The organism is Massilia sp. Dwa41.01b, assembly GCF_014171775.1.
Lineage (GTDB): Bacteria > Pseudomonadota > Gammaproteobacteria > Burkholderiales > Burkholderiaceae_D > Telluria.
Window position 1 is genome coordinate 1481230 of sequence record NZ_CP050454.1, and the last position, 55238, is coordinate 1536467.

Below are 55238 nucleotides of genomic sequence, written 5' to 3' on the forward strand. Positions count from 1 at the left end.
GCGTGTGGTAACGGAAATCCGCGGCAACGACGTAGGGTGGGCAGTTGAGATGACCGGGGGCCATCTCAGCACACTGCCCACCCTACGGTACCGGCATCCACACGAGCGACCGCCGCCGCCCGTGTGACCGCGATCCCATCAGAACTTGTAGCGGGCGCCCAGCATGTAACGAGGACCGGTCTGGGTAATCGACAGCACCTGGTTCCTGGTGCGGCCGTGGATCCGGATGCTCTCGTCGGTCACGTTGATCGCCTCGAACTGCACGCTCAGGCGGCTGTCGAAGTTGTAGCCGATGCTGATGTCCAGCTGCCCGTATGGCTCGACATACTGCGGGTTCGGCCCCGTGTCGTCCCGGGTACCGGCCAGGAACTCGTCGCGCCAGTTGTAGGCCGCGCGCACGGCCCACTTGTCGTTCTCGAAGATACCGACCAGGTTGGCGGAGTCGGACAGGCCCGTCATCGCGAACTGCTCCTGCCCGCTGGTGCTGGCATTGTCGAATTTCAGGTCCGAACGCACCAGGGTGTAGTTCGCCGACACGCCGAAGCCGCTGTTGCCGAACATGTGCTGGACGTTGAATTCCCAGCCATTGAGCTTGGCGCGCTTCTCGTTCGAATAGGTCGTGATGTCGAAGTTGGCGATCGGGTCGGTCGGCAGGCTGCTGATGGTGCCCTTTGGATTGCCGTTGTCGTCATTGACGAAATTGCCGGCGGCGTCCCTTTCGCGCACGACGCCCGGCTGGCCGTTCTTGTTGCGGAAAATGTAGTTGCGAATGCAGAGCATCTGCGTCGTGGCGCAACCGCTGGCAATCGCCTCGTTCCAGTAAGCGCCACCGATCGGCGTGCGCACGCCAAACGGCTGGGCTACAAAACTCGAGCTGCCGGCATAATTCTCCAGGTCCTTGCGGAAGTGGCCGATCGAGACGAAGTTCTGCTTGCCGTAATACCATTCCCACGACAGATCGAGGTTCTTCGACTTGACCGGCAGCAGGCCCGGATTGCCCTGCGAACCGACGCCGCCATTCACGCGTGCACCGGCGTCGAGCACCTGGCCACCGGCGATCTGGTCGTAGCGTGGCCGGCCGATGGTCTGGCCGTAGGAGGCGCGCAGCTTCATGTCCCTGCGCACGTCGAGGTCCGCATCGAAGGTCGGCAGCAGGTAGTCGTACTTGCCGGTGAGGGTGGTGAACTGGTTGCCGGAGAAATTCACGGCCAGTTCGTTTTCCGAGTTCCAGGTCATGCCCGTCGGGGTCTGCACCTTCGCGCTGGAGGTGACATCGGTCTTCTCGTAGCGCACGCCGATGCCGGTATGCAGCGGCATCGCAGTGTCCCAGTCGGTGTTGAACTGCAGGTACAGGCTCTTCGATTTTTCCGTGGAGCGCTGGTCGGTATCGTAGGTGGTCTTCGGCAGGTACAGTTCCGGCTGGCCCGACGCGCGCGCTGCGATGTCGCGTACCTGTTCGAAATCGAAGGTATAGAAGGTATTGAACAGGTTCGGGTTGTCGCTGCCGGCCAGCTTGCTGAAGTACTGGCGCACCGATTCCTGGTGCCAGACGCTGCTCGGGTAATCGGCCGCGCTGGTGGCGCCGGTCCAGGTCTCACGCTGCTGGTTCGAGAAGGCCGAGCGGTTGTCCGCCTTGGTCAGGGCCAGGCCGAAATTCAGTTCGGACGCCGCGAACAGCTTCTGGCTGCCCTTCAACTGGGCCTGCTCGATGTCGCCGCGCATGTAGCCGTTCTGGAAGGTCGAGCCGGTGACCTGCTGGCGTGCACGGTTGAAGTCGGCGTCCTCAATGCTCAGCACCGGGAAGTCGTTCCTGAAGTCGCCAGTGGTATTGCCGCGCGAGAAGCTGGCCGTGCCCAGCGTGTTGGACGAGCCGTAGGGGCTGTCCGGCGTCGACTCGGCGCTCGACTTGTGGGCATCGAATTCCACGCGCAGGTCGCTGTTCGGTTTCCACACGGCGTTAAAGCCGAGCGACTTGTTCCGGGTACGGGTAGCGAAGTCGGCGCCGCCCATCGCGATGTCCCTGGACGAGGGGATGGGCACGCCATTCGCATCGGTCTTCGGGAATACCTCGGTGTAGATCATTGGCTCGGCGATGCCGCCCACCGGATTGCCCCAGGTGCTGGTCGATTCGCCGAAGTTGAACCAGGCCGACAGGTCCTGGCGGCGGGTCTGGATCTTGTTTTCGGAATAGGTGTAGTCGAGCGTGGTCGTGAGCGCCTTGCTCGGCGCGTATTGCAGGGTCAGCTGGCCGTTCGCGCGCTGGCGCTGCACGCCGCTCATCGCGTAGTTCAGGTTCTGCGGCACTTCGTACAGGGTGGCGCCCGTCGGACGGTTGACGATGTCGCCGCCCGAAGGCTCGTTCGGCTGCGGGATGCGGCCCCAGCTGTTCGTGTCGTCGCCACGGAACGGACCACGCCAGCCGCTCACCGACGCCCTGTTGTAGCCCAGGTTGCGCTCCTGGTAGCTGCCGCTAATCGCCACGCCAAAGGTGCCGTCGGCCATGGTGGTGCTGTAGATGCCCGCCACTTCCGGGGTCACCTTGTTGCCGCGCTTGACGTCTTCCGGCAGGTTCGTGGACGACTCGTCGTAGACGCCCTTGATGCCGATGCTGGCCTGCTTGCCGTTGCGCTCGAGCGGACGCGCGGTCATCACGTTGAGCGTCGCGCCGATGCCGCCGGTCGGGGTGTCGGCACGGGCCGACTTGTAGACCTGGATCTGCGAGATGCCTTCGGAGGCGATGTTGGCGAAGTCGAAGGCACGGCCGTTGCGGTCGCCCAGGTTCGAAGTCGGCATCTGGCGGCCGTTGAGCAGCACCATGTTGAAGTCGGGGCCGACGCCGCGCACGGTGACCTTCGAGCCTTCGCCGATCTCGCGGTCGATCGACACGCCGGAAATGCGCTGCAGCGATTCGGCCAAGTTGGTATCCGGGAACTTGCCGATGTCTTCGGCGACGATGCCGTCGACAAAACCCTGGGCATTGCGCTTCATGTTCAGCGACGAGGCCATACTCTGGCGGATGCCCTTGACGACGACGGTCGCCGGCGTAGCGGAGGCCGCCGATGCGGCGGAAGCGTCATCGACGACGGCCGAATTGGTGCTGGCGCCCGAGGCCTGGCCGCTGGTGGAGGTGCTGTCGGCGGGCGTCGTCGTCGCCTGCGTGGCCGCTTCCTGCGCATGGCCTGGTGCCATGAATGCCGCGCAGGCGGCAGCCACGGCCAGGCTGATCATTTTCTGCTTTGCCAAAGGGTAGTGCATGTCTTCTCCTCGTTCTTATAGATTTGGTCGGCAGCCCCTCCAATCCCGGGTAGTGTCTCACCCATTGGCAGCGCTGCCGCAATACGCAATCCGACTCAGTCCATCCACGCTGATCAAACACGAAAGGCCGATTGCGTCCGATGAGGGGAGCAAACGGCAATTCGTCCAGTTTTACTTTGCCGGGTAGCGCAACCTGCCTGGCATTTTTGGAAACGATGGAAACGTTTCCATACAATCTGGCTGAATATTAGGGTCAGGAAAATAAATTGTCAACGGAATATTGTTAGTGCTGGAAAGTGCGTGCTGGACGCAACAATACGGCGCGCCGGCGAACAGCGTTGACACCCGAAATCGAAGGGTGCTACATTCGGCGGCACGATTTTGGTAACGTTTCCATCTACAGGCGGAGCATGACCGGAAAAAGCATGACCAGAAGCATGGCGCGTGCCGCATTGGCAGTCGCCATGTTGTCGGGTGCCGTCATGGCGGGCGCGTTTTCCGCGCCTGCACCAGTTGCCCCGGCCGCGCCTGCCGACTGGGTCCTGGACTGGCAGGACGAGTTCGACGGCGCTACGCTCGATCGCGCGAAGTGGCGCGTCGACGTCGGGCCCGGCACGCCCAGCAACAACGAACAGCAGTACTACACCGACCGCGCCGGCAATCTGCGCCTGGAAGAGGGCATGCTCGTCATCGAGGCGCGCCGCGAGCCCGAACACGGCATGGCCTACACCTCGGCGCGCATCAAGACCGCGGGACTGGTGGAACGCACCCACGGCCGCTACGAGGCGCGCATCAGGATTCCGCGCGGGCAGGGCATCTGGCCGGCATTCTGGCTGCTCGGCGCCGATATCGGGACGACCGGCTGGCCGCGCTGCGGCGAGATCGACATCATGGAAAACATCGGCAAGGAGCCTGGCATCGTGCACGGCACCCTGCACGGACCCGGCTACTCGGGCGAGCACGGCTTCGGCGGCCCGTCGGCGCTTTCGATGGGCGCCTATGCCGACGACTTCCACGTCTTTGCCGTCGAATGGGAGCCGCACGAAATCCGTTGGTACCGCGACGGCATCCTCTACCACACCGCCACGCCAAAGCTGGTGAAGGGCGAGTGGGTGTTCGAGCATCCGTTCTTCGTGATCCTGAACCTGGCCGTGGGCGGCTACTGGCCGGGCTATCCGGATGCGACGACACCGCTGCCGCAGCGCATGCTGGTGGACTACGTCCGCGTCTATCGCCGGCCGCCGGGCGCGTGAAACGCTCATGGCGGCGTTGCATCGTCTCGCCGTACCAGTCATGTAGGGTGGGCACTTGTGCCCACGCGGACTATTACGGATGAGTAATCGAAACGCCGATCATATCGCCATGGAGCGCTGTCCGCTCATATAAACATCGCCGCAATGCTCGTCGGCCCTATACCGCGTGGGCACGGAGTGCCCACCCTACGAAGCGCGATTGCTCGTCGCTGCGCTTGCGAGGCGCATCCGGCGCATGCGGTAAGATGCCCCATCGTCCACCGCCCGAGAAAACCCCGATGCGCCTTCGTCCCCTTGTCGCGGCCACCTGCGCCGCCCTCAGCCTGTGTTCCGCCGTCCAGGCCCAGCAAGCTCCCGCCGTGCAGGAAGCGGCCCTGCGCGCCCACCTGTCCTACCTCGCCGACGACCTGCTGGAGGGCCGCGGCACCGGCCAGCGCGGCGGGCTGCTGACGGTGCGCTACCTCGAGACCCAGGCCGCGGCCATCGGTTTGAAACCCATCCCCGGCGGCGGCTACCGCCAGCCGGTGCGGATCGAGGGCAGCAAGCTGCAAGCAGGCAGCAGCGTCAGCTTCGACGCCGGCGGCAAGCGCATCGCGCCCGCCATTGGCCAGGGCATCGTGTTCGGCACGGGCAGCGGCAAGACGCAGCTGGCCTTCGACGCGCCGCTCGTCTTCGTCGGGTACGGCGTCAGCGCGCCGGAGGAAAACTGGGACGACTACAAGGGCCAGGACCTCAAGGGCAAGATCCTCGTCATGATGGTCAACGATCCGCAGCCCACAAGCGAAGAGCCGAACCGTTTCGCCGGCAAGGCCTATACCTGGTACGGGCGCTGGCTCTACAAGTATGAAGAAGCGGTACGGCGCGGCGCCGCCGGTGCGCTGCTGATCCACACCACACCGTCCTCGTCCTACCCGTGGAGCGTGCCGGCCAATGGCTTCGCCCACGAGCGCTTCCACCTGGCCGGCCCCGGCAACCCGATCGAAGGCTGGCTGCACGAGGACGCCGCGCGCGAATTGTTCGCAGCCGCCGGCTTCGACCTCGACCGCCTGCGTCTTGAGGCCGAGAAGCGCGACTTCCGTCCGGTCGACCTCAAGACGCGTGCCCACGTCGAGATCAAGTCCGTGATCCGCCAGGTCGAGGACTTCAACGTGGTCGGCATCGTTCCCGGCCTTGACCCCAAACTGAAAGACCAGGCGGTCGTGTATTCGGCGCACTGGGACCATTTCGGCGTCGACCCGAACAGCGCCGGCAAGGACGGCCACGACCACGTATTCAACGGCGCCGTCGACAACGCCACCGGCACTGCCGCGCTCCTGGCAATGGCCGCCGAAGCGGTGAAGAAGCCGACCCGCCGCACCCAGGTCTTCCTGTGGCCGGCGGCGGAAGAGCAGGGCCTGCTGGGCAGCGCGGCCTATGTCGCCAATCCGGTGGTGCCACTGGCAAAAACCGCGGCCGACCTCAACCTCGACAGCCTGAATTTCGTCGGACGCACGCGCGATATCGGCGTGCCTGGCGCGGAGCGCAGCAGCCTGTACGACACGGCCGGCGCGGTGGCGAAGAAAATGGGTTTGAAGCTGGCCCCGACCATTCCAGACCTGTCCGGCGCCTACTTCCGCGCCGACCATTTCAATTTCGCGAAGGCCGGCGTGCCCGCCTTTAACGTCGGCTCGGCCGTGTTTTCGGGCGATGGCCACTTCGAGTTCGAGCACGACCAGGCCCAGGCCAGCGCGAAGATGGTCGGCTTCAAGGGCGACTACCACCAGGTGACGGACGAGTACCACCCGGAGTGGGACCTGTCGGGCATGGTGCAGCAGGCCCAGTTTACGCTCAACCTCGGCTATGCGGTGGCGAACGCACCCGCCATGCCGAGCTGGAAGAAGGGCGATCCGTTCGGGCGCGTCAAGCGTTAAGAGGGAGTCGGCCCCGCCTGGGCGCCCGCGCGATCGCGGACGCGACATGCCGCGATCCTGCGTACCGTTGCCCCTCTGCTCCTAACTCCGTTGCGGGAACACCTGGCCCTTGCCCGCGCGCTTGGCCTGGTACATGCGCTGGTCGGCCTCGCGCAGCAGGTCGGCGGCCGTGGCGCGGCTGCCGGGCGTGAAGACGGCCAGGCCGATGCTGGCGCCGACGGTCGCGCTGCCGTCTTCCACCGCCACCGGGCGCGCCAGGTCGTCGACGATCTTGTGTGCCACCGTGTGGGCGTCGGCCTCGGAATCGGCCAGGCATTCCAGCAGCACCGTGAATTCGTCGCCGGCCAGCCGGAAGACGCTGTCGGTCTTGCGTAGCGCCGTGCGCAGGCGGGCAGCCGTCTCGCACAGCAGGCGGTCGCCCGCCTCGTGGCCGAAGCTGTCGTTGACGGCCTTGAAGCCGTCGAGGTCGATGAACAGCAGCGCCAGGCTGCGCCCGCTACGGGTGGCGCGCGATTGCGCCACCGGCAGCGTCTCCTGCAGCGCGCGCCGGTTCGGCAGGCCGGTGAGCAGGTCGTGGCGGGTTTCGTATTCGCGTGCGGCTTCAAGCTGCTTGCGTTCCGAAATATCGTGCAGGAAGGCGCTGAACATGCGCTGTCCGCGCACTTCCAGTGCATTGATGCGAACCTCCACCATCAGGCGCGAACCGTCCTTGCGTACCGCCGGCAACTCGAGCCGCTTGCCCAGCACCGTCGACGGCTGGCCGGACAGGTTGCGCAGCATGCCGCCCTGGTGGGCGCCAGCCAGCTCCGGCGGAATGATCAGGCGCTCGAGGGGCAGGCCGATCGTCTCGCTGGCGGCAAAGCCGAAGGTCTGCTCGGCCGCCCGGTTCCAGACCGTGACCCGGCCTTCCTGGTCGAGGCCGATGTAGGCGTCGTTGGCATTCTCGATCACGCTGCGCAGTTCGGTCTCGCGCTCGCGCAGTTCGGCCGTGCGCTGCGCCACCCGCGCTTCCAGGTCGGCATGCAGCGCCGCCAGGGCCGCTTCCGCTTCCTTCTGGGCGCCAATCTCCTTGATCACCGCGATGTAGTACTCGATCTGCCCGGCCCCATTGGTCTTCTTGCTCACGTTCAGGTTGATCCAGACGATGCGTCCGTCCTTGTGGATGTAGCGCTTCTCGAGCTGGTACTGCTCGATTTCGCCGTCGCGCAGCTGCCCCAGCAGACCGATGTCGAGTTCGAGGTCGTCGGGATGGGTGATGTCCTGGAAAGTCAGGCGCTGCATCTCGTCCGGCGCATAGCCGACGATGCGGCACAGCGCATTGTTCACGCTGAGCCAGCCGCCGGTGGGCGAGACGAGGGCGATGCCGATGCTGGCCAGGTCGAAGATCGAGCGAAAGCGCGCTTCGCTGGCGCCCATCAGGTGGCGTCCGACCGCGGCCACGCGTTCGCGGTGCTGGACCTCCTTTTGCACCACGTCGGCCAGGTCGATCATGATGCACAGCTCGTCGGCGGTCAGCACGCGCGCGTCGCGGTCGATCGCGCACAGGGTACCGACCGCCAGCCCGCCGCTGGAGCGGATCGGCACGCCGGCATAGAAACGGATGTGCGGATCGCCCGTCACCAAAGGGTTATCGGCAAAGCGCGCGTCGAGGCTGGCATCGTGCACGATGAGAGGCTGGTCCTGCAGGATCGCATGGGCACAGAAGGCGTGCTCGCGCGGCGTTTCGCTCACATCCATGCCGACGCGCGACTTGAACCACTGCCGTTCGGTGTCGACCAGGGTGAACAGCGCAATCGGCACCTTCAGCAGCCGGCTGACCAGGCGCGTGATGCGGTCGAACACTTCCTCGGCGTCGGTATCGAGCAGGTCGAGCGAGGCGAGCAGGGCACGCCGTTCGTCTTCGTCAGGGGGAAAGCTGGGTGGCATGGGCTCCGTAGGCACAGGTAGTCATCATAAGAACCACTGTAGCAGATTGCGAAACGGCGCAAGATTCCAGGCTTGCAACGAGGCGATGCCTTCGCTCCCGGAGCGTTGCGGGGGCGCGATAGACTACTGGTTGTGGCGCACTTTTTTCGGTGGAATTAACATTTGTCCATCGAGTTCAGCGGACGGATACCGTAAGCTTCCTTTTCCTTGGGGCAATGTCGGCACCGCCGCGTGCCCCGCTTTACCTTGGGAGCAAAGCGGCGATCGAGCAAGTGGTCCACACCGGCTCGGGCGGCGACATCGACGCCGGCAGCCTGCCCGGCCTGGGCACGGTCGGCGGACGCATGCTGATCCTCCTCGACATCGAGCACCTGATGGGCACGCCCGAGATGGGCCTGGCCAATCCGCTGGCGCAAGCCGCCTGATGTCCCTTATGACTATCCGAATTCGCACATGAAACTCGCAAACCTGAAAATCGCACAACGCCTGTCCCTGGGCTTCGGCACCTTGTGCTTCCTCCTCGTCGGTACCCAGATCCTCAGCCAGGACGCGCTCGACCGGGTCAACGCAGGCACGGCCGAACTGGCCGGCCGCCGCATTCCGAACGTCATCGCCACCACCGCTGTCCAGTCGGAAATCAACGACGTTGCCATTGCCCTGCGCAACATGATGCTCGATGCCGATCCGGCCGACCGCCAGAAACAGCTCGCCGAAATCAGCGCCTCGCGCCAGGCGGCCGAAGAGCAGCTGGCCAAACTGAGCCACATGCTGGTCAACCCCAGCGCACAGGCGCTGCTCGCGCGCATGACGGAAGCGCACGAAAAATATGCCAGGTGCCAGGGCGAACTGATCAAACGGATCGAGGCCGGCGACGAAGCCGAAATGCGCCGCTACCTGAAGCAGGAAATCCGTCCGGTGCTGGCTGAACTGAAGATGGCCGTGGCCCAGCAGATCGCGCTGCAGGCCAGGATCAGCAACGAGACCGCCGAGGCGGCCCACGCCACCTTCGAGACCACCCGTTTCATGATGATCCTTCTCGGCGCGGTCTCGCTCGCGCTGGCCGCGCTCATCGCCTGGTGGAACACCCGTTCGATCACCCGCCCGATGGCCCGGGCGCTGGAAGTGGCGAACACGGTGGCCGCGGGCGACCTCACCAGCCGCATCGAGATCACCAGCCAGGACGAAACCGGCATGCTGCTGCAGGCTTTGAAGACCATGAACGAGAACCTGGTGCGCACGGTCGTCACGGTACGCACCGGGACCGAAACCATCGGTACCGCCTCGGCGGAAGTGGCCGCGGGCAGCCTCGACTTGTCCGCCCGTACCGAGCAGCAGGCCTCCTCGCTGGAAGAAACCGCCTCGTCGATGGAAGAACTGACTTCGACCGTGAAGCAGAACGCCGATAACGCCCGCCAGGCCAACATGCTGGCCGACGCCGCCTCGCAGGTGGCCCAGCGCGGTGGCCGCGTGATCGGTGACGTGGTCGGCACCATGGACCAGATCAATGCGTCGGCCGGCAAGATCGCCGACATCATCGGCGTCATCGACGGCATCGCTTTCCAGACCAACATCCTGGCCTTGAACGCCGCCGTGGAAGCGGCCAGGGCCGGCGAGCAGGGCCGCGGTTTCGCGGTCGTCGCTTCCGAGGTGCGCAACCTTGCCCAGCGGTCGGCCGCCGCCGCCGGGGAATCAAGGGCCTGATCGGCGACTCGGCCCAGGCCGTCGAGGCTGGCAGCAAGCTGGTGGGTGAAGCCGGCGCGACGATGGACGAGATCGTCGACAGCGTGCGCCGCGTCACCGACATCATGGGCGAGATCACCTCCGCCAGCGTCGAGCAGACCGCCGGCATCGAGCAGATCAACGAAGCCGTCGCCCAGATGGACCAGGTGACCCAGCAGAACGCCGCGCTGGTCGAAGAGGCTGCTGCCGCGTCCGCTTCGATGCAGGAGCAGGCCGCCCACCTGTCGCGCGCCGTGAGCGTGTTCCGCATCGACGGGGCCGAACTTGCGCGTGCCCAGGCTGCGCCGGCGGCACCGGCGGCACCGGCGGCAAAGCAACAGGCTGCGCGTCCGGCACTGGCGCAGCCGGCACGCTCGGCCAGGGCCGCCACGCCCGTGCGCAAGCCGGCCGCCCGGAAGGCGACCGTTGGCGCCGATGGCGGCGACTGGGAAGAGTTCTGATCGCCGTCACGGTAACCGGCGTCGCTTGATGACGCCGCTGCTGGAAGGGAGCCTGCGCTTGCGCAGGCTTTTTCATTTGTGCGGCGCGCGGCGGCTGCGCCAACGTCGCGCTGGGCCGCGGGCGAGCATGCTAGCATCGGTGCCATCCCTGGTGGCCGTCCCGCGGCCGCCATTCGCCCATCACCAGGAGAATCGACAACGTGCAAACCGGTATCGTGCAAGCGCCCTTCGGCCAACTGCCAGGCGGCGAGGAAGTCACCGTGTTCACGCTTGCCAACGGCAGCGGCATGCGGGTCAATATCCTCGATTTCGGCGGCATCATCACCGAGATCCACGTACCCGATCGCGCAGGCCGCCTGGCCGACGTCGCCCTCGGCTTCGACACGCTCGCTCCCTACCTGAACGACAGCCCGTATTTCGGCGCCCTGATCGGCCGCTACGGCAACCGCATCGCGGGCGGACGCTTCACGCTCGATGGCCGGCAGTACCTGCTACCGGTCAACAACGGCAAGAACCACCTGCACGGCGGCGTGCCCGGTTTCGACCGGGTCAAGTGGCAGGCCCGCGTCGAGGGCGAGGAGCTGGTGCTGTCCTACCGCAGCCCTGACGGCGAGCAGGGCTACCCGGGCACGCTCGAGGCGACGGTGCGCTATCGCCTGAGCGAAGACAATGCCATCGTGGTGCGTTTCCATGCCGTGACCGACCGTGCCACGCCGGTGAACCTGACCCAGCACAGCTATTTCAACCTCGCAGGCGGTGGAAGCATCCTCGACCACGAGATCGAGATCGCCGCCGGCGCCATCGTGCCGGTCGACGCCGACCTGGTGCCGACGGGGACGCTGATGGACGCGACTGGTACCCCTTTCGATTTCCGCACGGCGCGTCCGATCGGCGCGCGCATCGACGAGGCGCACGAGCAGCTGCGCCACGGCGGCGGCTACGACCATTGCTTCGTCCTCGACAAGCAGCCCGGTGCGATGAGCCTGGCCGCGCGCGTGCGCGACCCCGGTTCGGGACGCGTGCTGGAGCTGTTCACGCAGGAGCCCGGCGTGCAGTTCTACAGCGGTAACTTCCTCGACGGCTCCCTGCGCGGCAAAGGACAAAGCTATCCGTATCGCGGCGGCTTCTGCCTCGAGCCCCAGCACTTCCCCGATTCGCCCAACCAGCCGGGATTCCCGAACACGATCCTGCGTCCGGGCGAGGTCTACGAGACCGAATCGCGTTTCCGTTTTTCGGTCGAAAAATAGGGCGCCGGCGCCCCGTTTGCGCCCTTTTCATGCGCGGCGCATGCGCTTCTACCCGGGGCGCATGACCCGGTTACGCTAGGAGGAATGCGCCTTCTTGCGGGGGCGTTCGACCGCTATAATCGTTCGAACGACCATCGTGTCAGCCGCTCACGCCCGCATGAAAACAGCCGCATGAACACAGCGATCAGCGCTTCCTCTCTTGCCGCCGGCGGTGACCGTGTCCGCTCGCTGCTGGGCACCGCACATGCGCCTGGCACCGGGCGTTCGTGGCCGGACCCCTTGCGCGCCGTCGTCGACCTGATGCTCGACTCGCGCGTCCCGATGTTCGTCGCCTGGGGGCCGCAGCTGCGGCTGCTCTACAACGAAGCCTGCGTCGACCTGCTGGGCGGGCGCCATCCGGATGCGCTGAACCAGCCGCTGGCAGAGGCCTGCACCGGATCCTGGACCGAGGTGCTGCCCATCGTCGAAGGCGTCCTGGCGGGCGATGCCGTCCTGTGCGAGGACTTGCCCTGGGCGTGGAGCGGCAGGGACGCGAGCTGCGGCGCTATGTCTCGCTGTCGGTCTCGCCGGTGCGCGAGCGCGGCCAGGTGATCGGCGCATATTGCGTGCTGACCGATACCACGGCGCGCGTGCTGGCCGAGCAGCAGCATGCCTTCCACCTCAAGCTGGCGGCGACGCTGCGCGAACTGCTCGACCCGATCGCGATCATGGGGGCAGCAAGCGCGCTGATCGGCAAGTACCTGGCGGTGGGACGGGCCGGTTACGGCGAGATCGACGCCAGCGGCCAGGTCGTCAGCGTGGAGCGCGACTGGACCGACGGCAGGGTGGCCAGCCTGGCCGGCGCGAGCCGTCCGCTCGACAGCTTCGGCCCGGCGCTCGTCAATCAGCTGCGCCAGGGGCGGGTGCTGCGGCTCGACGACGTCGGCAGCGACCCCAGGCCGCGCCCTACGCGGCCGGCTATGCCAGCATCGATGCGCGCGCGATGATCGTCGTTCCGATCCACGAGGCGGGCCGCCTGGCGGCCATCTTCTACCTGCACGAGCCAATGCCGCGCGACTGGAACGAGCGCGCAGGTGACGCTGGCCGAGGATGTGGCACGCCACACGCGCGAGGCGGTGCGCCGCGCCCGCATCGAGGAAACCCTGCGCGACGAAACGCGCATCCTCGAGGTGCTGAACCGCTCCGGCCAGGCGCTGGCCTCCACGCTCGACCTCGACACGCTGCTGCAGGCGGTCACCGAAGCCGGCACCCAATTGTCCGGCGCGCGCTTCGGCGCCTTTTTCTACAACGGCCACGAGGAACGCGGCGACGTCATGCGGCTCATTACGCTGGCCGGCGCTGCGCGCGAGGCCTTTGCGGGAGAAGAGGGCGCGCGCATCGCGCAGTTGCTGGCGCCGGCCTTCGAGCACCACGGGCCGGTGCGCAGCGACGACCTGGCGGCCGGGCTGCAGGAGCCGCGCGTGCCGCCGCTGGCGGACCTGCCGCCGGGGCTGCCGCCTGATCTTCAACCTGTGCGCAGCTACCTGGCGGTGCCGGTGGTCTCGCAAGCGGGCACGGTGCTGGGCGGCCTGGGTGTTCGGCCATCCCGAGCCAGGTGTCTTCACCGAGCGCACCGAACGGATCGTCGCCGGCGTCGCCGCCCAGGCCGCGGTGGCGATGGACAATGCGCGCCTGTACGAGGTGGCCCGCAAGTCGGCCCTGGAGCGCGACGCCCTGCTGCAAAGCGAGCGCGCCGCGCGCGTCGAGGCCGAGCGCCTCTCCCGCATGAAAGACGAATTCACTGGCCATGCTGGCGCACGAGCTGCGCAACCCGCTGGCGCCGATCAGCAGCTCGGCCGGCATGCTCGGCATCCTCTACCGCGAAGAGCCGCGCATTCGCCAGGCCAGCGCCATCATCAGCCGCCAGGTCAAGCACATGAGCCGCCTGATCGACGACCTGCTCGATGTCTCGCGCGTCACCCGCGGCCTGGTCACGCTGCAGGTGAGCGAGGTCGACCTGTGCGAAGTGGTGCGCAGCGCCCTCGACCAGACCCGGCCGCTGTTCGAGGAAAAAGCCCATCGCGTGGAAGTCGCCCTGCCGGATTGCCCGGTCCATGTGCAGGGCGACGGCACGCGCCTGATCCAGGCCATCGCGAATATCCTCAACAATGCGGCCAAGTACACGCCGCCGGCCGGCACCATCTGGGTCACGCTGGCGAGCGATGGCGCCAGCGCGCGCCTGGAAGTGCGCGACAACGGCTCGGGCATGCCGTCCGACCTGCTGCCGAGCGTGTTCGACCTGTTCACGCAAGGGGCGCGCACGCTGGCGCGCTCGCAGGGCGGGCTGGGACTCGGGCTGGCGCTGGTCAAGAAGCTGATCGACCTGCACGGCGGCGAAGTCCATGCCCACAGCGAAGGCGTCGGGCTGGGCAGCACCTTCGCCATCGTGCTGCCGTGCACGCTGACGGAGCAGGCAGCCATGGACACGACGTCCGGCGCGCGGCGCCAGGGCGGGCTGGACGCGGCAGCCTACCGGCCGCTGCGCCTCATTATCGTCGACGACAACGAGGACGCCGCCGACAGCCTGGCGACGCTCTGCTGCGCGCGCAGGGACACGCGGTGATGGTCGAGTACAGCGCGCGCCGCGCTGGACCGGGCGACGCGCGAGCGGCCCGATGCGATGGTGGTCGACATCGACCTGCCCGACATGGACGGCTACCAGCTCGCCTCGCTGCTGCGCGGCCAGGCCGAGACGCAGGGCGCCTGCCTGATCGCCGCCACCGGCTACGGGCAGGAGCGCGACCGCGAGCGTGCACGCGCAGCCGGCTTCGCGCACCATCTGGTCAAGCCGCTCGACATGGCGGCGCTGGTGAAGATACTGCAGTCGGTGGCAAGGGCCTGACGCGGCCTGCGTCAGGTGCCCAGCACGCGCAGGGCCAGGCGCACGGCGATCGTCCACAGCACGCCAAGGCTGCCCGGGTAGAGGAGGGCGCGCCAAGGCTGCAGGGCGGCCAGCAAGGCGCCCGTATGCAGGTAGCGCAGGCCGACGTAGGCGCTGAAGAGCAGCGCGGCCTCACGAGCCTGCGCGCCGGCCAGCACCCAGCACAGGGCCAGCGCCGGGGAACAGCGGCAGGTTTTCCACATCGTTGCGCCACACGGCCGCGCAGCGGCGCACGATCGGCGCTTCCTCGGCGGCGGTAGCCACGCGCAGCAACGCGGCGTCTTCCGGTAGCAGGAAGGTGCGCGCGCGCAAGCGGCTGACGACCTGCAGGACGCTGGTGGCGGTGGTCTTGGCAAACAGGGCGATCAGCGCGCAGACAAAGGCCTGCCAGGCGGGATAGGTACTCATCGGCTTTCTCCATTTTCTTCATGCCGCGGATGCGGTGAGAGGATTATCGGAGGAGGCGGCCCGGGGCGACAGTGGCGAAAGCGACAATGTTATGGTCTAATCCGCCAGATGAGCTCACTCGTTACCTCTACCGAAGCGGCGGGCGTCAAGACCATCCGTATCGGCGTGCTGGCCTATCCCGGCTGCCTGCGCAGCGGCGTCGTCGTGCCGCTCGACGTGCTGCGCATTGCGAACACGCTGTCCGGCTACCGTCCGGCTGGCGCGCGCGTCCGTTTCGAAGCCAGTTGGCTGGGTGCGCGCGGCGAACCCGCCATCAGCGTCGACGGCCTGGGCTTCGCGCTGGCGCCGCTGCTTGACGCCCGGCTCGACGCCCTGATCCTGCCCGGCATTGCGCACGACTCGGCGCGCGACGTGGCGCGGGTGCTGGAGACACTGGCGCCGGAAATGGCGGCGCTGCGCTCCTGGCTGGGCGGTGGCGGCCTGCTGGCCTCGAGCTGCTCGAGTACCTGCCTGGTCGCGGGCGCGGGCCTGCTCGACGGGCGCAAGGCCACCACCAGCTGGTGGCTGTCGGCCTGGTTCCGCCAGCAGTTCCCGCAGGTCGCGCTCGACGCCGACGCACTGGTCGTGCACGACGGGCCCTTCGTTTCTTCGGGCGGCTTCGGCTCGACCATGGACCTGACCCTCTGGCTGATCGGGCATTTCGGCGGCGAGGAACTACGCCAGATCACCGCCAAGGTGCTGGTGATGGACGCCCACCGCGCCAGCCAGGCGCCGTACATCGCCGATGCCATGGTCGCCCGGGCGCGCCTCGCCGACGATCGCGCGCGCGCGCCGCTGGCTCAATGCGCGCCTGGACCGGCCCTGGTCGATGGCGCAGCTGGCCGCGCACTGCCACACCAGCGAACGGACGCTGCTGCGGCGCTTCCGGGAGGCGCTCGGGCATAGTCCGATCCAGTATGCGCAGCAGCTGCGCGTGGAGCGGGCCAAGGCCTTGCTCGAGACGACGGCCTTGCCGCTCGACGAGATCACGGCGCGCTGCGGCTACGAGGATGTCGCCAGCTTCAGCAAGGTGTTCAAGCGCTGGGCGGCGCTGACGCCGAGGGAGTATCGGCAGCGGTTTTCGCTGGCCAGGTAGCAGATCGCTGCGCGGCCCGGGTCAGGATTGGAGCGCCGCCATCTGCGCCAGCAGCGTGGCGCGGGCGGCGTCGATCTGGCGCGGGTTGGTCTTGACCGACAGCGCGGCGCGGTCCTTGCGGCCGAGGAAGTAGGCGACGCGTTCGGCGTTGGCGCCGGAAGGGTGGGGCAGGCCGTGCAGGATGCGGTCGCGCTTGATCACGCCTTCGCGCGCCAGCCAGTCCAGCCCTTCGGCCACGCTGGCGCCCATCGGAATGTAGAGGGCGTCCGGCATCTGCCGGGCTTCGTGGGCAAAGTAGCGCAGCACCTGTTCGCGCAGGAAGGGCTGCTTCACGATGCCGGGCGTGCCGCTGTAGTTCTTGCCGTCGACGAAAATCGGGTGGCGCAGGATGGCGCCGATCTGCACCAGGTGGGCGTCGGCATCGAACAGCGAAGCGCAGCTGGCGATGCCGAGCCAGCGCTGCATGCCGATGGCGTCGAGCAGGGCGACGAAGTTCGGCCGGATCGCGCCGCTGAACGCGCCCGCCAGGCGCGCCGCGCGCAATACGTCTTCCGGGCGCTGCCGGCCGCCAGCTGGCGCTGGGTCTCGGCCAGCGCGTTCTTCCATTGCACAAAGCCCGGCGCGATGCCGACCACGACCAGGCGGGCGCGTGGGTTGACGTATTCGAAGGGGATGTAGTGGGCGCTGACGCGGCCTTCGCGCCCCAGCAGGAAGCGCTCCGGTATCGCCGCCGGTGCCGTCACCGAACGCAGGTCGAGCGCGCGGATCGCATCGACGTAGTCGGGAAACAGGAGCGGCGTCATGGTGGAGGCTGGCGTTAATCTTGAGAAAATTATAGTTCCCGCGAAAAATTAGGTAAAGGGGCAGGAGGGCGTGCGTCGCGGGTGCCGCGCGCGGCCAGCGGGACCGGCGGTGGCGGGCGGGAGGTGGTAAGCTGGCGTGAAACAAGGGCTTCGCCGGCGAAGAACTTGCCGGCATCGAGGGAGGCCAGCATGCCCCAAGTCGCATTGATCACGGTTCACGGAATGGGCGAGACCCCGCGCGACTACGCGGCGGGCGTGTTCGGCGAGATGCGCGCCAGGCTCGGTCCGCAGCTGCGCGAGCGCGCCGCCTTCTTCTCCGTCTACTACCAGCACATCCTGCAAAAGAACGAGCAGATCGTCTGGAAGCGCGTCGATACCCAGAGCAAGGTGCATTACGACCAGCTACGCAAATTCCTGCTGTTCGGCTTTGCCGACGCCGCCGGGCTGGAAAACCGCAAGGAGATGCATGGGTCGGTGTACGAGCTGGCCCAGGGCGAGATCGCGCGCGCCCTGCTCGGTGCCTGCACCCTGAATCCGGACATGCCGGTGGTGTTCCTGGCGCACTCCCTCGGCTGCCAGGTGCTGTCGAGCTACATCTACGATGCGCAGAAGGCGCGCGCCGGCGAACCGGTGGCGGCCGGCATCTGGCGCGACATCGACGCCTGGGCGCGCCGGCGGTGGGGCGCGCACTGACCGAGCACGAAAAGTGGTACCTGGCCGCCGGCACCTGCAGCGGCCTGGTGACGACCGGCTGCAACATCCCGATTTTCGTCGCCGCCCACAAGGAGATGCACGTCAAGCCGATCGCGCCGCCGACGCCCCATTTCCACTGGCTGAACCTGTACGACCCCGACGACGTGCTGGGCTGGCCCCTGCGCCCGCTATCGCCCGGCTACGCCGCCCTGGTCGAGGACCGCGCCATCAATGCCGGGCAGGGCGCGGTGACCTGGATGCTCAAGAGCTGGAATCCCTTGTCGCACAGCGCCTACTGGCAGGATGTGCAGGTGCTCGAGGCGCTGGCGGCGATGTTGCGGCGGATGGCGGAGTGAGGAAGTGGACCGCGGAAACATTGTTGGCTGGACCCCACCCTACGGCCCCGCCTTGCGTGCCGCATCCTCGCGCTCCATGCGTGCCCGCACGCCGCCGTCGACTCCGGTTCCGCCGGGCGTCGGCTGGTGGATGGCGTTGCTGCTGCTTGGGACCGGGCTGCCCAGTTCGAACTGCTCCTTGCGGGCGACGCCGGCCGAAATACGCTCGGTGATGTCCGGTGCGATGCGGTGGCCCCAGTAGGCGCTGCGTGCCTTCCAGCCGGCCGGGACTTCCTCGCGCGGATAGACCGAGGCGCGCACGATGATGTCGACCACCTTGGCCGGATCGTCCATCAATGGCATGCGCGGCGCGTGGCCGCTGTAGTTGGAAGCGTGTTCGAAAAAGGGCGTATCGGCCGCCCGGGCAGCACGGTCGTGACGGCGATGCGGTCCTGGCCGGCCAGGCGCAGTTCCTCGCGCAGCGCCCGTCCCAGGGCCAGCACCGCGGCCTTGGTCGAGGAGTAGGACGCGTGATAGGCCTGCGGTACCTCGCTTTCCACCGAGCCGATGTTCATCAGGACGCCGTGACCCTGCTGGCGGAACTGGCGCAGCGCGACGTGGCTGCCGTAGATGACGCCCTTGAGGTTGACGTCGACGACGCGCGCGTGGTCTTCCATCGGAATCTTGTCGAATTCGCCGATCGCGCCGACGCCCGCGTTGTTGATCCAGACGTCGATGCGGCCGAAGCGGCGCACCGTTTCCTCGGCCAGGCGGCGTAGGTCCTCGGGACGGGCGACGTCGACCGTGACGACGAGCGCCGTGCCGCCGGCGGCCGTGACCTGGCCCGCGACTTCGTTCAACACCTCGGTGCGGCGCGCGGCCAGCACCACGTTGGCGTGCATCGCGCCCAGGCGCAGGGCGACGCCGCGCCCGAAACCGCTCGAGGCGCCCGTCACGACATAGGTCTTGCCGGCCACGGTGGCCGCTTCGTCGGCCGACAGCGTGCTGGCGCAGCCACCAAATAGAAGCGCCGGCAACAGGGCAAGGATGTACAGCAGCCGCCGCATGGCGGACTGGTCAGACACAGGCATAGGGACTCCACGGGGGACAACGATGAGTCCATCTTAAGACGAATCTACCGACCGCCGCTGTCCGATACCGCCTGGCACGAAAGCGTTTGCCTCAGGCCCGTTGCAAGGTGAACAGCGGCCGGATATCGCCTGCCACCGTACCGCGCGCGTTGCGGATCTGCGGCTGGCGGAAGCGCTCCAGCGCCGCGCGGCGCGTGTCGTCGAGCAGGCCAAGCTGGTCGAGCACCTTGTAGGTGATGGTGTGCAGGCCGCGGTTGTTGCCGTCCATGACCTTGATGGCGATGCCGATCCCGGCCGAGCGGACGCCGATCGCCTGCACGGCGTCGGCGCCGATCTTGGCCACCCAGTCGCCGCCGCCCGCGCTCATCAGGATGAGGTCGCTGCGCTCGGTGCCGGAGACCATGTCGGGCCGCCCCGTCATGGCGTCGAACAGCGGTCCGAGTGCCGCACCCAGGCGCGGATCGCGGGCGCCCTGGCCGAGACGGGCATACAGGTGCGCCAGGCTCGCCAGCGGCAGCGCGTAGTTCGGCGCCGAGCAGCCGTCGATCCCCAGCGGCAGGCTGGCTTCGGGCTGGCCGACCGCGTCGGCCAGCGCGGCGCGGATGGCCCGCTGCAGGGGGTGCTGCGGGTCGACATAGCCTTCGAGCGGCGCGCCGTGCTGGCGGCACCAGCCGAGAAAGCCGCTGTGCTTGCCCGAGCAGTTGTGGTGCAGTGGGGTGAAGCGGGTGGCCGGTACGGGCAGCCCCATCGCGTCGTAGTAGAGCGGCGTGCCGCAGCCGCATTCGAGGTGGGCTTCGTCCACGCCGATCTTGTCGAGGATGGCGCGCACGCCCGCCAGGTGCTTTTCCTCGCCCGAGTGGCTGGCGCACAGCAGCGCCAGTTCGCCCTGTTCGAGGCCGAACTTCGCGGGGCCCTCGCCGGCCAGGAAGGGCAGGGCCTGGAAGGGCTTCAGGGCCGAACGGGTGAAAGTGGGGTAGTGCGGGTCGCCGGCCCAGGCCAGCAGCTTGCCGCTTGTATCGACGACGGCGATCGAGCCGGCATGGACGTTCTCGACGACATAGCCGGAGGAGGGGTAGCCACGGGTGGTGGCGACAAGGGGGACAGCCTGCATGCTCGGTTCTCGCAAAAATGAATCGGTCATCAATGTAAACCAGGGCCGCGCCGCGCAGCGCACGCGCAGCCGGGCACTGGTGGAGATTACATCGGCGGCCCGAAGCGACCAGCCTGATAGTCGCGGATCGCCTCTTCGATCTCGGCGCGCGAGTTCATCACGAATGGCCCATGCGAGACGAGCGGCGCGCCGATCGGGTCGGCGTGGCCGAGCAGGACGAAGGTGTCGCTTGGCGCGTCCTCGGGCGCGGCGATGTCGAGCTCGTCGCCTTCGATGGCCATGTCGACCAGGTGGAAGGCACCGATGCGGTCGGCCGCCACGCCCACTTCGAGCGCGCCGCGCACCACGTACAGGAAGACGTTGCGGCGGGCCAGGATCGGCATGCGCAGGCGCCCGCCGGGGCGCAGGCTGACAGTGCTCATGAAGACCCCGGTGAGCGACTCTACCGGTCCCGTGCTGCCGGCGAACTCGCCGGCGACGAGATGTAGCGTGACGCGTCCGCCGTCGAGCGCCAGCGCGGGGATGTCGCTTTGCTGCAGCCCCGTGTACTTCGGCGCCGTCATTTTGAGGTGCGGCGGCAGGTTGACCCACAGTTGCAGGATCTCGAGGCGGCCGCCGCGCTCGAGGAATTCCGGCGGCGACACTTCCGCGTGCACCAGGCCGCTGCCAGCCGTCATCCACTGCACCCCGCCGGCGCGGATGATGCTTTCGTGACCGGCGCTGTCCTTGTGCATCAGCATGCCGGCGAGGATGAAGGTGACGGTCTCGAAGCCGCGGTGCGGATGCGGGCCGAAAGGCAGGCCGCGGTTGTGCGGCGGATAGGTCTGGGGACCGTGGTGGTTCAGGAACAGGAAGGGATCGACCTGGTCCAGGTGCGCGCTGGGCAGCGGCCGCTGGGTGACCAGGTCGCCGATGTCGTCACGGTAGGCCGGGTGGACCCGGCGCACGCTCTTGATGCTCATCTCATGCCTCTTTATACGATGCGTTGTGACTACGATACCGGATTTTGCTGTACCGATCCGGGGTGCACGCGCGTGCCCGTGCGGCCGATGTCCCTGTGCTAGACTCGTTGCAAAATTGCAATGGAGACAGACATGAAGACACGCATTCTCGCCGGCCTGCTGCTGGCCGCCAGTGCGCAGGCTTGCGCCAATGCCGCCCCCGCACAGGACAAACCCGCGCCCGCCGCGCACACGGGCAAGCACACGGGCGGGCAAACGGCGGTGCCCAGCGCCGCCGCGGTCAAGGCGGCCAAGTACGCCGTCACGACCTACCGCAACCGCGTCGTCGAGACCCTGGCCCGGCTGGTCAGCCACAACACGGTGGCCGACCCCAACCTGCCCTCGGACCGCAATCCCGTGCACATCGCCTTCAAGAACACCCTGAAAAGCGAGGCAGAGCGTCTCGGTTTCGACTTCGCCGACCATGGCTGGGTGGTGATCGTCGGCATGGGGCAGGGCAGCGAGCGCGTCGGCATCGTCACCCATGGCGACGTACAGCCGGTCGACCCAAGCAAGTGGAAGAAGTCGCCGTTTGTCCTGGACCAGGCCAGCGAACCGGGCAAGCTGCTCGCGCGCGGCGCCGAGGACGACAAGGGGCCGATCGCCACCGCCCTGTATGCGATGAAGGCGCTGAAGGACCAGCAGCTGCCCCTGTCGAAGCGCATCGAGCTGTATGTGTACATGGGCGAGGAATCGAACTGGGAGCCGCTGGTCGAGTTCCTCAAGACCCACGAGCCGCCGCAGATGAACATCACGCTCGACGCCGAATACCCGGCGGTGGTGGCCGAGAAGGCGTCCGGCACCATCGCCGTGACGATTCCGAAGACCGGGGCGCAGGCCGCGCCCGCGGGCCCGAGCATCGCCGCCTTCGCGGGCGGTTTCTTCGGCTCGCAGATCCCGGAAGACGCCAGCGCGACGATCGCCAACGCCACGCCGGCATTGGAAGCGCAGATCCGTGCGCGCGGCGCGAAGCAGGACGGCATGCGCTATGCATTCGTCTGGCGAGGCAGCGAGCTGCAGGTGACGGCGCACGGCGTGTCCGCCCATTCGTCGAAACCCGAGGACGGCGTGAACGCGGTGGCGATGCTGGCCGATGCGCTGGCCGTGCGGCCATGGGCGAACACCACGGCCGGCGGCGTCGTCAACTTCCTCAACGAGCTGCTGGGAACAGGCCTGTACGGCGAGAAGTTCGGCAGCATCGCCTACCGCGACGGCTTCATGGGACCGATGACCGTGGCACCGACCGTGATCCGCCAGAAGGACGACGGCATCGAGGTCTCCGTCAACCTGCGTCGCCCGCAGGGCAAGAGCGCCCAGCAGCTGACGAACGAAGTCAATGCGGCGCTGGCGGGGTGGCAGGAGCGTAACCTGCCGCTGGCGAACATCTCGGTGCGTACCGGCGAGCCCTGGCTGCGCCGCGATGCGCCGCAGGTGCCGGTGCTGATGAACGTGTTTTCCTACTTCACGGGCGTGAAGGATCCGAAGCCGGTGGCGATTGGCGGCGGCACCAATTCGCGCCTGTTCCCGAATGCGGTGAGCTTCGGTCCCGGCATGCCGGGGGAGGTGTACACGGGCCACTCCGAACACGAGTTCATCACCCTCAAGCAGCTGCTGCTGAACCTGCAGATGTACACGGCGGTGCTGGCCGAACTGGCGAAATAGGCGCTGGCGCGGGCGTGCAAGGCACGCTCCTGCCCATCGTGTCGCGGCATCATGCCGCCGCGCTCAATGCCCTTGTTGAGCGCCGAGCGCGTTGCGCAGACTCTCCGTGTTCGACTTGATGGTCTCGATGCCGCGCCGTTCGGCGGCGGCGCCTGCGGCCGGGTCCCGGCTTTCCTGCGCCAGCGCCAGTGCGCCCATGGCGATTTGGCTGTCGATAAGCGCTGCCATGTTCGCGCATATGAATTTGGCGGCGTCGGGCTTGAGCGTGGCCCAGGTGCCGGTGGTGCGCTTTCGAACCTGCGCGGGAACCCGGCCGGCTTCGACCTCCTGAATGGCGGCCAGAAGCGGCGCGGCGCCGGTAGCATCCAGGTTCGCGGTCTGCGCCTGGTAGTAGCCGAGGACCTGAAGCTTGAGCTGTTCCAGCTTCGGCGCGGTGGCCGCCTTGCTGCTCGGGCAGCGCTCGGCCATCGCGACATGGTGGAAATACTGTTCGGCTGAAGGCAGAGTGGACGTCGATGCGGCGCTGGCCTGGGCACTGCAGGCGACCGCGAGCGCGGCGACGGAAATGAATTTGCTGGGAGACATGAGGCTTCCATGAGAGGTGAGTTTCGTAATGGAAATTATATGTCAAGCTGAGTGACGTGAGGTGCCAGGCCAGGCCGCGGGGAACGCGAGAATGGCCGGTGCAACACTGTTTTGCTACCGCAGAGTTTGTCAGGGTTTTTCTCGCCAAAATGTGTCAATAATTCTATTCGTTTTGTAGGCTTAGGACTACAAAACTCATCCGCGTAGCAAAAGTCAGCAGCGGAAGTGACCAGTTCTCATAGGAGAGACGCTACCACCCCCCTTGCTTGCTGAGATCAGCCCGGCATGGGTCATTAACTGTTGGAAAAAACATACGTTCTAGTCGGAAAATGTGGTGGAAACGCCATGTTAGGATCGGTTCCTAGTCGCGATCGCCGGGCATTTTTTGCCTGCGCTCGTTTGTTACCTGCCGACATTTAGCGATGCCATGCACAGCAAAGAACTGAAGAAGCCGGACGGACGAAACCTCACTCTCTACAGCAATCGGCCGATCCCGGACGGGCTCATTGCGCCCAGCCCCTTTCCCGACCCGATGCACGCCAACCCGCACCTGCGCTGGCATCCGCTGCGCGGCGAGTGGGTCACCTATGCCGGGTTCCGACAGAACCGCACCTTCCAGCCGCCACCCCAGTACAACCCGCTGGCGGTGACGACCGACCCGAGTAATCCCACCGAACTGCCGCAGGGCGATTACGAAATCGCGGTGTTCGACAACCGCTTTCCTTCGCTCGCGCTCGAATCGCACGACCCGCCGGCGCTGACGGTGCCGACGGCGCCCGCCAACGGCCATTGCGAGGTGGTGGTGTTTACCCAGGACCCGAACGCGGCGCTGGTGCACCTGCCGCTGTCGCGCATCGAACTCCTGTTCCAGGTCTGGGGCGACCGCACCCAGCGTATCGGCGCCCAGCCGCACATCCAGTACGTGCTGCCTTTCGAAAACCGCGGCAGCGAGGTCGGCGTGACGCTGCACCATCCGCACGGCCAGATCTATTCCTATCCCTTCGTGCCGCAGGTGCCGGCGCGCATGCTGGAACAGGAGCGCCTGCACTACGCCGAGCACGGCAGCAACCTGCTGTGCGACATGGCGAAGCGCGAAGCCGAGGACGGACGCCGCGTGCTCTACCAGGACGAGCATGCGATTGCCTTCGTGCCCGCCTGCGCACGCTATCCCTACGAGGTGTGGGTGATGCCCACCAGCCCATGCAAGGACTTTGCCGCGCTCACGCCGCCAGTGCGCACCAGCCTGGCCCGCGCATTGAAGACCGTGCTGCTCAAGTACGAGACCATGTGGAACCGGCCTTTCCCCTACCTGATGGCCTGGTACCAGGCGCCCACCGACGGTGCCGACCATCCGGAAACCCAGCTGCACGCCCAGTTCTATCCGCCTTACCGTTCGCGCGATCGCCTGAAATACCTGGCCGGCACCGAGCTCGGCGCCGGCATGTTCGCGATGGACGTGCTGCCCGAGAACACCGCGGCCGAGCTGCAGGCAGTCGCCGTGTCGCTGGAGGAGGGCGCATGAGCAGAGTCGAGCGCGCCGCCGAGGTCGAAGCCAAGCTTGCGCTGGTACGCGCCTGCCTGGACAAGGCCGGGGCCGCCGCCATCCGCCTGCGCGGGATCGACTGGTTTGCCCGGATCACCGCCGGCGGCTCCAGCGCCGTGCTGCAGACGGCGGAAAGCGGCGTGGCCGAGGTGCTGGTCACGCGCGACGAAGCCGTGGTGCTGACCGACGAGATCGAAGCCGCGCGCCTGCGCGAAGAGGAGATTCCGGCCGGCTTCACCTTCCACATCGCGCCCTGGGCCCAGACCGAGTTGCATGCGCGCTATGTGCTGGGCCTGGCGGGTGATGGCACCGTGCTGTCGGACCGTCCCCAGAACGGCGAGCAGCCGCTGCCGAACCCGCTGCGCCAGCGCCGCATGGTGCTGGGCGAGGCCGAGCAGGCGCGCTACCGTTTGCTCGGGCGCGAGGCGGCCGAGGCGATGACGGAAACCCTGCGTGCGGCCAGGCCCGAGTGGACCGAATGGCAGCTGGCCGGGGCGGGTGCGGCGGCGCTGTGGCGGCGCGGCATCCATCCGGCCACTGGTGATGGCGGCCGGGGCGCGGCGCCTGCCTTTGTTCCGTCATCCGACGCCGTCGCACGAGCCGCTCGGCGCGCGCGCCATGCTGGTGTTCTGCGCGCGCCGCCGCGGCCTGTACGCGAACCTGACGCGCTTCGTCAGTTTCGGCGGCGAGGGCAGTGCGCCGCAGGAGCAGTCCATGTTGATGGAAATCGAGGCCACCGGCCTGGCCGCGGTCACACCGGGCAAGTCGCTTTCGGCGGTGTACCACGCGTTCGACGCCGCCTACCGCCATGCCGACCGCGAGAAGGCGATCGACGAGCACCACCAGGGCGGCATCACCGGCTACCTGGCGCGCGAGATCGTCGCCACGCCCAGCACGGCCGCCAGCCTGGAACCCGGCATGGCATTCGCATTCAACCCCAGCCTTGCGGGACTGAAGATCGAGGACACCTTCCTCCTCGGCCCGCAGGGACTGGACAACCTGACCCTGGATCCGCAGTGGCCTGCCGTGAACGTGCATGGCCGCCAGCGGCCGCTTTGGCTGGAGACAAGCTGATGGTGACGACCGATTCCTTCTTCGGCGGGCCGCCCGAGGTCCATGCATCCGCCCCCGGGCGCGTGAACCTGCTGGGCGAGCACACGGACTACAACGACGGCTTCATGCTGCCGGTGGCCACGCCCCAGCGCACGACGGTGGCGCTGGCCCGGAGCAACGACGATCATTTCTATTTCTATTCGAGCACGCTCGACGCGAACGTCACCTTCGCGCCGAACGGCAGCGCCCCCGCCGGTTTCGGCAGCTATATCGAGGGCTGCATCCGCCTGGTCGAGGCCGAGGGCGTGCAGGTGCCGCCGCTGCGGGTCTGGGTGTCGACCGACGTGCCGGTCGGTTCGGGCCTGTCCTCGAGCGCGGCGCTGGAGGTGGCAATGCTGCGCGGCCTGCGCCAGCTGCTCGGCTTCGAACTCGACGACGTCAAGCTCGCGCGCCTGGCCCAGCGTGCCGAGATCGAATACGCGCGGGTCAACTGCGGCATCATGGACCAGATGGCCTCGAGCCTGGCCGACGAGTCGAACATGCTGTTCATCGACGCCCGCACGCTCGAGCACCGGCTGGCGCCGCTGCCGGAAGGCACCGAGATCATCGTCATCGACTCGGGCGTGGCGCGCAAGCTGGCCGGCAGCAAGTACAACGAACGGCGCGCCGAGTGCGAGGAAGCCTCGCGCAAGCTCGGGGTGAAGGCGCTGCGCGACGTGCAGGACCCGGAGGCCGTGGAAGCGCTGCCCGAGCCGCAGCGCCGTCGCGCACGCCACGTGGTACGCGAAAACCTGCGCGTGCTGGAAGCGGCCGAAGGCGTGTCGGCCGAGCGCTTCGGCGAGCTGATGAACGCATCGCACTACAGCCTGCGCGACGATTACGAAGTCTCGATCCCCGAGCTCGACGTGCTGTGCGAGCTGTTGCGGGCGCAGGAAGGCGTGCTCGGTGCGCGCCTGACCGGTGCCGGCTTCGGCGGCGCCTGCGTTGCACTGTGCCGCGCAGGCCATGCGCAGCAGGCCGCAGCGGCCGCCCTTGCCGCTTACAACCGGGACGGCCGCCAGGGCCGCATCCTGATTCCCGTTCCGACTGAATGAAAGGATAATAATGAGTCAGTTTGAATATCCACGTCCCCAACTGGTGCGCGACAACTGGATCAGCCTGAACGGCAAATGGCGCTTCTGTTTCGACGACGCGATGCGCTTCAAGCTGCCCGACGACGTGACCGAGTGGACGCACGAGATCGAAGTGCCGTTCGCACCCGAAACCAGAATGTCGGGTATCGGCGATACGGGCTTTCACAGGGTCTGCTGGTACGAACGCGAGTTCACCCTCACGCCCACCGACGGAAGGACGATCCTGCACTTCGGCGCGGTCGACTATGCCGCGCGGGTCTGGGTCAACGGCCGCCAGGTAGCCGAACACGAGGGCGGCCATACGCCGTTCTCGGCCGACATCACCTCCGCCATGAGCGCGGACGGCAAGCAGGTCGTGACGGTGTACGTCGAGGATGATCCGGCCGACCTGGCCAAGCCGCGCGGCAAGCAGGACTGGCTGCTGGAAGCCCACTCGATCTGGTATCCACGCACCACCGGCATCTGGCAGACCGTCTGGGTCGAGCAGATCGGCAACACCCATATCGCCAAGCTGAAGTGGACGCCGATTTTTGAGACCTTCGAAATCGGCTGCGAGGTCTTCGCCGGCGGCGACATCCGCGACGACATGTTCGTCGAGGTCAAGATCTGGCATGGCGAACAGTTGCTGGCCGACGATTATTACAAACTGCTGGCGGGCGAGGCGAACCGCAAGATTGCGCTGTCCGACCCGGGCATCGACGACTCGCGCAATGAATTGCTGTGGAGCCCGGAGCGCCCGACGCTGCTCGACGCCGAGGTCACGCTGCGCTGCAACGGCCAGGTGCTCGACCGCATCCGCTCGTACACGGCGCTGCGTTCGGTGGCGATCAACCGCGACCGCTTCATGTTGAATGGAAGGCCATACCAGCTGCGCCTGGTGCTCGACCAGGGCTACTGGCCCGAATCCTTCCTCACCGGCCCGTCGGACGAGCATTTGAGGCGCGACGTCGAGCTGGCCAAGCTGATGGGCTTCAATGGCGTGCGCAAGCACCAGAAGATCGAGGATCCGCGCTACCTGTACTGGGCCGACAGGCTGGGCCTGCTGGTGTGGGAAGAGATGCCCTCGGCCTACCGCTTCAGCCCGAAAGCGATCTCGCGCATGGTGCGCGAGTGGACCGAGGCCATCGACCGCGACTACAGCCATCCCTGCATCATCGTCTGGGTGGCCTTCAACGAGTCGTGGGGCGTGCCGAACCTGACGCTGACCCAGGCCCATCGCAATGCCGTGGAGGCCCTGTACCACCTGACGCGCACGCTCGACTCGACGCGGCCGGTGATCGGCAACGACGGCTGGGAAGCTTCGGCCACCGACATCCTCGGCATCCACGACTACGACTGCGATCCGGAAAAGCTGGGCGCGCGCTATGCGGTGACCGACCCGGTGCGCACGCTGTTCGACCAGCGCCGTCCGGGCGGGCGCATCCTGACGCTGGACGGCTTCCCCCACCGCGGCCAGCCGATCGTGCTGACCGAGTTCGGCGGCATCGCCTTCGATACCAAGGGAACGCCGGAAGAGGGCACCTGGGGCTATTCGCGCTCGACCACGGCGGAAGGCTTCCATAACCTCTACCGCGGCCTGCTGAAGGTCGTCAACGAAACCTTCATGTTCAGCGGCTTCTGCTACACGCAGTTCGCCGACACCTTCCAGGAAGCGAACGGCCTGCTCAACGCGGACCGGACGCCCAAGCTGCCGTTCGAAGACATCTATGCGGCGACGCGCAACCTGGCGTCGGTGCACCAGACAACCAAAGAGGAAATCCGGCCAGGCGCCGTCTGATCCTCCGCAAGGAGGAAACGGGCGGTCGGGCCAGTAGCGCAAGAAACCGTCATCAACCGACCGCCCGGCCGTGGGCGACAAGGAGAATCAACATGAGTACCATCGTCGTCTTCAGCCACCTGCGCTGGGATTTTGTTTTCCAGCGTCCCCAGCACCTGCTGACCCGCCTGGCCCGCCAGCACCGCGTCCTGTTCATCGAGGAACCTGTCCTCGATGAAGGGGGACCGGTCCGGATGGAATGCCTGGAGCGCGGCCCGAACCTCACGGTGTGCAAGCCGCATACGCCGCTGCATGCGACGGGCTACCACGACGACCAGATCGCACTCGTGCTGCCGCTCCTGTCCGAGCTGGTACCGCCAGGCGAGCGGCCCGTCGCCTGGTTCTACACGCCGATGGCGCTGCCGCTGCTGCAGGCGCTGCGCCCGCGCCTGGTGGTGTATGACTGCATGGACGAGCTGGCCTCGTTCGCGAATGCGCCCAAGCAACTGCTGCAGCGCGAGACGGCGCTCCTGAAACTGGCCGACCTGGTCTTTGCCGGCGGCCCCAGCCTGTACGAGGCGAAGCGCCAGCGCCACCCGAATGCCCATTGTTTCCCCAGCAGCGTCGACGTCGCCCATTTCAGCAGTGCGCTCGACCGGTCGAGCAGCCATCCGGCGCAGGAAGCCATTCCCGGTCCGCGCCTGGGTTTCTATGGCGTCATCGACGAGCGCATCGACCTGGCCCTGGTCGACGCCGTGGCCGCCGCCCGCCCGGAGTGGCAGCTGGTGCTGGCCGGTCCGGTCGTGAAGATCAGCGAAGACAGCCTGCCGCGCCGGCCGAACATCCATTACCTGGGCCAGCAGCCCTATGACGCGCTGCCGCGCCTGCTGGCTGGCTGGGACGTCTGCCTGATGCCCTTCGCGCTGAACGAGGCGACCCGCTTCATCAGCCCGACCAAGGTGCTCGAGTACATGGCGGCCGAGCTGCCGGTGGTGAGCACGGCGATCGCCGACGTCGTCAATCCGTACGGGCATGTGGTGTCGATCGCCGACGGCGCGGACGCCTTCGTGGCCGCCTGCGAAGCGGCGCTGGCCCTGCATCCCGAGGCACGCGACAGCATGCGCGCCACCATGCGCGACACGGTCGCGCGCACGTCCCGGGAACGCACAGCCGAGGCCATGTCGGCGCTGATCCTGGGCAGTCCCGATCGCGCCATGGACGAGGCGCAGGAAGAGGTGCCGTCGCTGCCGCGTACCGCGCGCCATGCCTGAAGCGCAGCGCCCGGGCAGCGCGTGCATGCCCCGGGTGCCTGCGTTATCCGATCAGCTTGCTTTGCCGGGCATGCGTGCCCGGCCTGCGCTGCCCCGTTTATCCCCTTCCTGCGCCGTGCCCGTTTGGCCGCATGCATCCGCTCCGCTTGCCGCGCTGTCCGCGCGGGCAAGGGAGCCGGCGCGCATCGTGGCATCCGCCGTGGCGCTGATCTTGTTGCTTGTTCTCGCCCTGGCAGCGGCACTGCTGCCCGCACGCCTGGCCCGCGCCGAAACGCTCGCCTCGAGCGGGCATCGTGGCGCCAGTCCCGTCGGTCCGGAACCGGTAGCGGAACGCCACCACGGCGGCTTGTACCGGATCAGCGGCCGGGGACGGGTTGCCTACCTGTTTGGCACCGTGCACGTCGGCGCGCCTTCCTTCTACCCGATGGCGCCGGAAGTGGAGCGGGCGCTGGCCGGGGCCGACCAAGTCGTGGTCGAGCTCGATACGGGCGCCAAGGGCGCTTTCCTTCACGCCCTCGACAGGCATGCCCGTTACGCCCGGGGCGACGACATCGGCCGCCACCTGGCGCCGGCGACGATGGCGCGCCTGCGCACGGCCTTGCACACGGAAGGCATCAGCGTCGCCAGCATGTCCCACCTGAAACCCTGGCTGGTGGCCAATCTCTTGATCAGCATGCAGCTCGAACGCCAGGGATACCGGCGTAACGACGGCGTCGAGCAGGTCATGCTGGCCCAGGCGCGCCGGCGCGGTACACGCATCCGCACGCTCGAAAGCGCCGACCTGCAGCTGGGCCTGTTCGACAGCATGAGCGACATCGAGGCCGAGCGCTACCTGCTCGATACGCTCGACGGCCTGGCCGACGGCAGCGCGGCACGGCGCGCCGGCCGGGTGATCGAAGCCTGGCGCTCGGGCAAGGCCGCAGAGCGCGATGCCGCACTGAGCGAGGCCACCAGCGGCGGCTCGGAAACCGCCGATTTCACGCGCCGCAAATTGCTCGGCCAGCGCAACCCCGACATGGCAAGCCGGATCGACACCCTGATGGGCAAGGGCGACGTGCTGTTCGTTGGCGTCGGTTACCTGCACCTGATGGGTGAGAACGGCCTGCCGCAGTTGCTGGCGCAGCGCGGATACCTGGTCGAACGCGTGTATTGACGATTTCCAGCGCCTTGCTGCCTGCCACAACCAGCGCAGACCGGCATGTCGCCTCGTTCGACGACAAGCCAGGTTGAACGCCTGGCTTGGCCTGCCTGCTGCCCTGTCAGCGCCGGATGGCGCCGCCGCTTACGTTCACACGGTCGTTGCTGCGGAAGTCCGGCGTGGTTTCCTGGGTGAGGACTTGGGTGCTGCCATCGTCCATGCGCAGGGTGATGCGGTAGACGCGGTCGGACGACATCGAGCTGCCTGCCGAGCTGCCGCCGACTGCCGCCCCGGCGGCCGTGCCGGCACCGCTCGTGCTGCTGGCACTGCGTGGCACGGTTTCGATCGAGATGACGGTGCTGTTCGGGCTGGTGCTGACCGCGGTGGCGCTGCCGCCGCTCGAGCTGCCGCTGGCGGTATCGGCCGTGGCGCCGGCGGAGCCGCCTTCGCTCATGCTGCTTACGCCGCCGGAAGTGCCCGAGGTGCCCGAGGTGCCGGAGCTACCGGAAGTGCCCGAGGTGCCGGAGCTACCGGAAGTGCCTGAGGTCCCTGAGGTGCCGGAACTACCGGAAGTACCCGAGGACCCCGAGGTCCCCGAGCTGCCGGAGGTCCCCGAGCTGCCCGACTGGTCGTAGCCGCTGCTGCCCGAGGTGCCCGAGGTTCCCGAGGTGCCCGAGGTGCCCGAGGTTCCCGAGGTGCCCGACGAGCCCGACGAGGAGCCGCCGCCCCAACCACCCGATCCGCTGGTGCTGGTCCCGGCTCCGGTGCCGGACATGCCGCCGCTGCCGGTCGAACCGCCCGAGGAACTGCCGCTGGCGCTGCTGCCGCCGCTGTCACCGCCGCCGCGCATGCCGGCGCAGCCCGACAGGCCGATCGCGACGGCCAGCAAACCCGCCAGGAGCACGCTCTGGTGTTGTTGTTTCATATCGATCCTCCGTTGATTTTGTCGATGGGATGCGTGACGATGCCGTCTGCCACTCCGGTAAGAGGGCTGAACGGGAACGACGTTCCAGCTGACTCGGGTTGAATATGAGCCAGATCAAGCGAGGGTGAAGACGGGAAACGGGTTTCCCTGCAGACTCAGCTGCGCTGCAGGGCGGTTTTCGGCAACAGCATCCAGAGGATCGCGCAGGTGAGGAGCGCGGCGCTGCAGTCGACCATCCAGTCGCGCACGTCGGCGCCGCGGTAGGGGAACATGCTTTGCACCAGCTCGTCGATGGCACCCATGAGCGCGATGGCAATAATCGTTGCGCGGCTGCGGCTGGCCGCGTTCCCGCTGCTGGCGGTAAACCACAGCAGCGCCAGCGTCGCGTAAGCCAGCGAATGCAGCACGACACCGGGCGCGTACTGGCCGATGTCGGCGCGCGCGCCAGGGATCGAGCCGGCGATCACGATGGTCAGGAACATGACGAGCGCGGCAGCATAGCGCAAGCGGTTCAGGCGCGGGTCGAGCAGCAGGAAGGTCAGGAAGGACGGCATGGTTGACGAAATGGCAAAGCGACAACCATACCATGTCCGGGCGGCGGGCGCCGCCACGGCACTAGCCGCACATCAGATGGTCAAGGCCGGGGCGCCGTCCGCGTAGCGGGCGTCGAAACAGCTCTCGCACTCGGCGCAGAACAGGTGTGCCACGCGTACCGAGGTCTGGCGCAGCACGAGCTTGAGCTTGCCTTGCTGGCACTTGGGACAGATTTCGCGGACGTTGCCGAAGGTCAGGAGCGTGAGGGTGGAATGCTCGCCGTCGACATGGTCGACGACGACCAGAGGATTGAGCTCGCTGAGAACCAGATAGTCGAAGCCGTCGCACTGGCGGCGGCTGTCGGAGGAGGATGCGTGGGTAGTCTGTTCAGGAAAATGATGATTCATCGGTCGAACTCCCTTGTGTTTTGACATGCCGTGCAACTGCGCTTTGTCCTCTTGGATATTCCTTGCAGGCAACCCATGGCGGGGCCGGCGGGGAAGGCAGGTTTCGGCGCGCGAACTTCATCATAGTCAAAAGCGGATGCGCTGCAAGGTCTGCCCGTCCTTTTATTCCTTGCACATAATTTGGAACAAAAAAATGCCCACCAGGAGAGAGTGGTGGGCACAACCCAAGACCGGGCCAAGAGACGGTGTTCGGTGGGTGTGCGGCGCGAAGCACCGCACACCTGTCTGCAATCACGCATATCGGTTGCGTGTACTGCAGATGAATTCAGTATAGGCAGGCATTGTGACCGGGGTATGACGTAGCGCAACCTCTGCAGCTCTTCCAGGAACGAACTCGGCGGCTGACGATCTATGGAAGGGGTAGTTTTCGCTGGATGGGCAAAAAAAAGCCCGCTTCGTGAGCGGGCTGAAGACTATTTTCTTGGAGGAGAATAGTGGAGACAGGTGCCATTATGTTGCGTCGCGACATACGTGTCTAATTGTCTATTCAGATACCAGACATGCGAACGGTGAATATGTTTCGGCAACTGTCATACATATGCTTTGGTGCGAATCACTTCCGGAGATATCCGCCCAGCAGCTCCACTGGGAAAAACCTTGTCGCACGGGCTTGAGCGAGGGGCGGTCACGGGATGAATGGTCTCCAAAAACAGTCCTTGCGCCGAAATCGACGCGCAAACGGTCACGCAGACGGATGTAAAACAGCTATTCGCGCACCGGCACCGTGTAGTTCAGCGGCATGCGCCCGCCGTCGGCGTACAGGGTTTGCCCGGTAATATAGGACGCGTCGTCGCTGGCAAGGAAGGCGGCGATGGCGGCGATTTCTTCGGGTTCGCCGCAACGCCCGAGCGGCGTGCGCGACAGGATGGTGTGGCGCGCTTCCGGGCTGGACAGGACGGCCTGCTTCGCCAGTTCCGTCAGGATGGTTCCGGGGCCGATCGCGTTCACGCGGATGCCGTGCTGCGCCAGGCCGATGGCGGCTACACGCGTGAGCTGGTTGACGCCGCCCTTGGACACCACGTACGGAATCTGGTTCGGTATCACGAGTTCGGCGTTCACGCTCGACATGTTGATGATGCAGCCGCTCTGGCGCTTGACCATGTCGCGCGCCGCCGCCTGGCTGCACAGGAACATCGATTTCAGGTTGATGCGCAACACGCGGTCGAAATCCTCCTCGGAGAGATCGAGGAAGTCGGCGGCATGGGTGACGCCCGCGTTGTTGATGAGTATGTCCAGCTGTCCGAAGGCGTCGACGGTGGCGCGGAAGAGGGCGTCCACGTCGGACTTCTGGCTGACGTCGGCGCAAAAGAAGCGGGCATTGTCGCCCAGGGCTGCGGCGGCGTCGGCGCCCTCGGGGCGCACGTCGGCAAGCATCACGCGTGCGCCCTCGCGCACGAGGCGCTGGGCGCAGGCCAGGCCGATGCCCTGGCTGGCACCGGTGACGAGGGCGGTCTTGTTGGCGAGTTTCATGTGCGGGCTTTCACGGGTTCGGGAAGGGCATTGTAGCGGCAGCCCGGCCCCGCATGCACGGGAGCTGCGGCGAGTCTGCCCCGTCAGCCGGTGACTGCGGGCGCATACCTTTCCGCAGCGGTGGGCCGGCCGAAGTCAGCTGCCGATGCCGGCGCTGCCGGCGTCCCGGCAGTCGACCCGCAATGGTTTACAGCATGATCGGCTTGTCCGGCAGCTCGTTCGGGCGCGTCCCGTTGGCCGGGAAATGTTCGCGCAACAAGGAGTTGACCTGCTCGATCGCCGCCAGCGTGGCCTCATGATAATTGCCGCGCTTGAAGCCTTCGGTCATCGTGCGGCACACGGCTTGCCAGGTGCTGCTGTCGATCTTGCGGTCGATGCCGCGGTCGGCCACGATGTCGACCTTGTGCTCGGCCAGGTTCACATACAGCAGCACGCCGCAATTGTCCTCGGTGTCCCAGACACCGTAGTCGGCGAACAGGGCCAGGGCGCGCTGGCGGTTGCTGATGCCGTCCCAGGCCTCGTCGGTGGGCAGGGCCGCCTCGACGATGAAGCGCACCTCCCCCGGTGCGTTTGCTCGCCGGCGGTAATGGCCTGCGCGGCGGCCGCGAGGGTTGCTTCCGGAAAGGCGCTGGGCGTCGGCCTTGCTGCTGCGCCAGTGGCGGATGACCCGGCCCAGGCGCTGTCCAAACGATGCGTGTTCCATTACCAGTCTCCCGAAGCGCCGCCGCCGTCGAAGGTGCCGCCGCCGCCGGAGAAACCGCCTCCGCCAAAGCCGCCGCCACCGCCGGAGAAGCCGCCGAAGCCGCCACCGCCGCGGCCCATGTTGCCGATCACGTTACCGAGGATGAAACCGGTGGCGCCGCTGCCCCAGCCGCCACGCGACAGGCGTGGACGGCGCGGACGGAAAATCGAACGCACCAGCATGAAACCAAAGACCAACATCAAGATACCGAACATACCGATCCCGCCTCCTTCCGTGTTACCGCCGTTGGGGGCTAGCTGCTGCCCCTGTTGTTGCTGCGCCGCGGGAAATCGCTCCCGGTTCAGCAGCGTGGCGATCGCGCCCACGCCTGCGACCAGGCCCTCGTAATAATGGTTTTGCCGAAAGTGCGGGGCGATCACGTCCTGCAGGATGCGCTTCGATTGCGCGTCCGTCAGCACCCCCTGCACGCCGCGTCCCGCCTCGATGCGCAGGCGGCGCAGCGCACCCGGGTTGTCGCGCGCAACCAGCAGGATCACGCCGTCGTCGACGCCCTTGCGCCCGATCTTCCAGGCTTCCGCCACGCGGATGCCGTATTGCTCGATCGCTTCCGGCTCGGTCGACTTCACCAGCAGCACCGCGATCTGGTTGCCAGTCTGGGCCTCGTGCTGGGCCAGTACCGCTTCCAGGCGCTGGCGCTGGGTGGCGTCGAGCATGCCAGCCATGTCGGTGACGTGGCTCGTCAGCGGCGGCACCGCTTTCAGCTGGGCCTGCGCAGGCGCGGCCAGCATGCAGGCCAGCAGGAGTAACCAGCACTGTCGCAGCAAGTTCATCGCGTCACTTGCCGAAGTTGACCGTCGGCGCGGTCGAGATTGCTTTTTCGTTCTCGACCGTGAACGATGGCCGCGCTTCATAGCCGAACATCATTGCCGTCAGGTTGGTCGGGAACTTGCGCACGGTAACGTTATAGTCCTGCACCGAGGCGATGTAGCGCTGGCGCGCCACGGTGATGCGGTTTTCAGTGCCCTCGAGCTGCGATTGCAGGTCGCGGAAGCTGGTGTCGGCCTTGAGCTCAGGATATTTTTCGGAGACGACCATCAGGCGCGACAGCGCGCTCGACAGTTCACCCTGCACCTGCTGGAATTTCTGGAATGCCTGAGGATTGTTCAGCACTTCGGGCGTGATCTGGAAACTGGTGGCGGCTGCGCGCGCACGGGTGACCGCTTCCAGGGTCTCCCGTTCGTGCGAGGCATAGCCCTTGACGGTGTTCACCAGGTTCGGAATCAGGTCGGCGCGGCGCTGGTACTGGTTGACCACTTCGCCCCAGGCGGCCTTGGTGGCTTCGTCCTTGACCTGGAAGTCGTTGTAGCCGCAGCCCGAGAGCAGCGAGCCGGCGAGGGTGGCAAGCGCCAGCAGGCGGGTCCAGCGCGCAATAATGGAAGACGTCATCATGTTCTTGTCCATGCGAGTTGTCGAATGGTCAAAAATATACCCGTTTGCCGCGACGCCGGTCGCACGGTCGTGCTGGACGCGGGGCGAGCGCCCCGTCGACAGGTACAATATCGGGTTTGCAATGACATCTGGGAGGCCTGACGTGAATTTCATCAACAAGCTTGCCGCGGCATGGACCCGCAACGACTCGCTCCTGTGTGTCGGCCTCGATCCCGACCTGGCGCGCCTGCCGGCGCACCTGAAGGATGAACCGGACGGCATCGTTCGCTTCTGCAAGGCGATCATCGATGCCACCGCCGACCTGGCCTGCGCCTTCAAGCCGCAGATCGCCTATTTCGCCGCCCTCGGCGCCGAAGCGCAGCTGGAAACGATCTGCCGTTATTTGCGCGAGGCCTATCCGCACATCCCGCTCATCCTCGACGCCAAGCGCGGCGACATCGGCGCCACCGCCCACCAGTACGCGCGCGAAGCCTTCGACCGCTACGGCGCGGATGCCGTCACGGTCAATCCCTACATGGGCTTCGATTCGGTCGAGCCCTACCTGGAGTGGGCGGATCGCGGCGTGATCGTGCTGTGCCGTACCTCGAACGCGGGCGGCTCGGATCTGCAGTTCCTGAACGTGGAGGGCAAGCCGCTGTACCAGCACGTGGCACGCCTGGTCGCCGAGAAATGGAACCGGAATGGCCAGTGCGCCCTTGTGGTGGGCGCTACCTTCCCTGAAGAGCTGGCGCAGGTGAGGGCGATCGTCGGCGAGATGCCGCTGCTGGTGCCCGGTGTCGGTGCCCAGGGTGGGGACGTGGCCGCCACGGTGGGCGCAGGACGCACGGCAGCGGGGACGGGGATGATGATTAATTCCTCGCGGGCGATTTTGTATGCGGCGCTGGCCGAGGGGGAAGATTTCGCGGCGGCAGCACGGCGGGTGGCGCAAGAGACGCGGGATGAAATCAATCGGTATCGGGGGTAAGACAACGACGAAAGCGGTGTGCCGGCCGGGTGGGGCTGTTGCCTGCGGCGCAGGTGGTTCGCATCATTCGCATGGGCACGGGGTGCCTCGGCGGCCCCGCCCACCCTACAGGAAACGTTAGTGGCCAGATCGTGCAAACCCCATGCTTTTGCATGAACCTGCCGATAGCGCCTCCCGTAGGGTGGGCACTTCGTCATGATGGCCCCCGGCCATCATGACTGCCCACGCGGATCGTAGAAACCGTTAGCAGCGCAGGCAACAGCCCCACAAGCGTCAATATACCGTCAGGGCGAGCATCGCCCCACGTCAATACCTGCTCGGCGCAATCATCTCCACATACTCGTACAGCTGCCCCAGGATTTCCTCGGCGCGCTCGTCCGCCGTCTCCGACAGCGCATCGATCTCCCCAAACAACTGATCCACCGTTCGCGCACCGCCGGCGCCGTCGAACAGGCGCGCCGCCCGATGCGCTTCCCACTCCTCGGCTTCGGCTTCGCTCAGGGTATGCGGGAAGTTGCGGGCGCGGTAGCGGCGCAGGAGTTCGGCCAGGCGTTCGTCGTCGAAAGAGGGGCGCACGGTTGCAAACTGCTCGGGCGTCTGCATGCGCAGCGACTCGAGCTTGCGGCGGTCGTCCTTGCTGACGAAACCGCCGTACAGGTCTTCGTCGACATCGGTCTCGCTGGCCGCCGCCGGCTTCTGGAAGACCTGGGTCCAGGTGGCAGCCATGTCCGGTCCGCGTGCAGCCAGCGCGGCATGCGCGCGGCCCTGCTCGAGGTCGATGTTCCAGCGCGCGGCCATGGCAGGGCTCAGCGTCTTGAGGTTCCCCACCAGCATCGGCGACTTGTTCAGGTGCACGCTCTTGATCGGCAGCCGGGTCACACCCTCGGGCAGGTCGGCGCTGCGCGTGAACATGCGCTGGCGGATGGTGTCGACGTCGAGCCCGAATAGCTCGGACGGATCGTGGCGGCAATCCCAGACCAGCACTTCGTTCTTGTTGCTCGGATGCTGGGCCAGCGGATAGACCAGGCCCAGGCAGCCGTGCTCGACCGGAAACATGCCGGACACGTGCAGGAACGGCTGGCGCTGCTCGCGCTCGAAATGCAGGCCCATCTCGGCGGCAACCTTGTCCTTGCGCCGTAGTTCGAGGCAGAAGTCGAACAGGCGCGGCTGCGCCTTGCGGAGCAGGCGGGCGAGGGCGATGGTGGCGCGCACGTCCGACAGCGCGTCGTGGGCCGCCTCGTGTGCCAGGCCATTCGCGCGCGCCAGGTCTTCCAGCCGGAAGCTCGGCCGTCCGTCCGGGTGGCGCGGCCATTCGATGCCTTCCGGACGCAGCGCGTAAGTCATGCGCACGACGTCGAGCAGGTCCCAGCGGCCGCAATTGTTTTGCCACTCGCGCGCATACGGGTCGAGCAGGTTGCGCCAGAACAGGAAGCGGGTCACTTCGTCGTCGAAGCGGATGGTGTTGTAGCCGACGCCGATCGTGCCAGGCTCGGCAAAGGCCGCCTCGATCTGGCGCGCGAACTCGTGCTCGGGCACGCCTTGCGCCAGGCACTGCTGCGGCGTGATGCCGGTGATCAGGCAGGACTGCGGGTCGGGCAGGTAATCGTTCGCCGGCTGGCAGAACAGCATCAGGGGCGTGCCGATTTCGTTCAGCTCGGCATCGGTACGGATGGCCGCGAACTGCGCCGGACGGTCACGGCGCGGCTGCGCCCCGAAGGTTTCGTAGTCGTGCCAGAGGAAGGTGTGAGTGCTCATCGATTCTTGGAGTGGTGGTGCCCCGCTTGGGTGCCCGGATTGTCGGGCTACCCATGCGATACGTCAATGGCCAGAATCGGCAGCACCGTGTGTCACAGGCTCACGCAGTTGCGTCCGGCTTCCTTGGCGCGGTACAGGGCGGCATCGGCCGCGTCGATCAGGCTCGTTTCGTCGCCGTTCGGGTCAAGCACGGCCACGCCGAAGCAGGCCGTCAGGTGCGGCATCGGCACGCGCATGTCGGGGAAGAGCACGGCTTCGCGCATCTGCTTGCACAGGCGCTCGGCCACCATCTGCGCCAGCTCGGCTGTCGTTTCCGGCAAGACCGCCATCAATTCCTCGCCACCATAGCGCACGGCGAAGTCCGAGGGGCGCAGGCCGTCGCGGATCACGTTCGCGGCCGCGCACAGGGCGGCGTCGCCGATCAGGTGGCCGTGGGTATCGTTGAACTTCTTGAAATTGTCGAGGTCAACCATGAGCAGGGCCAGCGGACTGCCCGGTTGCGCGCCCGCGCCACCAGCTTCGGCAGCATGTCGGCCAGCCAGGTGCGGTTGTACAGGCCCGTCAGCGTGTCGTTCAGCGACAATTGCCGGTAGAACTCGCCCAGCTTCTGGCGCCGGCGCAGCAGCGCGTTGGCGGCGCGAATCCGGAACGACAGCAGGCGCAGCAGGTTGCGCGCGACGGCGTTCGAATGGTCGATGAGTTGCCAGGCCAGCTTCGATTCGATTACCAGCAGGCGCGTGTCTTCCACCGCGCGCACGGCGTCGAGGTTGGCGGCATCGTCCAGCACCGACTGTTCGCCCACGCTCTCGCCATGCAGGATGCGGGTGATGTGGCCGTCGGAGGTGCCGGCATGGCCGTCGGTCTCGACTTCGAGCATGCCCGACAGCACGATATACAGCCGCGCCCGCACCGTGTCCTCGATGGCCTCGCCCGCGTTCAGCTGCACCACCTCGCAGTCGGCCAGCGCCGCGGCGGCTGCGGCCATGTCCGCTCCGCGAAACAGTTCGAGCTCGTCGACCGGGAAACCTGCATCCCGAAAAGTACCGATATGTTTCAAAACGCATTCCTCCGCTGAGTAGAGCCGATGCTTCATTCGCCCCCTTGATGGCCTGTCCGGCTGGCGCAGTGCCATCGAGATTGCATGATAAACCATCGCGCCGCTTCGGCTCCGCTGGTATTTCAGAAACAACAATGTTCCAATGTCGGGATGAATCCGACAAACTTCCCGGCCCCAGGGCCGCAATCACCCCACCTGGTCGACGCCCTCGGCCAGGTCCACGTGCCGGCGCCTGGTGCGCGCATCGTCTCGCTGGTGCCCTCGATCACCGAACTGCTGTGCGACCTGGGCCTGGCGCCGCAGCTGGCCGGGCGCACCGGCTTCTGCATCCATCCGCAGGAGGTCGTGGCCGCGATCCCGAAAGTGGGCGGCACCAAGGACGTTAACATCGAGAAGATCCGCAAGCTCGCGCCGACCCACCTGGTGGTCAACATCGACGAGAACGAAAAGCCCACCGTGGACGCGCTGGCCGCTTTTGTTCCGCACATCGTCGTCACCCACCCGCTGGCGCCGCGCGACAACCTGGCGCTGGCACGGTTGATGGGAGCGGTATTCGGTGTCGAGGCGGCTGCGGAAACCTGGTGCGCGGCGTTCGAGGCCGAGTACGCGGCACTGCGCGCACGCCCTCCAGGACCCGCACGCACGGTGCTCTACTGTATCTGGCAAGACCCGTGGATGAGCGTATCCGGCGACACCTATATCGCGCGCATGCTGGCCGAGCTCGGCTGGCAGGTGCCGCAACTGGGGAACGATGCACGCTACCCGCGCTTTTCCTGGTCCGACGAACTCGTGGCCGGGCTGGATGCGGTGCTGCTCTCGACCGAACCCTACCGCTTCACGCAGGCCCATGCCGATGCGCTGGAAAAGCAGATCGGTATCCCGGTCTTCCTCGTCGATGGAGAAATGATGTCCTGGTACGGCAGCCGGGCGCTGGCCGGGCTGCGCTACCTGCGCGAGGTGCGCGCGATGGTCGAGGGGGAGCGGGGGGACTGAAGCGGCAAGGCCGATTCCGTCCCGCCGGCTTTCCCGGTGCTTACATCCCGCTGGTCAGGTTCTTGTCCGCGGCGGCATCGATGTCCATCGGTGGCGCTTCGCGGCGGCTCTTGTCGGCCAGGCGGCCGAGGGCGCTGTCGAGGGCACGCTTGAGTTTGCTGCCGGCCTGGGTGATGGCCTGGTGCAGGTTGACGGCGTGCTCATGCACGACGACCGGGGCATAGCCGGTGACGTGGGCTTCCATCATGCAATAGTTGCCGCCGTCGAGCTGCTTCTGGCTGTTTTCGTTGGAAAGGTGGACGTCGACGCGGTGGACGTTGTCTTCGAAACGGCCGATCGAGCTTTTCACCACGGTTTCGACGTGCTCGTCCAGGCCCTGGTGTTTATCGATGGTGCGGTCGGTGTTGACAGTGATTTGCATAGATAGCTCCGTAGTCAGAAATCTTGTAGCCGATCTTACACTTTTTGCCATTTTCAAAGAATACCGCACGGTTACAACGAGGCCTGCTCCGACAAGCGCGCGGGCATTTTTTACCGTCAGGCCTGCTGGCGGGCTGCCTGCTCTTCTTTCTCGTGGTGCGGAAAACGGTCCATTTTCGACAGCACCGGGAACAGCACTGCCCACAGCCCGGTCACGGCCAGCGTCGCCGCGCCGCCCAGCAGGATGGCGCGCACCAGGTCGAACCAGCCGGCCGTCACGCCCGACTCGAATTCGCCGAGCTCGTTCGACGCGCCAATGAAGACCGCGTTCACCGCGCTGACGCGGCCGCGGATCTCGTCCGGTGTTTCGTATTGCACCAGCAGGTGGCGTACGTAGACGCTGACCATGTCGCCGGCGCCCAGCAGGAACAGGGCGCCGAGGGCCACCGGGAACTGGCCGGTCCAGCCCAGCACCATGGTGGCCACGCCGAACACGGCGACGCCGCCGAACATCCAGGCGCCGACATGGCGGCGGATGGGCGCAAACGCCAGCAGCACCGAACAGACGGCCGCGCCCGCGCCGGCGCCGTGCGCAGCCAGCCGAGCGCGGTAGGGCCGGCATGCAGCACGTCGTGGGCATAGGCGGGCAGCAGGGCGGTGGCGCCGCCGAACAGCACCGCGAACAGGTCGAGCGAGATCGCGCCCAGCACGATCGGGCGCGAACGCACGAAGCGCAGGCCTTCGAGCAGCGTGTGCCAGCTGGCCGGCGCGGTGGCTTTTTACCTGAGGCGCGCTCGTGGTCGAGGCCATGAGCAAGGCGGACACCGCCAGCAGCACTGCCGACAGCGCATACACGACGGTCGGGCCGAACACGTAGAGCAGGCCGCCGAGCACGGGGCCGGCGATCACGGCGACGTGGAAGGTCGACGAAGCGAGGGCCACGGCCTGGCCGAAATCACGGTCCGGCACCAGTTGCGCAGCACCGCCTGCGAGGCCGGCATCATGAAGGCACGCGCGCTGCCGAACAGCACCAGCACCGCGAACACGGGCCAGACCACGTGGCTGCCGCTGGCGGTAAAGGCCAGCAGCAGGGCGCTGACCAGCAACTGGACCCCCATGCAGGCAACGATGATGCGGCGCCGGTCGTAGCGGTCGGCCACGTGGCCGGCCCACAGGATCAGCACCAGGAAGGGCGCGAACTGGGCCAGGCCGATCAGGCCGAGGTCGAACAGGCTGCCGGTGATCTGGTATACCTGCCAGCCGACGGCGACGCTCTGCATCTGGACGGCGAGGGTGCCGAGAAAGCGCGCCGACAGGTAAAAGGAGAGGTTACGGTTGCGCAGGACGCCGAGGCCGCGCGAGGGGGAAGACAGGGACATGAAGGAAGTGCGTTGCTGGCTGGGACCGTCCATTGTGCCTGAATCGGCGAAACACCGCAGGTCGCAGGGTAGGCGGCTCTACCCGCGCTGCTTGAGCCGACACGGCAGCGGCGCCGTCTGCGCGTTCAACGCGCGGGCGAACAGCCGTAGGGTGGGCGCCCCGTGCCCACGCGGACGCGTGCATTGCGTTTAAGCTATTTGACTCGTATTTCCGATCACAACCGCCGTGTCAACGCAATCATCTGTTCGACTACGGCGTGGGCACGGGGCGCCCACCCTACGAGACCGAGGCGGCACCTGCGCCGCCCACGCGTTCAGCGCACGGACGCGTCGAGACGCCGGATTTATTCCGCCGCCAGGTCCGCCTCGGTCGTGAACGCATCGGCATAAAACTCCTCCGCCGGCAGGCCGCATTGCGCCGTGTATTGGCTGCGCGCGGCGTCGACCATCACCGGCGCGCCGCAGGCATACACCTGCCAGCCCGAGAGGTCCGGAATGTCCTGCATCACGGCGGCGTGTACGTAGCCCGTGCGTCCGCTCCAGCCATCTTCCGGCAGCGCGTCCGAAATTACCGGGATATAGGTGAAGTCGGGCAGGGTGGTGGTCCAGGCTTCGCACAGCTCGTGCATGTACAAATCCTGCGGACGGCGTCCGCCCCAGTACAGGCGCACCGGGCGGGTGGACTTCAAATGCATCAGGTGCTCGACCAGCGCCTTCACGGGCGCGAAACCCGTGCCCGACGCGAGCAGCACGATCGGCTTGCTTGATTCCTCGCGCAGGAAGAAGGTGCCGAGCGGGCCTTCGAAACGCAGGATGTCGCGCTCCTTCATGGCGCCGAACACATGGTCGGTGAACAGGCCACCCGGCAGGTGGCGGATGTGCAGCTCGAGCGGGCGCTCCAGGCTCGGCGCGCAGGCCAGGCTGTAGGCGCGGCGCTTGCCGTCTTTCAGCAGGAATTCGACGTACTGGCCGGCGCGGTAGGCCAGCGCTTCGCTGGCCGGCAGCTGCAGCGTGACGATGGCGACATCCGGCGCCGCGCGCGTGATCGACTGCACCCGGGTCGGCATCTTGCGGATCGGGTAGTCGCTGCTGCCGCCGACCTCGCGCGCTTCGATGGTCACGTCGCCCTCGGGCACCGCGCAGCAGAACAGCGACATGCCCTGCAATTTTTCCTGTTCCGACAGCGCGCGCGCCTGGTGCGGCTTGTGCGCGACCACGCCGTCGACCACCTTGCCCTTGCAGGAACCGCAGGCGCCGTTCTTGCAGCCGTAGGGCAGGCCGACGCCTGCGCGAATGGCGGCTGCCAGCACGGTTTCGTCGTCCTCGCAGGCGAATTGGGTGCCGCTGGGCTGGACAGTGATCTGGAACGTCATACAATCCTCAAAATGAACAACAACAATAAATTGGGGCGCCCGCGCCTCTTGCTGGTGGGTTGCGGCGACGTCGGCATGCGTTTGCTGCCGCTCCTGTGTCCGCGTTTCCGTGTCTTTGCCCTCACGCGCGAGCAGGCACGGGCGCCGGCGCTGCGTGCCGCCGGGGCGGTGCCGGTCGTGGCCGACCTCGACCAGCCGGCGACGCTGGCGCGCCTGCGCGGACTGGCACACTACGTCGTCCATCTGGCGCCGCCCCGGCCTGAGGGCGCGCGCGACCTGCGCACGCGCAGCCTGGCCGCCATTCTACCCGAGGGGGCGCGGCTCGTTTATGTCAGTACCAGCGGTGTCTATGGCGATTGCGGCGGGGCGCTGGTCGACGAAACGCGCCCCGTGGCGCCCCGCAATGCGCGTGCGGCGCGGCGGGTCGACGCCGAGCGCGTGCTGCGCGACTGGGCCAGGCGCAGCAAAGGCAGCGTGGCGATCCTGCGCGTGCCGGGCATTTATGCGCAGGAGCGCCTGCCCTGAAACGCCTGCGCGAAGGCACGCCGGCGCTACGCGCGGAAGACGACGTGTACACGAATCATATCCATGCCGACGACCTGGCGCGCATCGTCGCGCTGGCACTGGCGCGCGCGCGTCCTGGGCGGGTGTACCACGCCACCGACGACACGCGCTTGAAGATGGGCGATTATTTCGACGCAGTGGCCGATGCCTTCGGGCTGCCGCATCCGCCACGCCTGCCGCGCGCGGAACTGCGCGCGACCGTCTCGCCCATGCAGCTGTCGTTCATGTCGGAATCGCGCCGCCTCGACAACACGCGCATGCGCCGCGAACTCGGCGTGCGCCTGCGCTATTCGCACGTCGGGCACGCCCTGGCGCAATGGGCACTGATAGAATAGCGCCCCTCCCAAAATCATTCACGACGAGTGCACACCATGACGACCATGACCTACGAAGCCTTCCTCGACGAAATCACCACGCTGCTCACCGAAATGTACGACCTGGACGACGAGGCGGCGATCAAGCTGGTGGTCGATGCGCAGGCCAACGATTATTTCGTGGCACACGACGACCATGACGCCATGCGTACCGTCGAGCAGGCGAAGAAGGAAGCCGTCGCCCTGTTCGAAAGCAAGCAGAACAAGACGCAAACCCAGGTGCGGCAGCAACTGCGCGCGCGCCACAAGAAACCATGATGTTGCAAGCGAGCATCGGTAGCGAAAAAACCATGCTTGTTGCTTGAGTAAAAACTATCTTTCCTATTATCATTGCCACCCCGCGAATATCGCCATATAAATGGCGCATTTTCCAGCCCGCAGGCCAATTTTTCACGACGAATCGACAACTGTGAAAAATTTATGCAGGTTTGTGACATTTGGAAAGAATTTAGATGCCGATCAGAAGGTTGCCGGAAGGCGCACAATATGACCCCAACCGTGTGCTGGATGCCATCATCCTGAAAACGGGTTTGAAGAACGACGCGGCGCTGTCGCGCGCACTCGACGTGGCACCGCCGGTGATCAGCAAGATCCGCCACAGTACCCTGCCGATCGGGGCGACGATCCTGTTGCGCATGCACGAGATCAGCGACTACAGCATCCGCGAACTGCGTTCCCTGATGATTGCGCCGGAAACGCTGGGCCAGTCGGCCTGAGGGGAGGGCCGGCGCATTGCCGCCGGCTGCGATCTGGACAGGATGCGGCAGGGCGGGGCCCTGCCGACAGCGACGCTCAGGCTGCCTGCGCGATGGCGCTCTGCGCCGCCGCAGCCGAGCCAATCGGCGCGCCGCACCACGCGGTCTGCACATCGGCTGCCTTGGCCACGGGCGCACCGCACCATGCCGTCTGCGCATGCGCCGCCTTGCTCACGGGCGCACCGCACCATGCCGTTTGCCCATTGGCTGCCTTGCTCACGGGGGCACCGCACCATGCGGTCTGCGCATTCGCCGCCGCCTTGCCCGCCTGACTCACCGGCGCACCGCACCACGCCGTCTGCGCATTGGCTGCCTTGCTCACCGGCGCCCCGCACCAGGCCGTTTGTGCATTCGCCGCCGGCTTGCCCGCCTGGCTCACCGGCGCACCGCACCAGGCCGTCGCCATGTTCGCCGCCTTGCCCGCCGGGGCACCGCACCATGCGGCCTGCACAGTGCCCGCCGTGCCTGCCGGGGCACCGCACCATGCCGTCTGCGCGCCGGCGGCACTGATGGCCGGTGCGCCGCACCAGGCGGTCTGCACGTCCGCGGCCTCGACTCCCGTTGCTGCGCCGTACCAGGGGTTGTTTGCCGCTGCCGTCCCTGCGGCGCCGTAGTCCAGGTCGTTCGCCGGCTGAGCATGCAGGTAGTCTTCGCCGAAGGTCGACTCGTACAGGTCGCGCATGCGCTGCCCGGCTTCCTGCTGGACTTCGGCGCCGTCCTCGCCTTCCATGCCGACATACGGATAGTGGTGCAGGAAGTAGCCGAAAGCCTGGTCGCAATCGCGGGCATATTTCATCGTGTCCAGGATGTGGTAATGCCAGAAGGTATCGACGTCGACCAGGGGCGCAGTCTGTTCGTTCGGAAAAGCCTTCATCAGGTAAAGGAAGCGGCGGTATTCGATTTCCATCGCATTCGCCTTTTCCAGCGACCAGCCTTCGCCGGATTGTTTGTGCATCAGTTTGACCTTGATTGGGCTCAAGTCCAGGGCGGCGATCAGGTTGAAGTCTTTGTTCGAGATCATGATTTATCCTTTAGTTTTGGTGACTACATCGTTATTTGTATTGGTGGTATGCGCTGTGGGAAAAGTCATGCTGGCAGATGATCCGGCCCTCCTCCTCAGTTGCCGTCGTCGTTATTGACGAGAAGCATTGATATGGATTCTCTACCCCAAGCTTCCGGATTTCCTTGACTAAACTCAACTTGAGTGACGTCAACTAATTTCCTGTGGTAAAGCTGCCTAAAGGCTGTTGAGGGCGGGGTTGGGCGCGAGGGAGGAGGGAGCGGGCGCGTAGGCCACGGAGATGAGGTTGTCGGCCGCGGGGATGGAGACGTGGACCGTGGTGCCGGCGCCCGGCCGGCTGGTGATGACGCACTTGCCGCCGAGGATGCGTACGCGCTCTTCGATGCCGACCAGGCCGAAGGAGCCGGGCTTCTGGCCGCCGCCCGTTTTCAGGCCAATGCCGTTGTCGCTGACCGACATCGAGATCGCATCCGGGTCGAGCGCCAGCTCCACCCGCACCGCCGTTGCACGCGCGTGGCGCGACACGTTGGTGAGCGACTCCTGCAGGATGCGAAACAGCGTGGTGGCGCAGCGGTCGCTCACGTGCAGGTCGTGATTGTCAGACACCAGTTCGCAGGGAATGCCGGTGCGGCGCTGGAATTCGGTAATCTGCCAGTCGACCGCCGCCGTCAGGCCCAGGTCGAGCACGTTCGGGCGCAGGTCGTTGATGATCTGGCGCACGCTCTTGATGGTGGCGTCGATCTGCTCGAGCATCCACTGCGCCCGCGCGTGCAGCAGCGGATGGCGCTCATTGGTGCGCGAGGCCAGCAAGTCGACTTCGATGCGCAGCGCCAGCAGGTTCTGGCCGAGGTCGTCGTGGATCTCGCGCGCGATGCGCTTGCGTTCGCTTTCCTTGATGGTCTCGGCATGCGCTGCCAGGCGCCGCAGGTTGTCGTTGGTCTTCTGCAGTTTCGCTTCACTGCCGCGCAGTTCGCCGGTCATCTCCTCGGCCAGTTCGATGGCACGCCGGCGCGAGGAACTCAAGGTCTGGAACAGCGCATACAGCAGGGCAGTCCCGGTCACGCCGGCCAGCATGGCCACCCAGGGAAGCAGGCTGTCGATCTCGGAATACAGGCTGCGCTTTTTCACGCTGAAATCGATGTCCCAGCCGCGCCCGCTCACGCCCACCGGCAGCAGGGCGTGAAACACCCGCCGTTCGTCGGTCTCCATGCCGGGATGGTTGTCGAAGAACACGCGGCGCCGGTACACGCCCGGCGGCCCGCCGGGTTCCTCGACCGGGCTCATGCCTGAAATCATCAGCCTGGTGGCGTCTTTCGGCATGTTGTCGAGCACGCCCTGGGCCAGGCGCTGGACGGAAAAGCCGATGCCCACCGAGCCGATGTAGGCGGCGCGCCGCTGGGCGACATCGGTGAGCGGCGTGTTGGCGCGGTACACAGGCATGCGCATGCCCAGGCCGCTCGCGGTCGACTGGATGCGGACCGCCGTGCCCGAGGTCGAGGGATCGCCGGTATCGCGCGAATAGGCCAGCGCCAGCGCGACGGCCGGCCGCGCGTGCAGGTCCATGCCGATGCGGCCGTTCCAGTACTGGCCAGGCTCGATGAAGGTGAGTACCGTGTATTCGGCACGGTGGCCCGGAGGCATGATCCTGAAGCCGGGCAGGTCCTGGCGCATCTCGGCCTCGAAGGCGGCGCGTTCGCTTTCCCGCAGATGACGGGCGAAATTCACGGTTTCGATGCCCGGGAAATGCCTGGCGAGATCGAGCCCGTTCACGTACTGGCGGAACTGCTCGCGCGTCACGTGCTCGGTGGTGAGGAAGAGGCTGGAGGTGCCGCGCAGCAAATCGGCATAGGTCTTGATGCGGCTGTCGAGGATCGACTGGACACCGCGTGCCATGTGCCCGAAACGCTCGCGCGCATCGTTTTCGATGGCCTGGCTGGTGGTGACGTGCAAGGCCACGCCCACGCCGAGCGAGAGGATCGCGCCCAGCCATGAGCCCAGCTTGATCGCGCCGATCCTGGAAATCCAGTTGTCCGCCGATTTCATCGTCATCAGAATACGCTTCGTTCTTGATTTTAGTCAGAATCGCGCAGACGGCGGGGACTGGAACCTGGCAGGACTGCTAGTTGTTTTTTTTGCGTGAAAAGACGGGAAAAATCCCGCCGCGGAAGGAGCCTCCGGGGCGGGATGTGTTCGCTACAAAGCATGGGCGAGGCGCCACGCCGGCAATTACTTGCCCCAGCTATCCTTCAGCGTGGTCACCCGGTTGAACACCGGCTTGCCTGGTTGCGAATCGACCTGGTCTGCCACGAAATAGCCGTGGCGCTCGAACTGGAAGCGCTGCTCGGCAACGGCTGCGGCCATGCCGGGTTCGAGGTAGGCAGTCACGGTTTCCAGTGCGTTCGGATTGAGCAGGGCCTTGAAATCCTTGCCGCCCGCGTCCGGGTTGGCGTCGAGGAAGAGCCGGTCGTAGAGGCGCACTTCGGCTTCGATGCTTGATGCCGCGCTGACCCACGTAATGTTGCCCTTGACCTTGTAGTTGTCCGCGCCCGGCGTGCCCGACTTCGAATCGGCGAAGTAGTTCACGTGCACGGCTGTGACTTTGCCGTTCTCGTCCTTGTCGTAGCCGGTGCACTCGACCACGTAGCCGTACTTCAGGCGCACGCGCGAACCAGGCTGGTCGCCCACGGGCGGCGTGAAGCGGAAGTAACCCTTGGTCGGGGTTTCCATGAAATCTTCCTGCTCGATCCACAGTTCGCGCGTGAACGGGAAGGTGCGCACGCCCCATTCCGGATGGTGCGGGTGGACCGGCGAGCTGCACTCGTGCGCTTCGCCTTCGGGGAAGTTATCCACGATCAGTTTCAAAGGACGCAGCACGGCGATCGCGCGCGGCGCTTTCGGATCGAGGTCGTCGCGCAGCGCGCCTTCCAGCGTGCTCATGTCGATCCAGCCGTCCGCCTTCGACACGCCGATGCGCTCGCAGAACAATTGGATGGATTCCGGCGTGTAGCCGCGGCGGCGCAGGCCGACGATGGTCGGCATGCGCGGGTCGTCCCAGCCGGAAACGATGCCCTCGTCCACCAACTGACGGAGTTTACGCTTGGACATGACGACATAGGTCAGGTTCAGGCGCGACATCTCGTACTGGCGCGGTACCGGCGGCTCGAAGAAACCGCCTTCGGTCGCGGTGGCGACGAGCCAGTCGTAGAAGGGACGGTGGTCCTGGAATTCCAGCGTGCAGATCGAATGGGTGATCGACTCCATCGCATCCGACAGCGGGTGGGTGAAGTCGTACATCGGGTAGATGCACCAGTCGTCGCCCGTGCGGTGGTGGTGCGCATGGCGGATGCGGTACAGGGCCGGGTCGCGGTTGGTCATGTTCGGGGACGACATCGCGTCCTCGCTCATCTTCGCGCGCAGGATGTGCTCGCCGTCCTTGTACTTGCCGGCCTTCATGTCGCGGAAGATCTGCAGCGACTCCTCGACCGGGCGATTCCGGAAAGGCGAATTCGTGCCGGGCGTGCCGAAGTTGCCGCGGTTCTTCGCCATGTCTTCGGCGCTCTGGCTGTCGACGTAGGCGACACCCTTCTGGATCATGTACTCGGCGATCGCGTACAGCTTGTCGAAGTAGTCGCTGGCGTAATGCAGGTATTCCTGGCCGCCTTGCTCCCACGAAAAGCCGAGCCACTTGACGCTGTCCATGATGGTGTCGACGTATTCCTGGTCTTCCTTTTCAGGATTGGTGTCGTCGAAACGCAGGTGGCAGCGGCCGTTGTAGTCGCGCGCCAGGCCGAAGTTCAGGCAGATCGATTTCGCGTGGCCGATGTGCAGGTAGCCGTTCGGCTCCGGCGGGAAGCGGGTAATGACCGGAGGCATGCCTTCGCGCGCGTGGATGCCGGCCGCCAGGTCGTTGTCGATAATGGCGCGCAGGAAATTTGACGAGGGCGCATTCGCCGACGCCGCCTTGTTTTTCTCGTTGCTCATGGAAAGAGGAGTGTGTATGAAAGTTGCAGGCATTTTACCGCAGGCAGTGCGCCAGTGCCCCGCCTATGTGGTGGAGCGCACGGTTCGCTCAGTATGCAGTGCCCATACTGGCCGGATAGGCGGACGCCAACTGCGCCTTGCAAGCCGTCAACACCAGTGCATGCCGCCCGGCGCCGCTGTCATGTTGGCGTTTTATATAGGATAATGGCCGTTTTGCCGTTTTCCGGGCCTGACGCCAGGCCCTCTGCCGGAGAGTTCCAAAAGTGGAAAATTTATACGCGATCCTCGGCGTCGCGCCCAATGCCAGCGACGAAGAGATCAAGAAGGTTTACCGTTCGCTGGCGATGCGCTACCACCCCGACCGCAACCAGGCGCCGGGAGCGGAAGCACGCTTCAAGGCCGTCAGCAAGGCCTACGAGGTCCTGTCGGACCCGGCCAGGCGCGAGGAATACAACCAGAGCGTGAACCACCGCATCGTGCTCGATGCCGAGGCCGAGGCCTTCGAGCTGTGGCGCTCGCTGTTCGCGCTCAATGGCGTCACGCTGCAGGCCTGAACCAGGCGGCCCGACTTACGCAATCACAGGAATAACAATGAAACGAGTACATCCCGAATTCGCTTACCAGTCGCGTGAACTGGAAGGCCAGATCGACGGCACGCTGGGCGATCCGCCGAACCGCAAGAACTACGACATGATGGTCGAGGCCCTGGTGTCGGAATACGCCGGCGGTTCCGGCATCGACGACGTCAACCTGATGGCCTTCGCCCTCGTTGACAAGATCAAGTTCCTCGACCCGAAAGGCCTGATGCGCGAGGCGGCCGATTACGCCGGCGGCGACCCCGCACGCGTGTTCGCCATGGCCGAGTGCCAGGGCGAGGACGGCGCCGCCATGTACGCGGCCATGACCGACAACCACCCCGAGCTGGCGCGCCAGGCCATCATCACGGCCTTCCTCTACAAGCACCAGCAGCGCTGGGAAGACGACGACCAGTCGCTCGATCAGCTGGCCGAAGGCGACGAGGGCGACGAGGATGACGACGACATGGACGGCACCGCGGCATCGGACGACTTCACGCAGATCTTCGACGGCGAAGGAGAACGCGAATGAGTGACAACGACAAGGCCAACCTGCCGGCCTTGACCCGGCAGATCAATGAACTGGTGCTGGCCGGTTCGCTGCAGCACGCCGAAGAGGCGTTCTCGAAAGCCGCCGACGAGCACGGCGACTATGCCGTGGCCGAGGTCCTGTCGACCTTGCCGCCGCAGGTCACCGCGCTGCACCTGGCCGGCTTCGACGGCGCCAAGACTTCGCTGGCGACCATGCTGGTGCCGCCCAAGGCCTGGGCCGAGAGCCTGGCCTACCTGGCCGCCACCTGGCCCGACAACATGATCGAGGACGACCCCGAGCGCATCGCCGAGGGCCTGTTCAACCACGTGCATGGCATCGTCTACGCGAACGACGACGAAGACCGCCGCCACGAACTGCTGCAGGAAGCCTCGAGCACCGACCATGGCGCCACCGTGTTCGCCATCCTGTGGTCGCTGGCGCCAAAAGAGATCATGGAAGTGGCCGGCGAGATCAACACCAAGGGCCGCTACGTGACGGGCCAGACTTCGTCCGACAGCGACATCGTGCCCCTCGCCATCGACCTGGCGAAAGCCAGCGAAGACGGCTGGGAGCGTTCGCTGATCGAGCTGTTCCCGGACTTCCGCCACAGCGCCGAGATGGCCGACGCCGAGTTCCCGGACGACCCGGACGAAGACCCGGACTTCCATCAGCGCTCCACGCGCGACCTGCTGTACCGCCTGCGCAAGCAGGTGCCCTCGGTACGCACCCTGCCGCGCCGCAGTACGCGCAAGAGCATGGGCACGGACATCTTTTCGTGAGCGGGGATCGCCAGAGCATGCTCCCTGCCATCGTCATCGAAAGGTTGCCGCGCCTGGTGCGGGCGATCAAGCTGTTGCCGGAGCAGGCCAACGCCGACGAGGCGATCGGCCTGGCCGACGAGCTCTCCGGCGTCACCGCGATGGTCTCCGAGAAGTTCACCAACGACCGCACCGCCGAAGGCATCCAGCGCGCGCTGATGCTGACCGTCGGCGGCATCTCGCTGGGCCTGGAACACTTGCTGGCCGAGGAGGGCGACGACAGCGATGCCGGCGCGCTCGACATCCTGATCGACGAGGGCGCCGAGTACGTGTTCCAGGCGGGCTTCCGACTCGTGCGCGAACTGTCCGCGCTGCCCGAGGACAGCCTGGTCGGCGAGTACGACCTGGACCCGGTGTATTCGCAGCGGCGCCTGAAGGAGCTGTTCGTCGACCTGTGCACGGCTGACCCTGGCGAGAGCTGGACCGGCTACGAGCGCTACCAGGGCCAGCTGCGCCAGCGCCTGGACGTGCAGGCGATCGTGAACGCCGCCAAGTGGCTGCGCAAGCACCACTACGAGGGCCCGGTGAAGGACCCGGACATCAATGCCGAAGGCGTGATTGCGATGGCGATCATCTTCGCGGTCGACGGCGGCGGCGTGATCGTCGCGCGCGCCGGCCAGAAGGCCTTCGAGAACTTCGTCAAGTCCGTCCGCAAGAACCAGCCCGACTTCGAAGCCGGCTGGGCCGCGCTGCTGGAAAAGGTACCGGCCCCGCACCGCGCCATCATCGCCGAACGCATCGCCAGCTACCGCGACACCTGCAGCGTGCTGAAGAACATCCACACCAAGGCACCGATGAAGCAGCTGGTCGCCGAGATGGAAAACTACGCGGGCTCGGAGCTCGACACCGAGTACCCGTAGGGTAGGTGGGGCATTTCGGGCCGATGGCCCGGAATGCAAACGCCTACGCGTTCAACGCAAGCAGGCATTGCCGATAGGCCGCCGTTGTAGGGTGGACGGGTCCCCCGTCCACGCGTTCAACCTCAAGCTCGCACCATCTATACCGTAGGGTAGGCGGGTCCCCCGCCTACGCGTTCAATTCGCGCTCGCATTATCGATCCCCGTAGGTCGACGCCGTTGTCGAGTCCCCTGTTCTCGATAACCCCACGCGAACGCGCGCATCCGGCAACTGCATCCAACCGATCATCACGCCCCGTCAATACGCTCACAAGCGACGAGGTGTCCGCCGATACCCACGCCAGTTCTCCGTTATCATGGCCTGTCCCGCACCCGGATTCACCCATGTCTTCTCCCGCCATCGCCGCCGGCAGCCCTGCATTCAAACGCGTCAACCGCGCCATGGCCTTCGGCGGCTTCTCCACTTTCGCACTGCTCTACAGCGTCCAGCCCCTGATGCCGCTGCTGGCACGCGACTTCGCCCTGACCCCGGCGCAAAGCAGCCTGGCACTGTCGATCTCCACCGGCGCACTGGCCGTCTCCTTGCTCGTATCGAGCGTGCTGTCCGAGCGCTTCGGCCGCAAGCCCCTGATGGCCGCCTCCATGCTCAGCGGCGGCCTGCTCACGCTGCTGGCCGCCTTCACCCACGACTATTCTCAACTGCTGGTCCTGCGCGCCCTGATGGGTTTCATGCTGGGCGGGATGCCCGCCGTGGCGATGGCTTACCTCAGCGAAGAGATCGAAGGCGGCTCGCTCGGCCTGTCGATGGGGATGTACATCAGCGGCAGCGCCTTTGGCGGCATGACGGGACGCGTGCTGGCCTC

55 protein-coding genes and 3 pseudogenes (1 of these 58 running past the window's edge) are annotated in these 55238 nt (G+C 66.4%); 32 read left to right on the forward strand and 26 right to left on the reverse strand.

Annotated features, from left to right (window positions below; translation table 11 throughout):
* Nucleotides 1-138: 138 nt before the first annotated feature.
* Nucleotides 139-3255 carry a TonB-dependent receptor gene (locus tag G4G28_RS06730; RefSeq protein WP_183108164.1) on the reverse strand — a complete coding sequence of 1039 codons (3117 nt, stop codon included), beginning with the start codon at nucleotides 3253-3255 and terminating at the stop codon, nucleotides 139-141.
* A gap of 425 nt (nucleotides 3256-3680) precedes the next feature.
* On the opposite strand from G4G28_RS06730, the gene G4G28_RS06735 reads away from it, so the two are divergent.
* Nucleotides 3681-4508: a family 16 glycosylhydrolase gene (locus G4G28_RS06735; RefSeq protein ID WP_229425495.1), complete on the forward strand. Its 828-nt coding sequence runs from the start codon at nucleotides 3681-3683 to the stop codon at nucleotides 4506-4508.
* A gap of 278 nt (nucleotides 4509-4786) precedes the next feature.
* Nucleotides 4787-6418: a M28 family peptidase gene (locus G4G28_RS06740; protein ID WP_182991369.1), complete on the forward strand. Its 1632-nt coding sequence runs from the start codon at nucleotides 4787-4789 to the stop codon at nucleotides 6416-6418.
* An 81-nt stretch (nucleotides 6419-6499) separates the two neighbouring features.
* Here G4G28_RS06740 and G4G28_RS06745 read toward each other — a convergent pair whose 3' ends face one another.
* Nucleotides 6500-8344 (reverse strand): PAS domain S-box protein, encoded by a 1845-nt coding sequence (locus G4G28_RS06745; protein WP_182991370.1) that lies wholly within the window; start codon nucleotides 8342-8344, stop codon nucleotides 6500-6502.
* 299 nt (nucleotides 8345-8643) lie between these two features.
* On the opposite strand from G4G28_RS06745, the pseudogene G4G28_RS06750 reads away from it, so the two are divergent.
* The 9 genes and pseudogenes from G4G28_RS06750 to G4G28_RS06780 all read left to right on the forward strand — a co-directional run.
* Nucleotides 8644-8769, forward strand: a pseudogene (locus G4G28_RS06750) (chemotaxis protein CheW); the annotation flags it as partial.
* 28 nt (nucleotides 8770-8797) lie between these two features.
* Nucleotides 8798-10045, forward strand: a complete 1248-nt coding sequence (locus tag G4G28_RS06755; RefSeq protein ID WP_308601881.1) for a methyl-accepting chemotaxis protein — start codon at nucleotides 8798-8800, stop codon at nucleotides 10043-10045.
* A 41-nt stretch (nucleotides 10046-10086) separates the two neighbouring features.
* Nucleotides 10087-10524, forward strand: coding sequence for a methyl-accepting chemotaxis protein (locus G4G28_RS28035; RefSeq protein WP_308601882.1), 438 nt, complete (start codon nucleotides 10087-10089; stop codon nucleotides 10522-10524).
* A 200-nt stretch (nucleotides 10525-10724) separates the two neighbouring features.
* Complete coding sequence (locus G4G28_RS06760) at nucleotides 10725-11771, forward strand: aldose epimerase family protein (protein WP_182991373.1); 1047 nt, start codon at nucleotides 10725-10727, stop codon at nucleotides 11769-11771.
* Between the two features lie 171 nt (nucleotides 11772-11942).
* Entirely contained in the window at nucleotides 11943-12362 is a 420-nt protein-coding gene (locus tag G4G28_RS06765) for a hypothetical protein (protein ID WP_183108165.1), read from the forward strand.
* A complete protein-coding gene (locus G4G28_RS06770) occupies nucleotides 12287-12757 on the forward strand; it encodes a hypothetical protein (RefSeq protein WP_183108166.1) in 471 nt (156 codons plus the stop codon). Before G4G28_RS06765 ends, G4G28_RS06770 begins: the two co-directional genes overlap by 76 nt.
* An 87-nt stretch (nucleotides 12758-12844) precedes the next feature.
* Nucleotides 12845-13690: a GAF domain-containing protein gene (locus tag G4G28_RS06775; protein ID WP_183108167.1), complete on the forward strand. Its 846-nt coding sequence runs from the start codon at nucleotides 12845-12847 to the stop codon at nucleotides 13688-13690.
* Nucleotides 13594-14373 carry a HAMP domain-containing sensor histidine kinase gene (locus tag G4G28_RS25340; RefSeq protein WP_308602424.1) on the forward strand — a complete coding sequence of 260 codons (780 nt, stop codon included), beginning with the start codon at nucleotides 13594-13596 and terminating at the stop codon, nucleotides 14371-14373. Before G4G28_RS06775 ends, G4G28_RS25340 begins: the two co-directional genes overlap by 97 nt.
* A gap of 57 nt (nucleotides 14374-14430) precedes the next feature.
* Complete coding sequence (locus G4G28_RS06780; protein ID WP_229507916.1) at nucleotides 14431-14652, forward strand: response regulator; 222 nt, start codon at nucleotides 14431-14433, stop codon at nucleotides 14650-14652.
* A gap of 11 nt (nucleotides 14653-14663) precedes the next feature.
* Here G4G28_RS06780 and G4G28_RS06785 read toward each other — a convergent pair whose 3' ends face one another.
* Both G4G28_RS06785 and G4G28_RS06790 read right to left on the reverse strand, forming a co-directional pair.
* A complete protein-coding gene (locus tag G4G28_RS06785) occupies nucleotides 14664-14849 on the reverse strand; it encodes an MAPEG family protein (RefSeq protein ID WP_210283286.1) in 186 nt (61 codons plus the stop codon).
* The gene (locus G4G28_RS06790; protein WP_183108169.1) at nucleotides 14824-15099 is read right to left on the reverse strand and encodes an MAPEG family protein; all 276 of its coding nucleotides are present in this window, start codon (nucleotides 15097-15099) and stop codon (nucleotides 14824-14826) included. Before G4G28_RS06790 ends, G4G28_RS06785 begins: the two co-directional genes overlap by 26 nt.
* A 108-nt stretch (nucleotides 15100-15207) precedes the next feature.
* Here G4G28_RS06790 and G4G28_RS06795 point away from each other — a divergent pair, with 108 nt between their 5' ends.
* Both G4G28_RS06795 and G4G28_RS06800 read left to right on the forward strand, forming a co-directional pair.
* Entirely contained in the window at nucleotides 15208-16044 is an 837-nt protein-coding gene (locus G4G28_RS06795; protein ID WP_183108170.1) for a hypothetical protein, read from the forward strand.
* A complete protein-coding gene (locus tag G4G28_RS06800; protein WP_183108171.1) occupies nucleotides 15968-16234 on the forward strand; it encodes a helix-turn-helix domain-containing protein in 267 nt (88 codons plus the stop codon). The genes G4G28_RS06795 and G4G28_RS06800 overlap by 77 nt, the downstream gene beginning before the upstream one ends.
* 21 nt (nucleotides 16235-16255) lie before the next feature.
* On the opposite strand, the gene G4G28_RS06805 is transcribed toward G4G28_RS06800, so the two are convergent.
* The gene (locus tag G4G28_RS06805; RefSeq protein WP_229507917.1) at nucleotides 16256-16777 is read right to left on the reverse strand and encodes a hypothetical protein; all 522 of its coding nucleotides are present in this window, start codon (nucleotides 16775-16777) and stop codon (nucleotides 16256-16258) included.
* A 449-nt stretch (nucleotides 16778-17226) separates the two neighbouring features.
* On the opposite strand from G4G28_RS06805, the gene G4G28_RS25345 reads away from it, so the two are divergent.
* The gene (locus G4G28_RS25345) at nucleotides 17227-17730 is read left to right on the forward strand and encodes a hypothetical protein (protein WP_229507918.1); all 504 of its coding nucleotides are present in this window, start codon (nucleotides 17227-17229) and stop codon (nucleotides 17728-17730) included.
* On the forward strand, nucleotides 17715-18086 hold the full coding sequence (locus tag G4G28_RS25350) for a hypothetical protein (RefSeq protein WP_229507919.1): 372 nt from the start codon (nucleotides 17715-17717) through the stop codon (nucleotides 18084-18086). Before G4G28_RS25345 ends, G4G28_RS25350 begins: the two co-directional genes overlap by 16 nt.
* A gap of 39 nt (nucleotides 18087-18125) precedes the next feature.
* On the opposite strand, the gene G4G28_RS24700 is transcribed toward G4G28_RS25350, so the two are convergent.
* The 4 genes from G4G28_RS24700 to G4G28_RS06825 form a co-directional block, all read right to left on the reverse strand.
* Nucleotides 18126-18428, reverse strand: a complete 303-nt coding sequence (locus tag G4G28_RS24700; RefSeq protein WP_202033876.1) for a hypothetical protein — start codon at nucleotides 18426-18428, stop codon at nucleotides 18126-18128.
* Complete coding sequence (locus tag G4G28_RS06815) at nucleotides 18419-19156, reverse strand: SDR family oxidoreductase (protein ID WP_202033877.1); 738 nt, start codon at nucleotides 19154-19156, stop codon at nucleotides 18419-18421. The genes G4G28_RS24700 and G4G28_RS06815 overlap by 10 nt, the downstream gene beginning before the upstream one ends.
* A gap of 91 nt (nucleotides 19157-19247) precedes the next feature.
* Nucleotides 19248-20267 (reverse strand): asparaginase, encoded by a 1020-nt coding sequence (locus G4G28_RS06820; RefSeq protein WP_182991378.1) that lies wholly within the window; start codon nucleotides 20265-20267, stop codon nucleotides 19248-19250.
* A gap of 86 nt (nucleotides 20268-20353) precedes the next feature.
* Nucleotides 20354-21229 (reverse strand): pirin family protein, encoded by an 876-nt coding sequence (locus G4G28_RS06825; RefSeq protein WP_182991379.1) that lies wholly within the window; start codon nucleotides 21227-21229, stop codon nucleotides 20354-20356.
* 132 nt (nucleotides 21230-21361) lie between these two features.
* On the opposite strand from G4G28_RS06825, the gene G4G28_RS06830 reads away from it, so the two are divergent.
* The gene (locus G4G28_RS06830) at nucleotides 21362-22930 is read left to right on the forward strand and encodes a dipeptidase (RefSeq protein WP_183108172.1); all 1569 of its coding nucleotides are present in this window, start codon (nucleotides 21362-21364) and stop codon (nucleotides 22928-22930) included.
* A 63-nt stretch (nucleotides 22931-22993) separates the two neighbouring features.
* Here the strand turns inward: G4G28_RS06830 and G4G28_RS06835 are convergent, their stop codons facing one another.
* Entirely contained in the window at nucleotides 22994-23515 is a 522-nt protein-coding gene (locus G4G28_RS06835; RefSeq protein ID WP_182991380.1) for a hypothetical protein, read from the reverse strand.
* 427 nt (nucleotides 23516-23942) lie between these two features.
* Between G4G28_RS06835 and galT the strand changes: the two genes are divergently transcribed.
* The 6 genes from galT (at nucleotide 23943) to G4G28_RS06865 (ending at nucleotide 31424) form a co-directional block, all read left to right on the forward strand.
* Entirely contained in the window at nucleotides 23943-25037 is a 1095-nt protein-coding gene (gene galT, locus G4G28_RS06840; protein ID WP_182991381.1) for a galactose-1-phosphate uridylyltransferase, read from the forward strand.
* Between the two features lie 564 nt (nucleotides 25038-25601).
* On the forward strand, nucleotides 25602-26132 hold the full coding sequence (locus tag G4G28_RS25355) for a Xaa-Pro peptidase family protein (protein ID WP_229508061.1): 531 nt from the start codon (nucleotides 25602-25604) through the stop codon (nucleotides 26130-26132).
* A complete protein-coding gene (gene galK / locus G4G28_RS06850; RefSeq protein WP_183108173.1) occupies nucleotides 26132-27205 on the forward strand; it encodes a galactokinase in 1074 nt (357 codons plus the stop codon). Before G4G28_RS25355 ends, galK begins: the two co-directional genes overlap by 1 nt.
* Before the next feature lie 10 nt (nucleotides 27206-27215).
* Nucleotides 27216-29021 (forward strand): glycoside hydrolase family 2 protein, encoded by a 1806-nt coding sequence (locus tag G4G28_RS06855; RefSeq protein ID WP_182991383.1) that lies wholly within the window; start codon nucleotides 27216-27218, stop codon nucleotides 29019-29021.
* Between the two features lie 92 nt (nucleotides 29022-29113).
* Nucleotides 29114-30271: a glycosyltransferase gene (locus tag G4G28_RS06860; protein WP_183108174.1), complete on the forward strand. Its 1158-nt coding sequence runs from the start codon at nucleotides 29114-29116 to the stop codon at nucleotides 30269-30271.
* A gap of 199 nt (nucleotides 30272-30470) precedes the next feature.
* Entirely contained in the window at nucleotides 30471-31424 is a 954-nt protein-coding gene (locus G4G28_RS06865; protein ID WP_183108175.1) for a TraB/GumN family protein, read from the forward strand.
* Nucleotides 31425-31530: 106 nt separating this feature from the next.
* On the opposite strand, the gene G4G28_RS06870 is transcribed toward G4G28_RS06865, so the two are convergent.
* The 7 genes from G4G28_RS06870 to G4G28_RS06900 form a co-directional block, all read right to left on the reverse strand.
* Nucleotides 31531-32334 carry a hypothetical protein gene (locus G4G28_RS06870; protein WP_183108176.1) on the reverse strand — a complete coding sequence of 268 codons (804 nt, stop codon included), beginning with the start codon at nucleotides 32332-32334 and terminating at the stop codon, nucleotides 31531-31533.
* A 155-nt stretch (nucleotides 32335-32489) separates the two neighbouring features.
* A complete protein-coding gene (locus G4G28_RS06875; RefSeq protein ID WP_182991388.1) occupies nucleotides 32490-32888 on the reverse strand; it encodes a VanZ family protein in 399 nt (132 codons plus the stop codon).
* 72 nt (nucleotides 32889-32960) lie between these two features.
* Nucleotides 32961-33275, reverse strand: coding sequence for a hypothetical protein (locus tag G4G28_RS06880; RefSeq protein ID WP_182991389.1), 315 nt, complete (start codon nucleotides 33273-33275; stop codon nucleotides 32961-32963).
* A gap of 765 nt (nucleotides 33276-34040) precedes the next feature.
* Nucleotides 34041-34805, reverse strand: coding sequence for an SDR family NAD(P)-dependent oxidoreductase (locus G4G28_RS06885; protein WP_183108177.1), 765 nt, complete (start codon nucleotides 34803-34805; stop codon nucleotides 34041-34043).
* A 187-nt stretch (nucleotides 34806-34992) separates the two neighbouring features.
* The gene (locus G4G28_RS06890; RefSeq protein WP_308601889.1) at nucleotides 34993-35508 is read right to left on the reverse strand and encodes a TPM domain-containing protein; all 516 of its coding nucleotides are present in this window, start codon (nucleotides 35506-35508) and stop codon (nucleotides 34993-34995) included.
* On the reverse strand, nucleotides 35508-36338 hold the full coding sequence (locus tag G4G28_RS06895) for a YgcG family protein (RefSeq protein ID WP_182991390.1): 831 nt from the start codon (nucleotides 36336-36338) through the stop codon (nucleotides 35508-35510). The genes G4G28_RS06890 and G4G28_RS06895 overlap by 1 nt, the downstream gene beginning before the upstream one ends.
* Before the next feature lie 4 nt (nucleotides 36339-36342).
* Nucleotides 36343-36954, reverse strand: coding sequence for a LemA family protein (locus tag G4G28_RS06900; RefSeq protein ID WP_182991743.1), 612 nt, complete (start codon nucleotides 36952-36954; stop codon nucleotides 36343-36345).
* A gap of 145 nt (nucleotides 36955-37099) precedes the next feature.
* Here G4G28_RS06900 and pyrF point away from each other — a divergent pair, with 145 nt between their 5' ends.
* Complete coding sequence (pyrF, locus tag G4G28_RS06905) at nucleotides 37100-37921, forward strand: orotidine-5'-phosphate decarboxylase (RefSeq protein ID WP_182991391.1); 822 nt, start codon at nucleotides 37100-37102, stop codon at nucleotides 37919-37921.
* Nucleotides 37922-38227: 306 nt separating this feature from the next.
* Here the strand turns inward: pyrF and sbcB are convergent, their stop codons facing one another.
* The 3 genes from sbcB to G4G28_RS28045 all read right to left on the reverse strand — a co-directional run bounded on the left by sbcB (nucleotide 38228) and on the right by G4G28_RS28045 (nucleotide 40661).
* On the reverse strand, nucleotides 38228-39676 hold the full coding sequence (gene sbcB / locus G4G28_RS06910) for an exodeoxyribonuclease I (RefSeq protein WP_182991392.1): 1449 nt from the start codon (nucleotides 39674-39676) through the stop codon (nucleotides 38228-38230).
* 92 nt (nucleotides 39677-39768) lie between these two features.
* Nucleotides 39769-40149, reverse strand: a complete 381-nt coding sequence (locus G4G28_RS28040) for a GGDEF domain-containing protein (RefSeq protein ID WP_308601892.1) — start codon at nucleotides 40147-40149, stop codon at nucleotides 39769-39771.
* Nucleotides 40098-40661 carry a cyclic nucleotide-binding domain-containing protein gene (locus G4G28_RS28045; RefSeq protein WP_308601894.1) on the reverse strand — a complete coding sequence of 188 codons (564 nt, stop codon included), beginning with the start codon at nucleotides 40659-40661 and terminating at the stop codon, nucleotides 40098-40100. Before G4G28_RS28045 ends, G4G28_RS28040 begins: the two co-directional genes overlap by 52 nt.
* A gap of 222 nt (nucleotides 40662-40883) precedes the next feature.
* Here G4G28_RS28045 and G4G28_RS06920 point away from each other — a divergent pair, with 222 nt between their 5' ends.
* Entirely contained in the window at nucleotides 40884-41726 is an 843-nt protein-coding gene (locus tag G4G28_RS06920; protein WP_182991394.1) for a helical backbone metal receptor, read from the forward strand.
* 40 nt (nucleotides 41727-41766) lie between these two features.
* On the opposite strand, the gene G4G28_RS06925 is transcribed toward G4G28_RS06920, so the two are convergent.
* The 3 genes and pseudogenes from G4G28_RS06925 to G4G28_RS06935 all read right to left on the reverse strand — a co-directional run bounded on the left by G4G28_RS06925 (nucleotide 41767) and on the right by G4G28_RS06935 (nucleotide 44898).
* On the reverse strand, nucleotides 41767-42147 hold the full coding sequence (locus G4G28_RS06925; RefSeq protein WP_182991395.1) for an HPF/RaiA family ribosome-associated protein: 381 nt from the start codon (nucleotides 42145-42147) through the stop codon (nucleotides 41767-41769).
* A gap of 116 nt (nucleotides 42148-42263) precedes the next feature.
* A pseudogene (locus G4G28_RS06930) lies at nucleotides 42264-43525 on the reverse strand (MFS transporter).
* 344 nt (nucleotides 43526-43869) lie between these two features.
* Nucleotides 43870-44898 (reverse strand): CDP-6-deoxy-delta-3,4-glucoseen reductase, encoded by a 1029-nt coding sequence (locus tag G4G28_RS06935; RefSeq protein ID WP_182991397.1) that lies wholly within the window; start codon nucleotides 44896-44898, stop codon nucleotides 43870-43872.
* Nucleotides 44899-44910: 12 nt separating this feature from the next.
* Here G4G28_RS06935 and G4G28_RS06940 point away from each other — a divergent pair.
* The 3 genes and pseudogenes from G4G28_RS06940 (at nucleotide 44911) to G4G28_RS06950 (ending at nucleotide 46552) form a co-directional block, all read left to right on the forward strand.
* A pseudogene (locus G4G28_RS06940) lies at nucleotides 44911-45797 on the forward strand (NAD-dependent epimerase/dehydratase family protein).
* Nucleotides 45798-45842: 45 nt separating this feature from the next.
* Nucleotides 45843-46094 (forward strand): hypothetical protein, encoded by a 252-nt coding sequence (locus G4G28_RS06945; RefSeq protein WP_182991744.1) that lies wholly within the window; start codon nucleotides 45843-45845, stop codon nucleotides 46092-46094.
* 194 nt (nucleotides 46095-46288) lie between these two features.
* A complete protein-coding gene (locus G4G28_RS06950; RefSeq protein WP_182991398.1) occupies nucleotides 46289-46552 on the forward strand; it encodes a hypothetical protein in 264 nt (87 codons plus the stop codon).
* A gap of 76 nt (nucleotides 46553-46628) precedes the next feature.
* On the opposite strand, the gene G4G28_RS06955 is transcribed toward G4G28_RS06950, so the two are convergent.
* From G4G28_RS06955 to G4G28_RS06965, 3 genes are all read right to left on the reverse strand, one after another.
* Nucleotides 46629-47612 (reverse strand): glycine-rich domain-containing protein-like, encoded by a 984-nt coding sequence (locus G4G28_RS06955; RefSeq protein WP_183108178.1) that lies wholly within the window; start codon nucleotides 47610-47612, stop codon nucleotides 46629-46631.
* 216 nt (nucleotides 47613-47828) lie between these two features.
* A complete protein-coding gene (locus tag G4G28_RS06960) occupies nucleotides 47829-49655 on the reverse strand; it encodes a CHASE domain-containing protein (RefSeq protein ID WP_182991745.1) in 1827 nt (608 codons plus the stop codon).
* A gap of 183 nt (nucleotides 49656-49838) precedes the next feature.
* On the reverse strand, nucleotides 49839-51593 hold the full coding sequence (locus tag G4G28_RS06965; protein ID WP_182991401.1) for a glutamine--tRNA ligase/YqeY domain fusion protein: 1755 nt from the start codon (nucleotides 51591-51593) through the stop codon (nucleotides 49839-49841).
* 263 nt (nucleotides 51594-51856) lie between these two features.
* On the opposite strand from G4G28_RS06965, the gene G4G28_RS06970 reads away from it, so the two are divergent.
* The 5 genes from G4G28_RS06970 to G4G28_RS06990 all read left to right on the forward strand — a co-directional run.
* Nucleotides 51857-52147 carry a DnaJ domain-containing protein gene (locus G4G28_RS06970; protein WP_182991402.1) on the forward strand — a complete coding sequence of 97 codons (291 nt, stop codon included), beginning with the start codon at nucleotides 51857-51859 and terminating at the stop codon, nucleotides 52145-52147.
* 37 nt (nucleotides 52148-52184) lie between these two features.
* Complete coding sequence (locus G4G28_RS06975; protein ID WP_182991403.1) at nucleotides 52185-52700, forward strand: hypothetical protein; 516 nt, start codon at nucleotides 52185-52187, stop codon at nucleotides 52698-52700.
* Entirely contained in the window at nucleotides 52697-53479 is a 783-nt protein-coding gene (locus tag G4G28_RS06980; protein WP_182991404.1) for a hypothetical protein, read from the forward strand. Before G4G28_RS06975 ends, G4G28_RS06980 begins: the two co-directional genes overlap by 4 nt.
* A gap of 17 nt (nucleotides 53480-53496) precedes the next feature.
* The gene (locus tag G4G28_RS06985) at nucleotides 53497-54378 is read left to right on the forward strand and encodes a hypothetical protein (protein WP_182991746.1); all 882 of its coding nucleotides are present in this window, start codon (nucleotides 53497-53499) and stop codon (nucleotides 54376-54378) included.
* 381 nt (nucleotides 54379-54759) lie between these two features.
* A protein-coding gene (locus G4G28_RS06990) for an MFS transporter (protein WP_182991405.1) crosses the window boundary here: on the forward strand, nucleotides 54760-55238 show its 5' end (the start). It continues 736 nt past the right edge of the window; only the first 479 of its 1215 coding nucleotides appear in the window; its start codon is at nucleotides 54760-54762; its stop codon lies beyond the right edge, outside the window.

What these genes read in the sequence shown, in the direction of transcription:
- G4G28_RS06885 (WP_183108177.1), bottom strand. Translation starts at nt 34,805, where the DNA reads ATGAAACTCGCCAACAAGACCGCCCTCGTCACCGGTGCCAGCCAGGGC.
- G4G28_RS06790 (WP_183108169.1), bottom strand. Translation starts at nt 15,099, where the DNA reads ATGAGTACCTATCCCGCCTGGCAGGCCTTTGTCTGCGCGCTGATCGCC.
- G4G28_RS06835 (WP_182991380.1), bottom strand. Translation starts at nt 23,515, where the DNA reads ATGTCTCCCAGCAAATTCATTTCCGTCGCCGCGCTCGCGGTCGCCTGC.
- G4G28_RS06890 (WP_308601889.1), bottom strand. Translation starts at nt 35,508, where the DNA reads ATGGAACACGCATCGTTTGGACAGCGCCTGGGCCGGGTCATCCGCCAC.
- G4G28_RS06855 (WP_182991383.1), top strand. Translation starts at nt 27,216, where the DNA reads ATGAGTCAGTTTGAATATCCACGTCCCCAACTGGTGCGCGACAACTGG.
- sbcB (WP_182991392.1), bottom strand. Translation starts at nt 39,676, where the DNA reads ATGAGCACTCACACCTTCCTCTGGCACGACTACGAAACCTTCGGGGCG.
- G4G28_RS06755 (WP_308601881.1), top strand. Translation starts at nt 8,798, where the DNA reads ATGAAACTCGCAAACCTGAAAATCGCACAACGCCTGTCCCTGGGCTTC.
- G4G28_RS06925 (WP_182991395.1), bottom strand. Translation starts at nt 42,147, where the DNA reads ATGCAAATCACTGTCAACACCGACCGCACCATCGATAAACACCAGGGC.
- G4G28_RS06900 (WP_182991743.1), bottom strand. Translation starts at nt 36,954, where the DNA reads ATGACGTCTTCCATTATTGCGCGCTGGACCCGCCTGCTGGCGCTTGCC.
- G4G28_RS06765 (WP_183108165.1), top strand. Translation starts at nt 11,943, where the DNA reads ATGAACACAGCGATCAGCGCTTCCTCTCTTGCCGCCGGCGGTGACCGT.
- G4G28_RS06935 (WP_182991397.1), bottom strand. Translation starts at nt 44,898, where the DNA reads ATGACGTTCCAGATCACTGTCCAGCCCAGCGGCACCCAATTCGCCTGC.
- G4G28_RS06945 (WP_182991744.1), top strand. Translation starts at nt 45,843, where the DNA reads ATGACCTACGAAGCCTTCCTCGACGAAATCACCACGCTGCTCACCGAA.
- G4G28_RS06780 (WP_229507916.1), top strand. Translation starts at nt 14,431, where the DNA reads ATGGTGGTCGACATCGACCTGCCCGACATGGACGGCTACCAGCTCGCC.
- galK (WP_183108173.1), top strand. Translation starts at nt 26,132, where the DNA reads ATGGTGACGACCGATTCCTTCTTCGGCGGGCCGCCCGAGGTCCATGCA.
- G4G28_RS06870 (WP_183108176.1), bottom strand. Translation starts at nt 32,334, where the DNA reads ATGAAACAACAACACCAGAGCGTGCTCCTGGCGGGTTTGCTGGCCGTC.
- G4G28_RS06955 (WP_183108178.1), bottom strand. Translation starts at nt 47,612, where the DNA reads ATGATCTCGAACAAAGACTTCAACCTGATCGCCGCCCTGGACTTGAGC.
- G4G28_RS28040 (WP_308601892.1), bottom strand. Translation starts at nt 40,149, where the DNA reads ATGGTTGACCTCGACAATTTCAAGAAGTTCAACGATACCCACGGCCAC.
- G4G28_RS06745 (WP_182991370.1), bottom strand. Translation starts at nt 8,344, where the DNA reads ATGCCACCCAGCTTTCCCCCTGACGAAGACGAACGGCGTGCCCTGCTC.
- G4G28_RS06920 (WP_182991394.1), top strand. Translation starts at nt 40,884, where the DNA reads ATGAATCCGACAAACTTCCCGGCCCCAGGGCCGCAATCACCCCACCTG.
- G4G28_RS06960 (WP_182991745.1), bottom strand. Translation starts at nt 49,655, where the DNA reads ATGAAATCGGCGGACAACTGGATTTCCAGGATCGGCGCGATCAAGCTG.
- G4G28_RS06950 (WP_182991398.1), top strand. Translation starts at nt 46,289, where the DNA reads ATGCCGATCAGAAGGTTGCCGGAAGGCGCACAATATGACCCCAACCGT.
- G4G28_RS06980 (WP_182991404.1), top strand. Translation starts at nt 52,697, where the DNA reads ATGAGTGACAACGACAAGGCCAACCTGCCGGCCTTGACCCGGCAGATC.
- G4G28_RS06895 (WP_182991390.1), bottom strand. Translation starts at nt 36,338, where the DNA reads ATGAACTTGCTGCGACAGTGCTGGTTACTCCTGCTGGCCTGCATGCTG.
- galT (WP_182991381.1), top strand. Translation starts at nt 23,943, where the DNA reads ATGCACAGCAAAGAACTGAAGAAGCCGGACGGACGAAACCTCACTCTC.
- G4G28_RS06875 (WP_182991388.1), bottom strand. Translation starts at nt 32,888, where the DNA reads ATGCCGTCCTTCCTGACCTTCCTGCTGCTCGACCCGCGCCTGAACCGC.
- G4G28_RS06830 (WP_183108172.1), top strand. Translation starts at nt 21,362, where the DNA reads ATGAAGACACGCATTCTCGCCGGCCTGCTGCTGGCCGCCAGTGCGCAG.
- G4G28_RS06825 (WP_182991379.1), bottom strand. Translation starts at nt 21,229, where the DNA reads ATGAGCATCAAGAGCGTGCGCCGGGTCCACCCGGCCTACCGTGACGAC.
- G4G28_RS06800 (WP_183108171.1), top strand. Translation starts at nt 15,968, where the DNA reads ATGGCGCAGCTGGCCGCGCACTGCCACACCAGCGAACGGACGCTGCTG.
- G4G28_RS06820 (WP_182991378.1), bottom strand. Translation starts at nt 20,267, where the DNA reads ATGCAGGCTGTCCCCCTTGTCGCCACCACCCGTGGCTACCCCTCCTCC.
- G4G28_RS06860 (WP_183108174.1), top strand. Translation starts at nt 29,114, where the DNA reads ATGAGTACCATCGTCGTCTTCAGCCACCTGCGCTGGGATTTTGTTTTC.
- G4G28_RS06880 (WP_182991389.1), bottom strand. Translation starts at nt 33,275, where the DNA reads ATGAATCATCATTTTCCTGAACAGACTACCCACGCATCCTCCTCCGAC.
- G4G28_RS06730 (WP_183108164.1), bottom strand. Translation starts at nt 3,255, where the DNA reads ATGCACTACCCTTTGGCAAAGCAGAAAATGATCAGCCTGGCCGTGGCT.
- G4G28_RS06735 (WP_229425495.1), top strand. Translation starts at nt 3,681, where the DNA reads ATGACCAGAAGCATGGCGCGTGCCGCATTGGCAGTCGCCATGTTGTCG.
- G4G28_RS06740 (WP_182991369.1), top strand. Translation starts at nt 4,787, where the DNA reads ATGCGCCTTCGTCCCCTTGTCGCGGCCACCTGCGCCGCCCTCAGCCTG.
- G4G28_RS24700 (WP_202033876.1), bottom strand. Translation starts at nt 18,428, where the DNA reads ATGCCATTGATGGACGATCCGGCCAAGGTGGTCGACATCATCGTGCGC.
- G4G28_RS06815 (WP_202033877.1), bottom strand. Translation starts at nt 19,156, where the DNA reads ATGCCTGTGTCTGACCAGTCCGCCATGCGGCGGCTGCTGTACATCCTT.
- G4G28_RS06985 (WP_182991746.1), top strand. Translation starts at nt 53,497, where the DNA reads ATGCTCCCTGCCATCGTCATCGAAAGGTTGCCGCGCCTGGTGCGGGCG.
- G4G28_RS28045 (WP_308601894.1), bottom strand. Translation starts at nt 40,661, where the DNA reads ATGGCCGCAGCCGCCGCGGCGCTGGCCGACTGCGAGGTGGTGCAGCTG.
- G4G28_RS25355 (WP_229508061.1), top strand. Translation starts at nt 25,602, where the DNA reads ATGGCGGCCGGGGCGCGGCGCCTGCCTTTGTTCCGTCATCCGACGCCG.
- G4G28_RS06965 (WP_182991401.1), bottom strand. Translation starts at nt 51,593, where the DNA reads ATGAGCAACGAGAAAAACAAGGCGGCGTCGGCGAATGCGCCCTCGTCA.
- G4G28_RS25345 (WP_229507918.1), top strand. Translation starts at nt 17,227, where the DNA reads ATGCCCCAAGTCGCATTGATCACGGTTCACGGAATGGGCGAGACCCCG.
- G4G28_RS06975 (WP_182991403.1), top strand. Translation starts at nt 52,185, where the DNA reads ATGAAACGAGTACATCCCGAATTCGCTTACCAGTCGCGTGAACTGGAA.
- G4G28_RS06795 (WP_183108170.1), top strand. Translation starts at nt 15,208, where the DNA reads ATGAGCTCACTCGTTACCTCTACCGAAGCGGCGGGCGTCAAGACCATC.